The organism is Marinobacter sp. bablab_jr003 (assembly GCF_016464245.1).
Taxonomy (GTDB): Bacteria; Pseudomonadota; Gammaproteobacteria; order Pseudomonadales; family Oleiphilaceae; genus Marinobacter; species Marinobacter vinifirmus.
Genome location: NZ_JADARC010000104.1, coordinates 1 through 54,763, shown reverse-complemented (window position 1 = coordinate 54,763; position 54,763 = coordinate 1). Strand labels below are relative to the sequence as shown.

55 protein-coding genes, 1 rRNA gene and 1 other RNA gene are annotated in these 54,763 nt (G+C 60.0%); 44 read left to right on the top strand and 13 right to left on the bottom strand.

The window, feature by feature from the left end; all coding sequences use genetic code 11:
* Positions 1-14 precede the first annotated feature (14 nt).
* The 13 genes from rrf to H3Z84_RS10860 all read left to right on the top strand — a co-directional run bounded on the left by rrf (position 15) and on the right by H3Z84_RS10860 (position 10,616).
* Positions 15-128, top strand: a 5S ribosomal RNA gene (gene rrf, locus H3Z84_RS10920).
* 117 nt (positions 129-245) lie between these two features.
* Positions 246-1,796, top strand: coding sequence for a 2-isopropylmalate synthase (locus H3Z84_RS10915; RefSeq protein WP_199457471.1), 1,551 nt, complete (start codon positions 246-248; stop codon positions 1,794-1,796).
* Positions 1,797-1,837: 41 nt separating this feature from the next.
* Entirely contained in the window at positions 1,838-2,614 is a 777-nt protein-coding gene (locus H3Z84_RS10910; protein ID WP_199457470.1) for a hypothetical protein, read from the top strand.
* A 47-nt stretch (positions 2,615-2,661) separates the two neighbouring features.
* Entirely contained in the window at positions 2,662-3,099 is a 438-nt protein-coding gene (gene rimI / locus H3Z84_RS10905; RefSeq protein ID WP_232900904.1) for a ribosomal protein S18-alanine N-acetyltransferase, read from the top strand.
* Positions 3,100-3,160: 61 nt separating this feature from the next.
* On the top strand, positions 3,161-4,741 hold the full coding sequence (gene prfC, locus H3Z84_RS10900; protein ID WP_199457469.1) for a peptide chain release factor 3: 1,581 nt from the start codon (positions 3,161-3,163) through the stop codon (positions 4,739-4,741).
* Between the two features lie 28 nt (positions 4,742-4,769).
* The gene (locus tag H3Z84_RS10895; protein ID WP_199457468.1) at positions 4,770-5,561 is read left to right on the top strand and encodes a TatD family hydrolase; all 792 of its coding nucleotides are present in this window, start codon (positions 4,770-4,772) and stop codon (positions 5,559-5,561) included.
* Positions 5,562-5,764: 203 nt separating this feature from the next.
* The gene (gene rplM / locus H3Z84_RS10890; protein WP_022988664.1) at positions 5,765-6,193 is read left to right on the top strand and encodes a 50S ribosomal protein L13; all 429 of its coding nucleotides are present in this window, start codon (positions 5,765-5,767) and stop codon (positions 6,191-6,193) included.
* 12 nt (positions 6,194-6,205) lie between these two features.
* Entirely contained in the window at positions 6,206-6,598 is a 393-nt protein-coding gene (rpsI, locus tag H3Z84_RS10885; RefSeq protein WP_022988665.1) for a 30S ribosomal protein S9, read from the top strand.
* 237 nt (positions 6,599-6,835) lie between these two features.
* Positions 6,836-7,432: a ubiquinol-cytochrome c reductase iron-sulfur subunit gene (gene petA, locus H3Z84_RS10880; protein ID WP_199457467.1), complete on the top strand. Its 597-nt coding sequence runs from the start codon at positions 6,836-6,838 to the stop codon at positions 7,430-7,432.
* Positions 7,432-8,664, top strand: a complete 1,233-nt coding sequence (locus H3Z84_RS10875; RefSeq protein ID WP_199457473.1) for a cytochrome b — start codon at positions 7,432-7,434, stop codon at positions 8,662-8,664. Before petA ends, H3Z84_RS10875 begins: the two co-directional genes overlap by 1 nt.
* The gene (locus H3Z84_RS10870) at positions 8,664-9,419 is read left to right on the top strand and encodes a cytochrome c1 (protein WP_199457474.1); all 756 of its coding nucleotides are present in this window, start codon (positions 8,664-8,666) and stop codon (positions 9,417-9,419) included. Before H3Z84_RS10875 ends, H3Z84_RS10870 begins: the two co-directional genes overlap by 1 nt.
* 106 nt (positions 9,420-9,525) lie before the next feature.
* Entirely contained in the window at positions 9,526-10,155 is a 630-nt protein-coding gene (locus H3Z84_RS10865; protein WP_022988669.1) for a glutathione S-transferase N-terminal domain-containing protein, read from the top strand.
* A 56-nt stretch (positions 10,156-10,211) separates the two neighbouring features.
* A complete protein-coding gene (locus tag H3Z84_RS10860; RefSeq protein ID WP_227498303.1) occupies positions 10,212-10,616 on the top strand; it encodes a ClpXP protease specificity-enhancing factor in 405 nt (134 codons plus the stop codon).
* Between the two features lie 58 nt (positions 10,617-10,674).
* Here the strand turns inward: H3Z84_RS10860 and H3Z84_RS10855 are convergent, their stop codons facing one another.
* The 3 genes from H3Z84_RS10855 to H3Z84_RS10845 are packed head-to-tail and all read right to left on the bottom strand — an operon-like array spanning position 10,675 to position 13,505.
* A complete protein-coding gene (locus H3Z84_RS10855; protein ID WP_058340421.1) occupies positions 10,675-11,265 on the bottom strand; it encodes an SIS domain-containing protein in 591 nt (196 codons plus the stop codon).
* A 9-nt stretch (positions 11,266-11,274) separates the two neighbouring features.
* Complete coding sequence (locus tag H3Z84_RS10850) at positions 11,275-11,640, bottom strand: YraN family protein (protein WP_199457466.1); 366 nt, start codon at positions 11,638-11,640, stop codon at positions 11,275-11,277.
* 11 nt (positions 11,641-11,651) lie between these two features.
* Positions 11,652-13,505, bottom strand: a complete 1,854-nt coding sequence (locus H3Z84_RS10845) for a penicillin-binding protein activator (protein WP_199457465.1) — start codon at positions 13,503-13,505, stop codon at positions 11,652-11,654.
* A 144-nt stretch (positions 13,506-13,649) separates the two neighbouring features.
* Between H3Z84_RS10845 and rsmI the strand changes: the two genes are divergently transcribed.
* The 18 genes from rsmI (at position 13,650) to lpxC (ending at position 33,308) form a co-directional block, all read left to right on the top strand.
* On the top strand, positions 13,650-14,522 hold the full coding sequence (rsmI, locus tag H3Z84_RS10840) for a 16S rRNA (cytidine(1402)-2'-O)-methyltransferase (RefSeq protein ID WP_199457464.1): 873 nt from the start codon (positions 13,650-13,652) through the stop codon (positions 14,520-14,522).
* 39 nt (positions 14,523-14,561) lie between these two features.
* An RNA gene (rnpB, locus tag H3Z84_RS10835) (RNase P RNA component class A) lies at positions 14,562-14,912 on the top strand.
* A 306-nt stretch (positions 14,913-15,218) separates the two neighbouring features.
* On the top strand, positions 15,219-15,671 hold the full coding sequence (gene mraZ / locus H3Z84_RS10830) for a division/cell wall cluster transcriptional repressor MraZ (RefSeq protein WP_058340417.1): 453 nt from the start codon (positions 15,219-15,221) through the stop codon (positions 15,669-15,671).
* A complete protein-coding gene (gene rsmH / locus H3Z84_RS10825; protein WP_199457463.1) occupies positions 15,668-16,624 on the top strand; it encodes a 16S rRNA (cytosine(1402)-N(4))-methyltransferase RsmH in 957 nt (318 codons plus the stop codon). Before mraZ ends, rsmH begins: the two co-directional genes overlap by 4 nt.
* A 26-nt stretch (positions 16,625-16,650) precedes the next feature.
* A complete protein-coding gene (gene ftsL, locus H3Z84_RS10820; protein ID WP_022988677.1) occupies positions 16,651-17,055 on the top strand; it encodes a cell division protein FtsL in 405 nt (134 codons plus the stop codon).
* A gap of 30 nt (positions 17,056-17,085) precedes the next feature.
* Entirely contained in the window at positions 17,086-18,822 is a 1,737-nt protein-coding gene (locus H3Z84_RS10815) for a peptidoglycan D,D-transpeptidase FtsI family protein (protein WP_199457462.1), read from the top strand.
* A 4-nt stretch (positions 18,823-18,826) separates the two neighbouring features.
* Positions 18,827-20,311, top strand: coding sequence for a UDP-N-acetylmuramoyl-L-alanyl-D-glutamate--2,6-diaminopimelate ligase (locus tag H3Z84_RS10810; RefSeq protein ID WP_199457461.1), 1,485 nt, complete (start codon positions 18,827-18,829; stop codon positions 20,309-20,311).
* Positions 20,308-21,705: a UDP-N-acetylmuramoyl-tripeptide--D-alanyl-D-alanine ligase gene (locus H3Z84_RS10805; RefSeq protein WP_199457460.1), complete on the top strand. Its 1,398-nt coding sequence runs from the start codon at positions 20,308-20,310 to the stop codon at positions 21,703-21,705. The genes H3Z84_RS10810 and H3Z84_RS10805 overlap by 4 nt, the downstream gene beginning before the upstream one ends.
* Entirely contained in the window at positions 21,690-22,775 is a 1,086-nt protein-coding gene (gene mraY, locus H3Z84_RS10800; protein ID WP_058340412.1) for a phospho-N-acetylmuramoyl-pentapeptide-transferase, read from the top strand. Before H3Z84_RS10805 ends, mraY begins: the two co-directional genes overlap by 16 nt.
* Positions 22,776-22,790: 15 nt before the next feature.
* The gene (gene murD, locus H3Z84_RS10795) at positions 22,791-24,131 is read left to right on the top strand and encodes a UDP-N-acetylmuramoyl-L-alanine--D-glutamate ligase (RefSeq protein WP_199457459.1); all 1,341 of its coding nucleotides are present in this window, start codon (positions 22,791-22,793) and stop codon (positions 24,129-24,131) included.
* An 11-nt stretch (positions 24,132-24,142) separates the two neighbouring features.
* On the top strand, positions 24,143-25,330 hold the full coding sequence (ftsW, locus tag H3Z84_RS10790) for a putative lipid II flippase FtsW (protein WP_416226096.1): 1,188 nt from the start codon (positions 24,143-24,145) through the stop codon (positions 25,328-25,330).
* On the top strand, positions 25,323-26,408 hold the full coding sequence (gene murG, locus H3Z84_RS10785; protein WP_199457458.1) for an undecaprenyldiphospho-muramoylpentapeptide beta-N-acetylglucosaminyltransferase: 1,086 nt from the start codon (positions 25,323-25,325) through the stop codon (positions 26,406-26,408). Before ftsW ends, murG begins: the two co-directional genes overlap by 8 nt.
* On the top strand, positions 26,401-27,846 hold the full coding sequence (gene murC, locus H3Z84_RS10780; RefSeq protein ID WP_199457457.1) for a UDP-N-acetylmuramate--L-alanine ligase: 1,446 nt from the start codon (positions 26,401-26,403) through the stop codon (positions 27,844-27,846). Before murG ends, murC begins: the two co-directional genes overlap by 8 nt.
* On the top strand, positions 27,839-28,816 hold the full coding sequence (locus H3Z84_RS10775; RefSeq protein ID WP_199457456.1) for a D-alanine--D-alanine ligase: 978 nt from the start codon (positions 27,839-27,841) through the stop codon (positions 28,814-28,816). The genes murC and H3Z84_RS10775 overlap by 8 nt, the downstream gene beginning before the upstream one ends.
* On the top strand, positions 28,809-29,648 hold the full coding sequence (locus H3Z84_RS10770) for a cell division protein FtsQ/DivIB (RefSeq protein WP_199457455.1): 840 nt from the start codon (positions 28,809-28,811) through the stop codon (positions 29,646-29,648). The genes H3Z84_RS10775 and H3Z84_RS10770 overlap by 8 nt, the downstream gene beginning before the upstream one ends.
* A 36-nt stretch (positions 29,649-29,684) precedes the next feature.
* Entirely contained in the window at positions 29,685-30,920 is a 1,236-nt protein-coding gene (gene ftsA / locus H3Z84_RS10765) for a cell division protein FtsA (protein WP_199457454.1), read from the top strand.
* A 100-nt stretch (positions 30,921-31,020) separates the two neighbouring features.
* Complete coding sequence (gene ftsZ, locus H3Z84_RS10760; protein WP_022988689.1) at positions 31,021-32,178, top strand: cell division protein FtsZ; 1,158 nt, start codon at positions 31,021-31,023, stop codon at positions 32,176-32,178.
* A gap of 215 nt (positions 32,179-32,393) precedes the next feature.
* Positions 32,394-33,308, top strand: coding sequence for a UDP-3-O-acyl-N-acetylglucosamine deacetylase (lpxC, locus tag H3Z84_RS10755; protein ID WP_022988690.1), 915 nt, complete (start codon positions 32,394-32,396; stop codon positions 33,306-33,308).
* Between the two features lie 11 nt (positions 33,309-33,319).
* Here the strand turns inward: lpxC and H3Z84_RS10750 are convergent, their stop codons facing one another.
* Complete coding sequence (locus H3Z84_RS10750) at positions 33,320-33,775, bottom strand: DUF721 domain-containing protein (protein WP_058340406.1); 456 nt, start codon at positions 33,773-33,775, stop codon at positions 33,320-33,322.
* A 231-nt stretch (positions 33,776-34,006) separates the two neighbouring features.
* Between H3Z84_RS10750 and H3Z84_RS10745 the strand changes: the two genes are divergently transcribed.
* The 6 genes from H3Z84_RS10745 (at position 34,007) to ribA (ending at position 41,277) form a co-directional block, all read left to right on the top strand.
* Positions 34,007-34,945, top strand: coding sequence for a M23 family metallopeptidase (locus tag H3Z84_RS10745; protein WP_416226094.1), 939 nt, complete (start codon positions 34,007-34,009; stop codon positions 34,943-34,945).
* An 89-nt stretch (positions 34,946-35,034) separates the two neighbouring features.
* Positions 35,035-37,782 carry a preprotein translocase subunit SecA gene (secA, locus tag H3Z84_RS10740; RefSeq protein WP_199457452.1) on the top strand — a complete coding sequence of 916 codons (2,748 nt, stop codon included), beginning with the start codon at positions 35,035-35,037 and terminating at the stop codon, positions 37,780-37,782.
* A 103-nt stretch (positions 37,783-37,885) separates the two neighbouring features.
* Entirely contained in the window at positions 37,886-39,103 is a 1,218-nt protein-coding gene (gene argJ, locus H3Z84_RS10735; protein ID WP_199457451.1) for a bifunctional glutamate N-acetyltransferase/amino-acid acetyltransferase ArgJ, read from the top strand.
* Between the two features lie 10 nt (positions 39,104-39,113).
* Positions 39,114-40,064: a Nudix family hydrolase gene (locus tag H3Z84_RS10730; protein WP_228285818.1), complete on the top strand. Its 951-nt coding sequence runs from the start codon at positions 39,114-39,116 to the stop codon at positions 40,062-40,064.
* Positions 40,065-40,112: 48 nt separating this feature from the next.
* Positions 40,113-40,613, top strand: coding sequence for a cyclic pyranopterin monophosphate synthase MoaC (gene moaC, locus H3Z84_RS10725; protein ID WP_199457449.1), 501 nt, complete (start codon positions 40,113-40,115; stop codon positions 40,611-40,613).
* Between the two features lie 52 nt (positions 40,614-40,665).
* A complete protein-coding gene (gene ribA, locus H3Z84_RS10720) occupies positions 40,666-41,277 on the top strand; it encodes a GTP cyclohydrolase II (RefSeq protein ID WP_199457448.1) in 612 nt (203 codons plus the stop codon).
* Positions 41,278-41,319: 42 nt separating this feature from the next.
* Here ribA and dxs read toward each other — a convergent pair whose 3' ends face one another.
* From dxs to H3Z84_RS10700, 4 genes are all read right to left on the bottom strand, one after another.
* On the bottom strand, positions 41,320-43,251 hold the full coding sequence (dxs, locus tag H3Z84_RS10715; RefSeq protein WP_199457447.1) for a 1-deoxy-D-xylulose-5-phosphate synthase: 1,932 nt from the start codon (positions 43,249-43,251) through the stop codon (positions 41,320-41,322).
* Between the two features lie 120 nt (positions 43,252-43,371).
* Complete coding sequence (ispA, locus tag H3Z84_RS10710; RefSeq protein WP_199457446.1) at positions 43,372-44,268, bottom strand: (2E,6E)-farnesyl diphosphate synthase; 897 nt, start codon at positions 44,266-44,268, stop codon at positions 43,372-43,374.
* Positions 44,268-44,525 (bottom strand): exodeoxyribonuclease VII small subunit, encoded by a 258-nt coding sequence (locus H3Z84_RS10705; protein WP_022988700.1) that lies wholly within the window; start codon positions 44,523-44,525, stop codon positions 44,268-44,270. Before H3Z84_RS10705 ends, ispA begins: the two co-directional genes overlap by 1 nt.
* 57 nt (positions 44,526-44,582) lie before the next feature.
* Positions 44,583-45,356 carry an NRDE family protein gene (locus H3Z84_RS10700; protein ID WP_022988701.1) on the bottom strand — a complete coding sequence of 258 codons (774 nt, stop codon included), beginning with the start codon at positions 45,354-45,356 and terminating at the stop codon, positions 44,583-44,585.
* 93 nt (positions 45,357-45,449) lie between these two features.
* Between H3Z84_RS10700 and H3Z84_RS10695 the strand changes: the two genes are divergently transcribed.
* The 4 genes from H3Z84_RS10695 to H3Z84_RS10680 all read left to right on the top strand — a co-directional run bounded on the left by H3Z84_RS10695 (position 45,450) and on the right by H3Z84_RS10680 (position 48,604).
* Positions 45,450-46,247 (top strand): sulfite exporter TauE/SafE family protein, encoded by a 798-nt coding sequence (locus H3Z84_RS10695; RefSeq protein ID WP_022988702.1) that lies wholly within the window; start codon positions 45,450-45,452, stop codon positions 46,245-46,247.
* Positions 46,248-46,257: 10 nt separating this feature from the next.
* Complete coding sequence (gene lgt, locus H3Z84_RS10690) at positions 46,258-47,046, top strand: prolipoprotein diacylglyceryl transferase (protein ID WP_022988703.1); 789 nt, start codon at positions 46,258-46,260, stop codon at positions 47,044-47,046.
* Positions 47,043-47,882, top strand: coding sequence for a thymidylate synthase (locus tag H3Z84_RS10685; RefSeq protein WP_199457445.1), 840 nt, complete (start codon positions 47,043-47,045; stop codon positions 47,880-47,882). Before lgt ends, H3Z84_RS10685 begins: the two co-directional genes overlap by 4 nt.
* Before the next feature lie 206 nt (positions 47,883-48,088).
* Positions 48,089-48,604 (top strand): dihydrofolate reductase, encoded by a 516-nt coding sequence (locus H3Z84_RS10680; protein WP_199457444.1) that lies wholly within the window; start codon positions 48,089-48,091, stop codon positions 48,602-48,604.
* 19 nt (positions 48,605-48,623) lie between these two features.
* On the opposite strand, the gene H3Z84_RS10675 is transcribed toward H3Z84_RS10680, so the two are convergent.
* On the bottom strand, positions 48,624-50,150 hold the full coding sequence (locus H3Z84_RS10675) for a DEAD/DEAH box helicase (protein ID WP_058340395.1): 1,527 nt from the start codon (positions 50,148-50,150) through the stop codon (positions 48,624-48,626).
* A 197-nt stretch (positions 50,151-50,347) separates the two neighbouring features.
* Between H3Z84_RS10675 and H3Z84_RS10670 the strand changes: the two genes are divergently transcribed.
* Positions 50,348-51,136 (top strand): acyl-CoA thioesterase, encoded by a 789-nt coding sequence (locus tag H3Z84_RS10670; protein WP_199457443.1) that lies wholly within the window; start codon positions 50,348-50,350, stop codon positions 51,134-51,136.
* A gap of 14 nt (positions 51,137-51,150) precedes the next feature.
* Here the strand turns inward: H3Z84_RS10670 and H3Z84_RS10665 are convergent, their stop codons facing one another.
* The 3 genes from H3Z84_RS10665 to H3Z84_RS10655 form a co-directional block, all read right to left on the bottom strand.
* Positions 51,151-52,050 carry a haloalkane dehalogenase gene (locus tag H3Z84_RS10665; RefSeq protein ID WP_199457442.1) on the bottom strand — a complete coding sequence of 300 codons (900 nt, stop codon included), beginning with the start codon at positions 52,048-52,050 and terminating at the stop codon, positions 51,151-51,153.
* A gap of 122 nt (positions 52,051-52,172) precedes the next feature.
* On the bottom strand, positions 52,173-52,421 hold the full coding sequence (locus H3Z84_RS10660; RefSeq protein ID WP_058340392.1) for a hypothetical protein: 249 nt from the start codon (positions 52,419-52,421) through the stop codon (positions 52,173-52,175).
* A 97-nt stretch (positions 52,422-52,518) separates the two neighbouring features.
* A complete protein-coding gene (locus H3Z84_RS10655; protein ID WP_094624591.1) occupies positions 52,519-52,869 on the bottom strand; it encodes a hypothetical protein in 351 nt (116 codons plus the stop codon).
* Between the two features lie 132 nt (positions 52,870-53,001).
* Between H3Z84_RS10655 and H3Z84_RS10650 the strand changes: the two genes are divergently transcribed.
* Together H3Z84_RS10650 and H3Z84_RS10645 are read left to right on the top strand one after the other, a co-directional pair.
* Entirely contained in the window at positions 53,002-54,093 is a 1,092-nt protein-coding gene (locus tag H3Z84_RS10650; RefSeq protein WP_199457441.1) for an AI-2E family transporter, read from the top strand.
* 94 nt (positions 54,094-54,187) lie between these two features.
* On the top strand, positions 54,188-54,592 hold the full coding sequence (locus H3Z84_RS10645) for a peptidoglycan-binding domain-containing protein (protein WP_323126983.1): 405 nt from the start codon (positions 54,188-54,190) through the stop codon (positions 54,590-54,592).
* Positions 54,593-54,631: 39 nt separating this feature from the next.
* On the opposite strand, the gene H3Z84_RS10640 is transcribed toward H3Z84_RS10645, so the two are convergent.
* Positions 54,632-54,763 (bottom strand): transposase (locus tag H3Z84_RS10640; RefSeq protein WP_199457440.1); only part of this gene is annotated, 132 nt, incomplete at its 5' end.

The following is a 54,763-nucleotide window of genomic DNA, read 5'->3' as shown; positions in this document are numbered from 1 at the left end:
GATCATCCGTTTTGCCTGACGACCATAGCGGTCTGGAACCACCTGATCCCATCCCGAACTCAGACGTGAAACAGACCAGCGCCGATGGTAGTGTGGTTCGCCCATGTGAGAGTAGGTCATCGTCAGGCTCTTAATACCAAAGCCCCCGACAGCGTTGCTGCCGGGGGTTTTTTCATTTCAGGCCCGGGAGAAGTGATATACTGCCTCCCATCAACCACATCCAAGTTTCTGACGGGAGCCCTTCGATGGCGGCAAGCGATCATCTGGTCATTTTCGATACCACTCTCCGGGATGGCGAGCAAAGCCCCGGCGCCACCATGAACAAGAACGAAAAGCTTCGTATTGCCAAAGTGCTGGAAAAGCTCCGGGTGGATGTGATCGAAGCGGGTTTCGCGGTTGCCAGCCAGGGTGACTTCGAGGCGGTCAAGGCCATTGCCGAATCCATCAAGGATTCCACCGTTTGCAGCCTTGCCCGTGCCCTCGATAAAGACATTGATCGGGCAGCAGAGGCTATCCGCCCTGCGGCCAGTGGCCGTATCCACACCTTTATCGCAACCTCGCCTATCCACATGCAGCACAAACTGCAAATGCAGCCAGACGAAGTGGTAGAGCAAGCGGTGCGGGCAGTAAAGCGTGCCCGTAGCCATGTGGATGATGTGGAGTTCTCCTGCGAAGACGCCGGCCGTTCCGAGTTGGACTTCCTGTGTCGCATTATCGAAGCGGCCATCGATGCCGGTGCAACCACCATCAACATTCCGGACACCGTGGGCTATGCCATTCCGGAACAGTTTGGTGAAACCATTCGCCAGTTGCTCAACCGTATTCCTAACGCCGATAAAGCCATTTTCTCGGTGCACTGCCATAACGACCTGGGGCTTGCCGTAGCCAACTCCCTGGCAGCGGTCAGCAGCGGTGCACGCCAGGTTGAGTGCACCATCAACGGCCTGGGCGAGCGTGCCGGTAACGCCTCGCTCGAAGAAATCGTGATGGCGGTACGTACCCGGCAGGATCTGTTCCATATCGACACCCGGATCGATACCCAGCACATTGTCCCGGCGTCTCGCCTGGTATCCACCATTACCGGTTTCCCGGTTCAGCCGAACAAGGCAATTGTGGGTGCCAATGCCTTTGCCCATGAGTCCGGTATTCACCAGGACGGCGTGCTCAAGCATCGCGAGACCTACGAGATCATGCGTGCCCAGGACGTAGGCTGGCACACCAACAGCCTGGTGCTGGGTAAGCATTCGGGCCGTAATGCTTTCCGTACCCGCTTGCTTGAGCTGGGTATCCAGTTCGAGACCGAAACCGAACTGAACGAAGCGTTCACCCGGTTCAAGGCGCTGGCCGACCTCAAGCACGAAATCTTCGATGAAGATCTTCAGGCAATTGCCAGCGACACCAAGCAGAAAGAAGAGATCGGTCGCTACGGACTGGTATGCATGCAGGTTTGCTCCGAGACCGGCGTAGTGCCCAAGGCAAAGCTTACCCTTACCGTAGATGGCGATGAACACACGGTCGAGGCGGAAGGTAGCGGCCCCGTGGATGCCACCTTCAAGGCGATCGAGTCCCTGGTGGATTCTGGCTGTAACCTGCAGCTGTATTCGGTCAACAACATTACCAGCGGTACCGATGCCCAGGGGGAGGTCACCGTGCGCCTTGAGCGGGGTGGTCGAATCGTTAATGGTGTGGGTTCCGATACCGATATCATTATCGCCTCTGCCAAGGCCTACATCGAAGCCCTGAACCTCATTGCCGCAGGCGGTATCCGGCAGCATCCCCAGGTGGCGGATGTCTGAATCGGGTATGAGTGCGCTATTCAGGTCCATCGGAGACTGATGTGATTCAGACCGAAGCCGAGCGCCAGTTCTATCTGGGCATGTCGGGCATACGCATGTGGTATGCCCGCGATCCCCTTCCCGGTGCTGCGCCAAGTCCGGATTACGATTTCGGGGTGCAGGAGCCGGAAGCGGTTGCTGTGCCTGAAGTCCCGGTTATGCCGGCTGCTCCGCGTGCACGACGTGCTGACCCGGAGCAGGCTTCCCGTAACCGGGACAAGATTGCCCGCCTGCAGAGCTTGATGGAGCCGTCAGCGAAGGCCCCGGCGAGTGTGGGCGCCGAGTCGCCTGTCAGCCCGGCTGAGGTGTCAGCGCCCGGGGTAGAGGCTATCGAGCCTGAACCTGTGCCAGCAGAGCCGGTCACGGTCGCTGAGGATGTGCCACGGCTTAATCTGAAGGCCTGGACCGGGCGGCGGGTTACCCTGATTGCCGAATTGTCTGAAGACTCCAGTCTGGCGCTGCAGGAAACCCTCGCCCGGAATATTCTTCGTAGCCTTGGTGAGGATGCCTGTAAGGCTTCTGATTCCTTGCACTGGCCCTTGTTCAATAACCTCAAGGTGAGCCTCAACGGCGCTGAACACCTTGCTGTGGCCCTTGAAGCGCTGTTCGGAGGCCTGTCCGGGCAGAAGGTGGTTGTCCTGGGTAAGGCGGGTGACTGGTATAGCCAGGCGCTGGGGCGGGAGCCGGAGGTTGTTTTCGAGACGTCCCTGGCCACCCTTGCCACCGATCCGGAGCGCAAGCGCCAGTTGTGGCACCTGATCAAGCCCCTGAAAGCCTGAGTACTGCCGTGGGTAAACCATCAGTCCTTCTTCGCCCTGACAGCGCAGTGATACGAACACTGGCGTCAGAAGACATGGCACAGGTGATGGAGCTGGAACGCCTCGGGCATTCGCACCCATGGTCAGAAGGTATTTTCCGGGACTGCTTCAAAGACGGCTACCGGCTCTGGGCCCTGGAGCAGGATCACCGGGTTCTGGGGTTTGCCGTGATCAACTACCTGTTCGATGAAGCCCATTTGCTGAATATTTGTGTTCATCCGCAATTGCGCGGTCAGGGTGCCGGGCGCCAGTTACTGCAGCACGCGCTGGCAGAATCCGTCAAAGACGGCATGGTCTGCATGATCCTGGAAGTGCGGGACAGCAACCGGGCGGCGATAGAGCTCTATGCCGGTGAAGGTTTCAGGGAAATAGGCCGCCGGCGAGGCTACTATCCCGACGGCCCCGGCCGTGAAGATGCCCGAGTCATGGCTTTACGGTTCACCTGAGCCCACTCTGGCCCGTATAATAGCTCGCTTTTCAACCATACCATTCAGGTTTCCGATTTCTATGTCTAACCTTTCCCAGGAAGTGGCCAAGCGCCGCACCTTCGCGATTATCTCGCACCCGGACGCCGGTAAAACCACCATTACCGAGAAAGTCCTGCTGTTCGGACAGGCTCTCCAGAAAGCAGGTACCGTCAAGGGCAAAAAATCCGGCCAGCATGCCAAGTCTGACTGGATGGAGATGGAGAAGGAGCGGGGCATCTCGGTAACCACCTCGGTGATGCAGTTTCCCTACGGTGGCAAGCTGGTGAACCTGCTGGACACCCCGGGCCACGAAGACTTCTCTGAGGACACTTACCGGACGTTGACCGCCGTAGACTCCTGCCTGATGGTTATCGACAGTGCCAAGGGCGTAGAGGAGCGGACCATCAAGCTGATGGAAGTTACCCGGCTGCGTGATACGCCTATCCTCACGTTCATGAACAAGCTGGACCGGGATACCCGGGATCCGATCGAGCTGATGGACGAGGTAGAAGACGTTCTGAAAATCGCTTGTGCGCCCATCACCTGGCCGATCGGCATGGGCAAAGGCTTCAAGGGCGTTTACCACCTGCTGCGTGACGAGGTGATTCTGTACCAGTCCGGCCAGGGCCACACGATTCAGGAAAAGCGCACTATCAAAGGGTTGGATAGTCCGGAGCTGGATGAGGCCATCGGAAGCTATGCCAGTGACCTGCGGGACGAGATCGAACTGGTGAAAGGTGCTTCCCACGAGTTCGACCAGGAGGCATTCCTGGCCGGTGAACTGACTCCGGTCTTTTTCGGTACGGCGCTGGGTAACTTTGGTGTGGACCACATGCTGGACGGCCTGGTGGAGTGGGCACCGACCCCGCAACCCCGTGAGACCGATCAGAGAGTGGTTCAGCCCACGGAAGACGGTTTCTCCGGCTTCGTGTTCAAGATCCAGGCCAACATGGACCCGCAGCATCGCGATCGCATTGCCTTCGTTCGCATTGTTTCCGGCAGCTACAATCAGGGTATGAAAGCCCGCCATGTACGCATCGGTAAGGATGTAAGGTTCTCCGATGCGCTGACGTTTATGGCCGGCGACCGGGAGCATGCCGAAGAAGCCTTTGCCGGCGATATCATCGGCCTGCACAACCACGGTACGATCCAGCTGGGTGATACCTTCACCGCCGGCGAAGACATGAAGTTTACCGGCATTCCGAACTTTGCGCCGGAACTGTTCCGTCGGATTCGCCTGAAGGATCCGCTCAAGGCCAAGCAGCTGCAGAAAGGTTTGATCCAGCTGTCGGAGGAGGGCGCCGTGCAGGTGTTCCGGCCGATGCGTAACAACGACCTGATCGTTGGGGCCGTTGGTGTGCTGCAGTTTGATGTGGTGGTAGCCCGCCTGAAGAGCGAGTACAAGGTTGAGGCTATTTACGAACCGATTAATGTGGCGACAGCCCGGTGGGTGACCTGCTCTGACGACCGCAAACTGGACGAGTTCCAGCGCAAGAACCAGGACAACGTGGCTCTGGACGGCGCCGACCGCCTTGCCTATATCGCGCCGACCATGGTGAACCTGAACCTGGCCCAGGAGCGGTACCCGGACGTCGAGTTCCACAAAACCCGGGAGCATTGAGCCAATCGCTCCCGAAGCTGAGGTGACCATGAGGCTGGTAGATGCCCATTGCCATTTCGACTTTCCGCGTTTCGACGGGGTTCGGGAGCAGGAGCTGGCCGCAGCCGCAAAGGGCGGGGTCAGGGCCCTGGTGGTGCCGGGGGTGCGCAGGGCCGATTGGGATCGTGTCCAGGCACTGGCGAACCCGGCGCGCGGGATCTGGTATTGCCTGGGTATTCATCCGTGGTTTGTGGAAGAACACACAGAGGCTGACCTCGAGCTGCTCGGGCAACGGTTGGGCAGTCACCCCGATGGCTGTATTGGCGTGGGTGAATGTGGGCTGGATGGCCTGAAGGGTAGCTTTGAAGAACAGCTGCCCTGGTTTCGTGCCCAGATACAGCTGGCCGCTCGGCACGACTATCCCCTGGTGATCCACTCGGTGAAAGCCCACGACCAGGTCCATGCGGCCCTGCGGGCTGAGCGATGGCAGGGCAGGGCGCTGGTGCACGGGTTCTCCGGCAGTTACCAGCAGGCCAGTAAGTTGGTGGACCTGGGGTGTTATATCGGCGTCGGGGGTGTGATTACCCACGACCGGGCCCGGAAAACCCGGGATGCCATAGCCCGGCTGCCGGCAGAAGCCCTGGTGCTGGAAACCGACGCGCCGGATATGGCGCCGGCCGGCGTTGAGAAAGGAATGAATAGCCCGGCTTGCCTGCCGGCGATACTGGATTGCCTGGCCCGGTTGCGGGGGCAGGATGCGGAGGCCCTGGCAGAAGTGTTGCTGGCGAATGTGAGTCGCCTTTACGGGCGGTCGGAAAGCGTCCTGGCTCCATCGGGATAGGGGTTTAACGAAACACCGAGAGGCAGGGTTGGCATTCCTGATGGGTTCGAGTATACTTCGCGCCCTGGCTTTTCAAGGCGATGTCACTATCTCAGCCCCGAATGGTGTCAACGTCAACATACAGGTATGAACCTCCTCCGGATGCCTTGCATTTACCGGTGGTGGTTTTTAACGTTTCTTATATAGCGTTCAAGGCGGAATCAATGAAGACTCTGAGTGCGAAACCAGAAACAGTAAAACGTGACTGGTACGTTGTAGACGCAGCCGGCAAGACGCTGGGTCGTCTGTCAACCGAAATCGCCCTTCGTCTGCGGGGCAAGCATAAGCCTGAGTATACCCCTCACGTGGACACTGGCGACTACATCATTGTTATCAATGCCAGCCAGGTGAAGGTTACCGGCAAAAAGGCATCAGCAAAGATGTATTACAGCCATACCGGCTTTCCGGGTGGAATCAAATCCATCAACTTCGAGAAGCTGGTTGACAAGGCTCCCGAGCAAATCATTCAGAAGGCCGTAAAAGGCATGCTTCCGAAAGGCCCGCTCGGCCGTGCCATGTTCAAGAAGCTGAAAGTGTACGCAGGCGCTGAGCATGCTCATGCCGCCCAGCAGCCCAAAGAACTCGACATCTAACGGAAGGCGAATATGTCTGTAGCACAAAATTACGGTACTGGTCGCCGCAAATCATCCACGGCTCGCGTCTTTATCAAGCCGGGTAGCGGTAACATCTCTATCAACGGTCGCACCATCGAAGATTTCTTCGGTCGTGAAACTCTTCGGATGATCGTTCGTCAGCCGCTGGTGGTTGCCGAGTCTGAAGATCGTTTCGATATCACTATCACTGTTAAGGGTGGTGGTATCAGTGGCCAGGCTGGCGCAATTCGCCACGGCCTGACCCGCGCCCTGATGGAATACGACGAAACTCTGCGCCCGTCCCTGCGCAAAGCGGGTTATGTAACCCGTGATGCACGTAAGGTTGAGCGTAAGAAAGTGGGTCTGCGTAAAGCGCGTAAGCGTCCGCAGTACTCCAAGCGTTAATTGGCAGTTCCTGCCGATGGAAAACCCGGTCTTATGGCCGGGTTTTTTTATGCCCGGCTGACGGAAATATTTTTGATCTGGCGCAGGGATAAGGCAGGGCAGCCGCCATTCCGGCTTGTAAGCGGTGGGTAATTTCATTACCATTTCAGCGCTTACATTTTCGGGTTGTGAAGTCCTTTTCGAAGCGCAGAGTCGGGTTTTCCGCATCTGTGCCTCGCCTGATGGGAGAAAACCATAATGAGTAATGGCGACGTGAGCCAAGGCCGGCGCCGATTTCTGATCGGTGCCACGTCTGTGGTAGGTGGTGTCGGCGTCGTCGGTGCAGCCGTTCCTTTCGTAGCGTCCTGGAATCCCAGTGCGAAAGCGGAAGCAGCGGGTGCACCGGTAACCGTCAACATCGACAAGATTGAACCAGGTCAGCAGATCACCGTAGAGTGGCGCGGAAAGCCGGTGTGGATTATCCGGCGTACCCCAGAGATGCTCGATAACATCGAGAAAATCACTCCGCGATTGAAAGATCCCGAGTCTACAGCTACCAGTCAGCAGCCGGAGTACATCAGTGGGCCTACGCGTTCCCTGAAGCCGGAGTTTGTTGTGCTTGTGGGTATCTGTACTCACCTGGGCTGTGTGCCGACCTACCGTCCGGAAGTGGCTCCGGCGGACCTGGGCGACGAGTGGCTGGGCGGCCTGTTCTGTCCGTGTCACGGTTCCAAGTTCGATTTGTCGGGCCGGGTATTCTCCGGGCAGCCGGCGCCTCTGAACCTGGAGGTTCCGCCTTACCGGTATGACAGCGACACGACCATGACCGTTGGTCTTGATCCGGAGGCAGCGTGATGCAGAAACTTCTGAATTGGGTAGATGAGCGTCTGCCGGTCGTCGACGCCTGGAATAAACACCTGGCGAAGTACTATGCGCCGAAGAACTTCAACATGTGGTACTTCTTCGGTTCCCTGGCCATGCTCGTGCTGGTTAACCAGCTGGTTACCGGTATCTGGCTGACCATGAGCTACAACCCGTCTGCGGAAGGCGCCTTCGCTTCCGTTGAATACATCATGCGTGATGTGGAGTGGGGCTGGCTGTTGCGCTACCTGCACTCAACCGGTGCCTCTGCGTTCTTCGTGGTGGTCTACCTGCATATGTTCCGTGGTCTGATGTACGGCTCGTACCAGAAGCCGCGCGAGCTGATCTGGATCTTCGGTATGCTGATCTACCTGGTGCTGATGGCTGAAGCCTTCATGGGCTACCTGCTGCCCTGGGGTCAGATGTCATACTGGGGTGCCCAGGTTATCGTTAACCTGTTTGGTGCCATCCCGGTAATCGGTGAAGACCTGTCTCTGTGGATTCGCGGTGACTACCTGATCTCCGGTATTACCCTGAACCGCTTCTTCGCACTGCACGTGGTTGCCCTGCCGATCGTCCTGCTGGGCCTGGTTGTCCTGCACATCCTGGCGCTGCACGAAGTTGGCTCCAACAACCCTGACGGTATCGAGATCAAGAAGAACAAAGACGAAAACGGTATTCCGAAAGACGGTATTCCGTTCCACCCGTACTACACCGTGCACGACCTGCTGGGTGTGGCGGTATTCTTCTTCATCTTCTTCATTGTTGTGTTCTTCTTCCCGGAAATGGGCGGCCTGTTCCTCGAGAAGCCGAACTTCGAGCCGGCTAACAACCTGAAGACGCCTGCGCACATTGCGCCGGTATGGTACTTCACACCGTTCTACGCCATGCTGCGTGCGGTCACGGTTGACCTGTTCGGCCTGGATGCGAAGTTCTGGGGTGTTGTGGTAATGGGTGCGGCCATCGCTATCCTGTTCGTGCTGCCATGGCTCGACAGAAGCCCGGTTCGCTCTATTCGCTACAAGGGCTGGTTGAGCAAGATCGCACTGGTCATTTTTGCGGTGAGCTTCATCATCCTTGGCTACCTGGGTATTGTTCCGGCAACGGAAGGTCGTACTACGGCTGCGCAGATTCTGACCGCCCTGTACTTCCTGTACTTTATCCTCATGCCGTTCTACACACGCATGGAGAAAACCAAGCCAGTTCCAGAAAGGGTGACAGGATGATGAGAAAGCTTATTTTTGGTCTCGTTTTCGCCATCCTGCCGGCCATCGGCCTGGCAGCTGGTGTCGCGGTTCCTCTTGACCCGATGGAGCCGGATCATACCAACAAGGAATCCCTGCAGCGTGGTGCGGCACTGTTCACCAACTACTGCATGGGTTGCCACTCCATGGAATACGCCCGCTACAAGCGTGTAGCGGACGACCTGGAGATCCCTGCCCAGTTGTTCGAGGAGAACCTGATTTTCACCGGTGCCAAGATCGGTGAACTGATGAAGAACTCCATGAACAAGGACATGGCTGCTGACTGGTTCGGTGCTCCGCCACCCGACCTGACGCTGGAGACCCGTGTGCGTGGCGAGTCCTGGGTATATTCCTACCTGCGTGGCTTCTACAAGGACGAGACCCGTCCGCTGGGCGTGAACAACGCTGTGTTCGACCTGGTGGGCATGCCCCACGTAATGGTTGACCTGCAGGGTCTGTGTGCGGTCAAGCCGAACATCGGTGTAGACGCGTCGGTAGAGCCGCTCAGTGGCAACATCAACAATGGTGATGTCTGCCCCGAGTACGCCATCGAAGGCAGCATGTCCGGTGCTGAATTCGACCAGGCTATGTGGGACCTGACCAACTTCATGTCTTACATGGGTGACCCGGTAAAAGTAGAGCGCGAGCGGTTGGGGATTTTTGTCCTGATCTTTGTGGTGATCTTCTTCATCTTCGCGTACCTGCTTAACCGCGAGTACTGGAAAGACGTACATTAAGATTTAGGGTATAATCCCGGATCCTGAATTCCAGCGGGCCCAGTCGGGTCCGCTGGTTTTTGCGTTTTCTGGATTGTTTCGGTTTGTAGAATCGTGAGGTAGCTATATGGGCGTTGTGACCAAGCGGTCATCAATGACATTCTTTTCAGATCCAGCCAGTCATTACAGCCATCGCGTGCGTATTGTCCTGGCCGAGAAGGGTGTTACCGTTGACATTGTGGATGTGGATCCGGATAACCCGCCGGCTGAGCTGGCAGACCTGAATCCGTACAACGCCTTGCCGACCCTGGTGGATCGTGACCTGGTTCTGTACGAGCCGAATATCATGATGGAATACCTGGACGAGCGTTTCCCGCATCCGCCGCTGCTTCCTGTGTATCCGGTTGCCCGGGCTAACAGCCGGCTGATGATTCACCGCATCCAGAAAGACTGGTGCAGGCTGGTGGATCAGATCCTGGCGCAGCCCACTGGCAAGGCGGCTGACGCAGCCCGCAAAGAGCTGAAAGAAAGCCTACTGGCTACCGGCCCGCTGTTCGCCGAAATGCCGTTCTTCCTGTCCGAAGAGTTCACTATCGTGGATTGCTGTATCGCTCCGATCCTTTGGCGCCTGCCGGCGCTGGGCATCGAAATGAATGAGAAGCAGGCCAAGCCTCTTCAGAAATACATGGACAGCATCTTCGCCCGGGAAGGTTTCAAGGCCAGCCTTTCTGACCTGGAAGAAGATATTCGCAGCTGATTATCAGCCCCCGGAGCCGGGGCAGGAGTGGTTGAGTGTCGGATATGAGTATTGCCATGACATCCAGCCGGCCTTATCTGGTCCGGTCGTTGAATGAGTGGATTCTGGATAACGACTGTACGCCCTACATTGTGGTTGATGCGGGTGTGCAGGGTGTTCAGGTGCCTACCGAGCATGTGGCCAACGGCCAGATCGTTCTGAACATCAGCCCCGGTGCAGTTCGTGGCCTGGTGATCGGAAACGGCGCGCTGGAGTTCAGCGCCCGCTTTGGCGGTGTACCCATGCAGGTGTTTATTCCGCTGCAGGCGGTCATGGCCATCTATGCCAAGGAAAACGGCGAGGGAATGGTGTTCGGCAGCGAGCCCGGCTCTCCTGATCCTGAGGGCAACGATGATGCGGGCCAGTCCAGGCGCGCAGATGAGCGCCCGAGTGGCCGGCCTACCCTGAAGGTGGTCAAGTAAGTCTGAAGATGTTTGTGCAATGATGCGAAAAGCCGGATGGAGACATCCGGCTTTTTTCTTAGCCGCCGAAAAGCTTATGGTCGATCAGGTCGCACAGGGCGTTGATGATCACCAGGAGCAGGGGCATGGCTTCATGGGGCGCCAGGTCGTTCAAGGCGATTTCATGGTCTTCCGGGTGCATCAGGGAGGAAATATCGGATTTTTCCCGGGCGCTGAGTACAACCACGCTCATTTCCCGGTCATGGGCCGCCTGGATGGCCTGGATCAGGTTGGCTTTATGACCGTCGTCGACCACCACAAACAGCAGGTCTCCGGGTTTGCCGACGGCTCTTACCTGCCTTGAGAAGGTGTCGTTGAACCGGTTATCCCTGCAGATGGCAGAGTAGGTAGTGGCATCCGCCCCCAGGTTGATCGCGGGGAGGGCCGGACGTTCCTGGTCGAAGCGTGATAGCAGTGCGGTGCAGAAATACTGGGCCACCACGTTTGCGTTGCCGTTGGCACAGGCGACAATCTTGCCATCCTGCAGCAGGGTATTCACAAAGGCGTCCGCCACCTGTTCGATGGCCGGGGCAACGTGGCTGGCGGCCTGGGCTGTTTGCTCCATGTGGCTGGCAAACCACTGGTTAATCTTCTGTTCGGTATCGTTCATGCTGTTGAATCAATCTGCCTGAATTGCGTTTCGGATCCATTGTACCCGGTATTTGCTGGTAGAACCCGGTGATATGCCAACCACGTCGATGCGGGTGGGGCTGTCCCAGAGGCCCTGGCGGTGCAGGTAAAAAGCGGCGGCTTTAACGAGTCGTTTCTGCTTTTGCCAGGTGATGGAGCTTGCCGGGTCGACCAGGCTGTCGGTTTTGCGAAAGCGGACTTCGAAAAATACCAGCACGCCGTCATCCATGCCGATCAGGTCAATCTCGCCACCACGGTTGTAGACGTTGCGCTCGAGGATGCGTACGCCGCGACTCATCAGGTAGCGGGCAGCCACGCCTTCATAGTGATTTCCGCGTTGTCTTGAGCCTTCCATGGCCTTCCTGTTTAGTTGAAGGTTTCGCCTTCAGTGCCCGGCGGTTCCTGTTCAGGTGTTTCCAGGAGTTCCGGCTGGCCGTTACGGATCTGTGCCCAGAGCTGTTTACGGTGGATGGCACCGTCCGGGGTCATGCTCAGTTCGCCGGTCTGGCCGTCAATGGTGGCGTCGCTGACTTGCTGCAACAGGGGCAGGCGCTTGCTCAGTTGCCATGCATCGGCCCCCATGGCGAACAGGCGGCCCAGCTGGCCGCGGGTGCCACTCAGGTATTGCTGCGCCTGTTCCCGCAGCGGGTTATCTTCCGCCAGGACCCAGGGGATGTCGGTAAAGTTCACATTGTTAATGTCGCGATCCTTGCCGGGGTCCGGCTCACCGCCGTAGATGATGGACGGAGAGTAGACCGGGAGGTCGCCGCCATAGTAGAAGGCAAACAGGGGGTTGAACTGGCGGGCTATGGTCGGTGTGGCGACTAGTACGATGCCCTGTGCGTCTTGCCGGCGCCGTGGCTCAAATTCGACGTTCAGGCCAATGGTGCGCTCTACCGCAATGGCGCGATTGCGCGAGGTGGTAATGCCGAGCAGGTCGGCGGTGACCTGTCTGAAGTTGTCTTCCGGGAAAAAGCGTTCGATATTCAGGGCACGAAGTCCGTGGGTCTGCACCCGGGTTCTGAGAGCCGCTTCTACCCGGTCGCCCCATTCACCATGGGGGATCAGCACGAGTACCTGGCGGACGTTGTCTTCGGCGAGTTTGTCGGCAATCTGGCGCGCTTCGTCTTCTGCGGACAGGCCAAACTGGTAGAGGCCCGCAGGTTTGCGGCTATCGCCGGGCAGGTAGTTCAGCCCCAGTACCGGAACCGGCAGGGTGTTCATGCTGGAAAGTTCGGCCAGTCCTTCTTTTTCCAAGGGGCCGACGATCAGGTCTGCGTTGGTTTCGGAAAGCTCCTGATAGAGTTCTCGGAAAGAGCCGGCGCTGGTATCCACAATGCGGATATCGGTCTTGCTGCGGTCGGTGCTGTCGTCGCTGTAGTAGGCGGCCAGGAAGCCATCACGGATGGCTTTGCCGGCTGCGGCCAGTTGCCCGTCCAGCGGCAGTGCCAGTACCAGGTGTTCAGGGCGCGATGTTGCCAGATCAGCCAGCAGGGCCAGTTTTTCCGGAAGCATCTGCGCGGCCGGGTGGCCGGGCCAGTTGTTCTGCCACTGGCGGATCAGGCGCCCCTGGTTATCCAGGTCAATGTCCGGGTCTTGCAGGGTGTTGGCAAGTTCCAGCCAGCCTTCGATTTCAAAGCCCATGGCGTTATCTGCGGCCTGTCCGAGCTGGTCCGGGGAGGCATTTTTCAGGTAGTTCCAGATTTCGTTATGCAGCTGTTGCGGGTCAGAGCTGCTGTCGGTCTGGGCCAGCAGGATCAGTGTCAGTGCCGCCGGCAGAGGCTCGCCGGCGAGGGCCTGGGTGCGGGCCTGGAGCGTAGCGGCACGGGCCATGGTTTCGTTCGGATAGCCCAGGAAGTCATCGGCCTTGCTGTTGGCCGTCAGTTCGGTGGCCCAGTCGGTATCTTCCAGTTCCAGGGCGCTGGCCATGGCCTGCAGCCGGTACTGGTTTTCCAGTTCCGGAACTGGATTGGCCATCTGTTCACTGCGTAGCAGAAGGCGGGCGTCTTCATGGTTGCCGCTGTTCTGGTAGCGGCTGGCGATTCTCAGCAGGTAGCGCTGGGCAACCATCTGGTTGCTTTCATCGCTCGCCATGGCAAGCGCCTGTTCCGGGGATTCGGCAATGTGGCTGTCGAGATTGACGGTGGCGCAACCGCCGGTCAGTAGCAGAATGAGGGCTAGCAGGGCGAAAGCCGGTTTGTGGCTGCAGTGTCTGATCATGGCAGGCTCGGTCGTCTCCGGATTAATGGGCTTGTGATGCCGCTGTTTCGGTGGCAAGTTTACCAGCTCCCGGCATAATTCACATGACGTGACTGTCATCGGGCCGGTGTCCCGGCAGTTGTTGCCCCTTTAACGGAGTTTTCTATGTCCAGTTCAGAGCGTTCGTCCGATCATTCCGGTGGCGTGCTTTCTATTGTCGCTACGCCTATCGGTAACCTTGATGATCTCTCTGAACGGGCCCGGCAGGTGCTGGCAAGTGCAGACCTGGTGGCGGCCGAGGACACCCGGCACAGTGGGCGATTGCTTCAGCACCTGGGTATCAGCAGGCCAATGATGGCGCTGCATGATCACAATGAGCGTGGCCGCGTGGAGAGGGTGCTCGAGGTACTGGGGCAGGGCCAGAAAGTGGCCTTGATTTCCGATGCCGGGACGCCGCTGATTTCCGACCCCGGCTATGTGGTGGTTCGGGAAGCTCGCGCCGCCGGCTACCGTGTAACGCCCGTTCCGGGACCTTGCGCCCTGATTGCCGGCTTGTCGGCCGCCGGTTTGCCGACAGACCGGTTCCTGTTTGCCGGGTTTCTGCCCGCCAAGCGGTCCGGGCGCCAGGCAGCGTTGGAGCAGCTGCGAAAGGAGCCGGCCACGCTGGTGTTCTATGAGTCTCCCCACCGGATTTCCGACCTGATGCAGGATATGGTCGAGGTGTTTGGTGCCGGTCGGGAATGTGTGCTTGGGCGGGAGCTGACCAAGACCTTCGAAACCTTCTACTCCGGCAGTGCGGAAACCGTGCTGGGTGAGATTCAGGCGGACCCTCACGGGGCGAAGGGCGAGTTTGTGGTGATGGTGCGCGGGGCTGATGCCGGCCCGGAGGATGCTGGCTCTTCGGTGGATACCGACAAGTTGCTGGAGCTGCTGATTGCCGAGTTGCCGGTAAAGAAGGCGGCGAAGATTGCGTCGGAGTTGACCGGGCTGGGCAAGAATGAGCTTTACCAGCGAGCACTGGCGCTGAAACCTGATTAAAGCCTTGCATGGCGGTGCCGGCACAGGTATTGTCGGCGCCGAGCTCGCCAGGCAGTCGCCGCCGGTTTTACCGGGGGAGGAAAGTCCGGGCTCCGCAGGGCAAGGTGCCAGGTAACGCCTGGGCGGCGCGAGCCGACGGAAAGTGCAACAGAAAGTAAACCGCCTAAGCGCCTTCGGGTGCCGGTAAGGGTGAAATGGTGCGGTAAGAGCGCACCGCGTGGCTGGCAACAGTCCACGGCGATGGTAAACCCCACCTGGAGCAAGACCAAATAGGAATCCGTTGGCGTGGCCCGCGCTGGATTCGGGTAGGTTGCTTGAGGCCTGTGGTGACGCAGGCCCTAGATGAATGACTGTCCAAGACAGAACCCGGCTTATCGGCGAGCTCGCTTTTTTCCCTTCCTGAATGTGATGTTCATCAATCTCACAAAATGGCCTTTATAGCCAAAAAATCTTAAACCTGAAGTTTGCTCTTCAGAGTTATTTGCAGGTGTTTGTTTTTCCTCCTTTTCTTTACCTCTTTTTAATATCCTCGTAACTTTTCGCTCTGTAACTCGTTGTCGTTAAAGGGAGTTTTCATGATGTGGTGCCGTTTGCGGCGCTTGCATTGTGTATTGCGTGTTTCTATAGTGTGCGGAAGTGGGAAAAAGTGGTTTACGGTGGTTTTTTGTGGATATCGCACCCTTGGATTCAGCATAAATGAGTAACTTTCTTGGCAGTCATGCCATCAATATGGACGCGAAGGGACGCCTGGCGATCCCGACAAAGCTGCGCGAGGAGCTCGCGCAGCTTTGTGGTGGCCGTATTGTGCTGACTGCCAATGCTGATGAAGAGCGCTGTTTGCTGCTGTATCCGGAGCCCGAGTGGGAGCAGCTGCGCCCCAAAATTGAAGCGCTGCCGAATATGAATAAAGCCGCCCGCCGGCTCCAGCGCCTGATTCTTGGTAATGCGGCGCCCATGGAGCTGGACAGTGCCGGCCGTATTCTGGTGCCGCCAACGCTCAGAAGTTACGCACACCTGGAGAAAAAGCTGATGCTGATTGGTCAGGGCAAAAAGCTGGAGCTCTGGAGTGAAGAGCGCTGGTTCGCCTGGCTGGACGAGTCGTCCGGTGACGAAGACATGCCGCCGGAAATGGAGGCGTTGTCACTATGACGGATAACCAGCAGGAATCCGCAGCAGCCTTCAAACACCGTTCGGTGCTGCTCGACGAGGCCGTGGATTACCTGGTCAACGATCCGGCCGGTTGCTATGTGGATGCAACTTTTGGCCGTGGTGGCCACAGCCGTTTGATTCTCGGGCAACTGGGCGAGTCCGGCCAGTTGCTGGGTATTGATAAAGATCCCGAGGCAATTCGCGTAGCCGGGAAGCTGGCAGCGGATGATGCCCGGTTCTCGTGGTTCCACGGTTCCTTCGCGCAGCTCGACGAGGCACTGGGCAGTAAAGAGTGGGCGCAGGTGAATGGTGTTTTGATGGATCTGGGGGTCTCGTCGCCCCAGTTAGACGACGCCAGCCGCGGATTTTCGTTTTTGCGCAATGGTCCGCTGGATATGCGCATGAACCCGGAGCAGGAACCCAGCGCATCCCAGTGGCTGGCGACCGCCGACGAAAAAGACATTGCAGACGTGATCTGGCGTTACGGCGAGGAACGTTTTTCCCGTCGTATTGCCCGCCTGGTTGTGGCCCGCCGTCAGGACGAAGCGATCGAAACCACGCGCCAGCTGGCGGAACTGGTGGCAGAAGCTGTGCCCAAGAAAGAAAAGCACAAGCATCCGGCCACCCGGACCTTCCAGGCGATCCGGATTTTTATCAACCGGGAGCTGGAAGACCTGGAAGCCGGACTGAAATCGGCAGTAGACCGGCTGGCACCGGGTGGCCGGTTGGTGGTCATCAGCTTCCATTCACTGGAAGACCGGTTGGTTAAGCGGTTTATGAGAGACCTGGCCAAGGGGCCGAAGATTCCCCGGGGTGTCCCGGTTACTGCAGACCAGGAGCAGTCGGGATTTCGCCTGGTGGGTAAGGCCAGCAAGGCCAATGAGCAGGAAATTGAAGAGAACGTCCGGGCCCGCAGTGCAGTTATGCGGGTTCTGGAACGGGTAACCAATTAAACGGATTTGAAAGGGAGCGCGACGCCATGGGTGCGGTAGCGATCGAACAACCAGTAAAGACAACCCGGATTACCCGGGAGCGGGTGCGGGATGGCATGGCTACGGCGGTGCGTCTGTCCCGCCAGGTATTCGAGGTAACCCGGGAGCCGAAGGTGGTGATTACCCTCGCCCTGGTGCTGGTGCTGACCGCCTCGGCTATTGGCGTAGTGATCAGCTCCCACCAGAACCGGGAACTGTTCAATACCTTGTCCGGTTTGCAGGAGCAGCGCGACGGCTACCAGCGGGAATGGAGTCAGTTGCTGCTGGAGCAGAGTGCACTGAGCAATCATGGTCGGGTCGAGAAACTGGCGGCCCAGCGTTTCAACATGGTGGTGCCAGAGCGTCAGGACATTGTCCTGGTGCCGCTGATGTCCACCGTTGCAGCCAAATAATAGCAACAACAAACTCTTGGGGTGGCTGATTTGTCCAGTCAGGGAAAGCAGGCGACAAGCTGGAAACAGCGGGTGCTGACAGGCCTGAAGGCCTGGCGCTTCGGCACTGTGCTGGGCGTTTTCCTGCTGGTTGTGGCTGGCATCAGCTGGCGTCTGGTTGACCTGCAAGTGGTCGACAACGAGTTCCTGCGCCAGCAGGGCGATGTGCGCACCATCCGGGTGGAGTCTATTGACGCCCACCGGGGTGTGGTGGCGGATCGCCATGGCGAGCCGCTGGCGGTGAGTACGCCGGTGCAGACCCTGTGGGCCAACCCCTCGGAAACCGATCCCGAAGATCCCGGCCTTGCGGCACTGGCCAGGGTTATCGGCATGTCTGAAGGCGCACTGCGCCAGCGCCTGCGTGATTACGCGGGGCGTGAGTTCATTTATCTGCGCCGTAAGGTTCAGCCTGCCATGGCCCGCGAAGCGTTAGAGCTGGGCATTGGCGGCATCTACTCACGGCAGGAGTATCGTCGTTACTATCCTGCGGGCGAAGTAACTGCTCACATTGTCGGCTTCACCAATATTGACGAAGACGGCCAGGAAGGTATCGAGCTGGCGTATAACCAGTGGCTGACCGGTGAGCCAGGCCGCAAGCGCGTACTGAAAGACAATCGCGGTCGGGTGATCAAGGATCTCATGCTGATCCGGGACGCCCGGCCCGGCAAGGACATGGAGCTGAGCATCGACCTGCGCCTGCAGTACCTCGCTTACCGGGAACTCAAGGCCGTGGTCGGTGCCCACAAGGCCCGGGGCGGTACCCTGGTGATGCTGGACGTGAACACCGGCGAAGTGCTGGCGATGGCGAATCAGGGCTCCTACAACCCGAACGACCGTTCCCAGCTGGATCCGGCCAATCTGCGCAACAAGGCCATTACCGATCTGTTTGAGCCGGGCTCCACCATGAAACCCATCACCGTTGCTGCGGCGCTGGAATCCGGCAAGTACAAACCGGAAACCCTGATTGATACTTCGCCGGGCTACCGGCGTTTTGGCCGTTTTACGATCCGGGATTTTCGTGATTACGGCGCTTTGAGCCTGAACGACATCATTGTGAAATCGAGCAACGTCGGGGTCAGCAGGATCGCCACCGAGCTGGGTGGCGATGTACTGAGAAACCTGTATGCGCGCCTGGGCATTGGCCAGGCCACCGGTATCGGTTTCCCGGGTGAGGCAGTCGGTGTGCTGCCGGCCCGTCCGAAATGGCGCCCGGTAGAAGAAGCCACTTTGTCCTACGGCTACGGGCTGAGCGTGAATGCCCTGCAGCTGGCCCAGGCCTATATGGTGCTCGCTAACGGCGGCATTCGTTATCCGGTCAGTTTGCTGAAGCAGGACCAGAAGCCAGAGGGCCACCGGGTGTTGTCCGAAGAGGTAACCCTGGCGGTCAGGAACATGTTGAGGAACGCCGTTGCCAAGGGCACCGGTGGCCGGGCCCAGCCTGGCCTGTATGCCGCTGGCGGCAAAACCGGCACGGTGCACCTGGTGGGTGCCCAGGGCTATGAAGACAGCCAGTACAAGGCCATTTTTGCCGGCATGGCACCCATTGATGATCCGCGAATCGTAACCGTTGTGGCCGTTGATGCGCCGCAGTCCGGGGAATACTACGGTGGTGAAGTTGCCGCCCCGGTATTCGCCCGGGTTATGGGAGACGCATTGCGACTGCTGAATGTGAAGCCTGAACTGGAAGTGTCCGACGCCAAGGCGACGGCATCCGGAGAGAGAGGTTAACGCCATGTGCATCACATCAATCAGCACTCTGCTTCAGGGCATTGTGGACGTGCCATCGGTCTTTGACGTGACCATCCACGGCCTTCAGACGGACAGCCGGGCGGTACGATCGGGCGACGCCTTTATTGCCCTGGCGGGTTCTGCCACGTCAGCGGAACACTATGTGGATGATGCCATCGCTGCCGGTGCTACCGCAGTGTTGCTGGAAGCCAGTGAGCATCGGGAATGCCATGAACGCTCGGGCGCCCTGATTGTTCCGGTTGTCGGTCTGCGGGCCCAGTTGGGGCGCGTCGCCACCCGATTCTTCGAGCATCCGTCCCGGCATTTGCGGCTGATTGGGGTCACCGGTACCAACGGCAAGACTTCCGTAACCCAGTACATCGCCCAGTTGCTGAAAGACACCGGCACCCCGTGCGGCGTGCTGGGCACCCTGGGTTATGGCATGCCGGGCAACCTGATGCCGGCCACCCATACCACGCCGGACGTGGTGCAGGTGAATCGTGTGCTGCATCGTATCCGGACCGATGGTGGCAGGGCTGCGGTGATGGAAGTGTCTTCCCACGCCCTGGATCAGGGCCGGATCGACAAGCTGACCATGACCGGAGCCGTGTTTACCAACCTGACCCGGGACCACCTGGATTACCACGGCAGCATGGAAGCCTATGGCGAGGCCAAGGCCAGGCTGTTCCAGCGTGAGGAATTGCACTTCTCGGTGATTAATTTTGACGATCCGTTCGGGCGCCAGCTGTATGGCCAGCTTGAAGGGTCGTGTGACCGTGTCCGCTACAGCCTGCACGAGGCGCAGACCGAATTGTGGCTGAAAGAATTCACACCTGAAGCCTCCGGCTTCCGTGCCCTGGTGGATGGCCAGTGGGGCGAGTTTGAGCTGCAGGTGCCGCTGCTGGGCAGCTTTAACGCCAGTAACGTGCTGGCGGCCCTGGCCACCGTGCTCACCCTGGGTGTGCCGCTGGAGCGTGCCATCGAAGCCAGTTCCCACCTCACGCCGCCTCCGGGCCGGCTTGAGCGTTTCACCGGTGCCGATGGCAAGCATGTCATTGTGGACTACGCGCATACTCCGGACGCCCTGGCCAATGCCCTGGCGGCCTTGCGGCCCCATGCAGCAGGCAAGCTGATTTGTGTATTCGGCTGTGGCGGCGACCGGGATGCCGGCAAGCGCCCGGAAATGGCAGCAGAAGCAGAAAAGCGTGCAGATGTGGTGATCGTGACTGACGACAACCCGCGCTCTGAAGATCCGGCGAAGATTGCTGCCGATATTGTGCAGGGCTTTTCTGCAGGTGCCGCGTACCGGGTTATCCATGACCGTGCGGCGGCTATCGCCGAAGCCATCGCCATGGCCGGTCCGGACGACCTGGTGCTGGTGGCCGGAAAGGGCCACGAGGCCTACCAGGAAGTGGTTGGCCAGAAGCTGCCATTCAGTGATGCCGAGCAGGTGCGCCACCACTTGAACCTCAATGGAGGTGTGGCATGATGCGCGCCTTTTCGCTGGCGGAAGCTCAGGGCTTCCTGCAGGCCACACTGACCGGCGCGCCGGTGGATGCGGATACGCTCCGCTTTGATGGTGTGTCGACGGACACGCGGGCAGTCAAGCCGGGTCAGTTGTTTCTGGCGCTGCGCGGCGACCGTTTCGATGGCCACAAGTTTCTGGAACAGGCCCGGGCACAGGGTGCGGTGGCTGTAGTGGTGGATACCGCAGACGACTCTGTTGCCATGCCGCAACTGGTGGTGGCTGATACCGTCAATGCCCTGGCGGGCCTGGCGGCAGCGAACCGTAACGAAAGCCGGGCAGCGCTGGTGGCGATTACCGGTAGCAGTGGTAAGACCACAGTCCGGCAGATGACCTCCGTCATTCTGGCGCAGATGGGCGCTACCCTGGCGACAGAGGGCAACCTGAACAACCATATCGGGGTGCCGCTGACTCTGTTCCGGCTGGAGCCGGCACATCGTTACGGTGCCATCGAGCTGGGTGCCAGCGGGCTGGGCGAGATTGCCCACACGGTGAACATTGTTCGCCCACAGGTGGTCATTCTGACCAACGCCGGGCAGGCGCACCTGGAAGGTTTCGGCAGTTACCAGAATATCGTGCAGGCCAAGGGCGAGATTATTGACGGCGTGGCCGCCGATGGTGCGGTGGTGCTGAACCGGGACGACCCTGCCTTTGACCAGTGGTTACAGCGGGCCGGATCGAAGCGGGTCGTGAGTGTATCCAGCATGGGGCACCCGCAAGCGGATTACCGCGCCCGGGCAGCAATCCAGGCAGACCAGTCCCAGGCGCTGGAGATTGACGGCCCTGACGGCTGGCATTGCAGTCTGGTGCTGCCGCTGCCGGGTGAACACAACATTACCAATGCACTGCTGGCGCTGGCGGCATGCCGGGAGCTGGGTGCGACCGAACAGCAGCTGGTGCACGGGCTGAGCGGTGTGCAGCCGGTAAAAGGGCGGTTGCAGGTACTGAAGCTGACCGACGATTTCACGGTGATCGACGACAGCTATAACGCCAATCCCGCGTCCATGAAGGCGGCGCTGGATGTCCTGGCGGCCTGTCCGGGTACCCGGGTGGCCGTATTCGGCGCCATGGCTGAGCTGGGTGAAGGCGCTGAGGCGCTGCACCAGGAAGTAGGCGCCCACGCCCGGGCAACGGGTATCGAACGCCTGTTGGCGGTGGGTGCCGGTAGCGAAGGCTACGCCCGGGGTTTCGGAACAAATGCCGAGCAGGTCCAGAGCCATGAACAGGCGATGGAGGCCATTCTGAATGGCCGGCAGGGAAATACCACTGTACTGGTGAAAGGTTCTCGCAGTTCCGCCATGGATCGCGTGGTGGAGGGAATTCAGAAAAAGGTGACAAACACATGCTGCTCTGGCTGACAGAGATACTATCGCAATACTTTTCATCACTGACGGTGTTTCAGTACCTGACCCTGCGCGCCATTCTGGGTGTGCTGACGGCGCTGCTGATCTCGCTGCTGATCGGCCCGGTGATGATCCGGAAACTCAGCCAGTACCAGATTGGCCAGGCGGTTCGGGACGATGGCCCGCAAACCCACCTGAGCAAGGCAGGCACTCCCACCATGGGCGGCGCGCTGATTCTGGTGGCTATCGCGATTTCCACCCTGTTGTGGGCAGACCTGAGCAACCGCTATGTCTGGATTGTGCTTCTGGTCACCCTGTTGTTCGGTGCCATTGGCTGGGTAGACGACTACCGCAAGGTGGTGGAGCGTAATCCGCGCGGCCTGCCCGGCCGCTGGAAGTATTTCTGGCAGTCGGTGATTGGTGCCGCAGCGGCGGTAGGGCTGTATTTCAGCTCCTCGCTGCCCCAGGAAACGTCCCTGTACCTGCCGTTCCTGAAAGATGTGTCTATCACCCTGGGGCCGGTGATGTTCATTCTGCTGACCTACTTCGTGATTGTCGGCAGCAGTAACGCGGTGAACCTGACAGACGGCCTCGACGGCCTGGCGATTATGCCTACGGTGATGGTGGCCAGCGCCCTGGCCATCTTCGCGTATGTGTCCGGCCATGCCCAGTTCGCCAACTACTTGCTGATTCCGCATCTGCCGGGAACCGGCGAGCTGATTGTGTTCTGTTGTGCCCTGGTGGGCGCGGGCCTGGGTTTCCTCTGGTTCAACACCTATCCGGCCCAGGTATTTATGGGTGATGTAGGTGCGCTCGCCTTGGGGGCGGCCCTGGGTGTGGTGGCTGTGATCGTCCGCCAGGAAATCGTGTTGTTCATCATGGGTGGTGTGTTTGTGATGGAAACCATCTCGGTGATCCTGCAGGTGGCATCGTTCCGCCTGACCGGTCGCCGGATTTTCCGGATGGCACCTTTGCACCACCATTTCGAGCTTAAGGGCTGGCCCGAGCCGCGAGTTATCGTGCGCTTCTGGGTCATTACCGTGGTCCTGGTCCTGGTTGGCCTGGCCAGTCTGAAAATCCGATAGGAAGTTGCTACGGCTATGAGTGTCATTGTTTCGGATCGTCGCACATTGGTGGTAGGGCTCGGTAAAACCGGGCTCTCCTGCGTGCGCTATCTGTCTGGAACAGGCAGGGCCATTGCCGTGGCCGACAGCCGCAGTAACCCTCCGGGGCTGGATGAGCTGAAGGCCGGCTGGCCGGATGTGCCGGTGTACCTGGGCGATTTCGATGAAGAGCTGTTTGCCCGCTTTAACGAACTGGTGGTCAGCCCGGGCATCAGCGTTGCCGAGCCCGCCATTGCCGGTGCTGCGCAGAAAGGCGCCGTGATTCGTGGTGACATCGACCTGTTTGCGGAAGCCGCAGACGCACCGATCATCGCCATTACCGGTTCTAACGGTAAAACCACGGTGACTACCCTGGTGGGCGAAATGGCGAGGGCGGCCGGCCGGAAGGTTCAGGTAGGTGGCAATATCGGTACCCCGGCCCTGGATCTGCTGGGTCAGGTCGCTGATCTGTATGTGTTGGAACTGTCCAGCTTCCAGCTGGAAACCACGGCGGAACTGAATGCCCAGGCTGCCACCGTACTGAACGTCAGTGACGATCATATGGACCGTTACCCGGACAAGATGGCGTATTTCCAGGCCAAGCAGCGGATCTATCGCGGCTGCCGTAATGCCATTGTGAACCTGGACGATGCCCTGAGCACGCCGATGGCCCGGGATAACCTGAGATTTCTGTGTTTCGGTTTTAACCGGGTGAATCCGGAAACCTTCAGCACCCGGGATGACGAACGGGGCACCTGGATTACCTTCGGCTTCGACAACCTGCTGCTGGCCAGCGAACTGAAACTGATGGGCCTGCACAACATCAGCAATGTGATGGCTGCGCTGGCCCTGGGCCACGCCGCCGGCCTTGCGATGGAACCGATGCTGCAGGTGGCACGTGAGTTCCGTGGCTTGCCTCATCGCTGCGAGTTTATCCGGCAACTGGGCGGCGTGGATTACATCAACGATTCCAAGGGTACCAACGTGGGTGCCACGGTTGCCGCCATTGAAAGCCTGGCCCCCGAGCAGGGCAAGGTGGTGCTGATTGCCGGCGGTGATGGCAAGGGTGCTGATTTCCAGCCGTTGGCTCAGCCGGTGGCACAGCATTGCCGGGCGGTGGTGCTGATTGGCCGTGATGCACCGGCGATTGCCGCCGCCTTGCCGGAAGACGTGGTAACGGTGATGGCGAGCAGTTTTGAGCGGGCGGTGTCTGATGCCCGGGAAATGGCCCATGAGGGCGACCGGGTATTGCTATCGCCGGCTTGCGCCAGCTTCGACATGTTCCGGGATTACAACGATCGGGGTGATCAGTTCCGCACCCTGGTGGAGGCACTGTGATGCAGGCAGGTATGACCATACCGCAAACCAGGACCTGGGACGGCCAGTTGCAGCCGCTGCCGGTGTTGGTGGTGTCTGCGGTTGCCCTGCTGGTGGTAGGCGTGGTGATGATCTCCTCGGCCTCCATGGATATGGCCGAGGCCACCCTGGGCAATGGCTATCACTATGTGATCCGGCAGTTGCTGTATGCGGCCATGGGCTGCGTCGCAGCCCTGATTGCGGTGAATGTGCCAGTGAGCTGGTGGGAGCGCAGTGGCTGGCTGATGCTGGGTATTGGCCTGGCGGTGCTGGTGCTGGTGCTGACGCCACTGGGGCGGACTGTTAACGGTTCTACCCGCTGGATCCCGATGCTGGTGTTCAACGTGCAGGTATCGGAAGTGGCCAAGCTGTGCCTGATTGCCTACCTGGCAGGCTACGTGGTGCGCCGCCGGGAAGAGCTGCTGAATACCTGGCCCGGCTTTCTGAAGCCCCTGGTTGTACTGGGCGTAGCTTCGGTGTTGCTGGTTATCCAGCCCGACTTTGGCGCCACGGTGGTTCTGGTGACCGCTGCGGCGGGCATGATTTTTCTCAGTGGTGTGCGGCTGACCCGCTTCGCACCGCTGATCGCCATCCTGGCGGTGCTGGGCACCATTTTGGTGGTTACCCAGCCGTACCGGCTGAAGCGGGTAGTGAGTTACCTGGACCCCTGGAAGGACCAGTTTGATTCCGGCTATCAGCTCACCCAGTCACTGATTGCCTTCGGGCGCGGAGAGTGGTTCGGCGTTGGCCTGGGCAATTCGGTGCAGAAGCTGTTCTTCCTGCCGGAAGCCCACACAGACTTTATTTTCTCGATCATTGCCGAGGAGTTCGGTCTGGTCGGTGCATTGATTGTGCTGGGGCTGTTTACCGCCCTGGTGGTGAGCGGGTTTGTGATTGCCCGCCGGGCAGAAAAATCCGGCATGCCGTTCGGGGCCTGTTTCAGCTATGGCCTGACGCTGCTGATCGGTTTGCAGGCTGGCATCAACATGGCCGTTGCCACCGGCCTGCTGCCCACCAAGGGCCTGACCCTGCCGCTGGTGAGCTATGGCGGCTCCAGCCTGATGGTCACCTGCGTGGCAATCGGGGTACTGGTACGGGTTGAAATGGAACGACTGGATCGGGTTCGTATGTCCGAACAGGAAAAGAAAAACAAGGTACGGGGAGGGGCTGTGTATGACTGAACCTCGCCGTTTTCTGATGATGGCCGGTGGTACCGGCGGCCACGTATTCCCGGCCCTGGCAACGGCCCGGGCGCTGCAGGAGCGCGGCCATGAAGTTTACTGGCTCGGCGCCAGTGGCGGCATGGAAGAGCGGCTGGTGGGTAACACCGATATTCCGCTGTCCACCATTCATATCTCCGGCCTGCGCGGCAAGGGCAAGCTGGCGCTGCTGCTGGCGCCGTTCCGCCTGATGCGGGCTCTGGGCGAGGCCTGGACACTGCTGCGCCGGATCAATCCGGATTGCGTGGTGGGTATGGGCGGCTTTGTGACCGGCCCTGGTGGAGTAGCCGCCTGGATGCAGCGCCGGCCGCTGGTGGTGCATGAGCAGAACGCGGTTGCCGGTATGACCAACCGCTGGCTGACCCGCTTTGCCGAAACCGTGCTGGAAGCTTTTCCCGGCAGTTTCGGCGACAAGGTCATTACCCGCTGCACCGGTAACCCGGTGCGCAAGGATGTGGCCGGGTTACCGGAGCCGGCAGAGCGTTTGGCCGGCCGAACCGGGCCGGTACGCATCCTGGTAGTGGGCGGCAGCCTGGGCGCCCAGGTGTTCAACGAACAGTTGCCCAGGGCCCTGGCGCTGTTGCCGGAAGCCGACCGGCCGCAGGTGCGCCACCAGTGTGGCGAAAAGAATCTCGAAGCCGCGCAGCAGTCCTATGATGCTGCCGGCGTGAAGGCCAGCGTAGAGCCCTTTATTGCGGATATGGCAGAAGCCTACGCCTGGGCAGACCTGGTGGTGTGCCGGGCGGGCGCCCTGACGGTGTCGGAGCTGTGTGCCGCCGGGGTAGGCGCGATCCTGGTGCCGTTCCCCCACGCGGTGGACGACCATCAGACCCGCAACGGCCAGCACATGGTCAAGGCCGGTGCCGCCATTCTGGTGCCGCAGCCAAGGTTTACCCCCGAGGCACTGGCCGACACCCTGAAAGGGTTGTCCGGTGACCGGGAAAAAATTCTGGGAATGGCGCAGGCCGCGCGCTCGCTGGCCCGTCCCGATGCAACGGAGAGAGTCGTGAATTACTGTCTGGAGGCCGCCAATGGCTGATGCAAACAATCCGCCGCTGGTGTACCAGGTGCCGGAAATGCGCCGAATTCGCCATATCCACTTTGTCGGTATCGGCGGTGCCGGCATGAGCGGTATTGCCGAAGTATTGAAGAACCAGGGCTACGACGTGTCCGGTTCCGACATCAGGGAAAGCCCGGTAACAGACCGGCTTCGGGCCATGGGCGTGGAAGTGCAGATCGGCCACCGTGCCGAGAACAGTGCCAGGGCAGACGTGGTGGTGGTGTCCACCGCCGTGGGCAGTGATAACGCGGAAGTGGCAGCGGCCCGCAGCCGCCGGGTGCCGATTGTGCCCCGGGCGGAAATGCTGGCGGAAATCATGCGCTACCGCCACGGCATTGCAGTGGCCGGCACCCATGGTAAGACCACCACAACCAGCCTGATTGCCTCGGTGCTGGGTGAGGCGGGGCTGGACCCGACCTTCGTGATTGGTGGCAAGCTCAACAGCGCCGGCACCAATGCCCAGCTGGGCGGTTCCCGCTACCTGGTGGCGGAAGCCGACGAAAGCGATGCCTCGTTCCTGCATCTCACACCGGTTATTTCCGTGGTCACCAACATCGAAGCGGACCACATGGACACCTACGGTGGCGATGTCGAAAAGCTGAAGCAGACGTTCGTCGATTTCCTGCACAACCTGCCGTTTTACGGTGTGGCAGTGATGTGTGTAGACGACGACTATGTGCAGGAAATCATTCCCCGCATTTCCCGCGCCATCATCACCTACGGCATCGATAACCCCGACGCGGACTACCGCGCCGAGCAGATTACCTCGGACGGCCTGAAAACCCGCTTTGTGGTGCGCCGCCCCGGTGGCCGGCCAGACCTGGCCGTGGAACTGAAGATGCCGGGTCGCCACAACGTGCTGAACGCACTGGCGACCATCGCGGTGGCAACGGACGAAGGCGTGGACGATCAAGCGATCTGTCGCGGGCTGGCCGGCTTTGCCGGTGTCGGCCGCCGGTTCCAGGTTTACGGCGAGTATCAGATTCCGAAAGGTACTGTGACCCTGGTGGATGACTACGGCCATCACCCCACTGAAGTGGAAGCCGTCATCCGTGCCGCCCGGGATGCCTGGCCGGGCCGCCGTATTGTGATGCTGTATCAGCCGCACCGGTTTACCCGTACCCGTGACCTGTATGAAGACTTCGTACGGGTGCTGGCAGAAGTCGACGGCCTGTTGTTGATGGATGTGTATTCCGCCGGCGAACCCGCCATTCCGGGCGCTGACGGTCGGGCCCTGTGCCGGAGCATCCGGCAGCGGGGCAAGGTGGAGCCGGTGTTTGTGGAAGACAACCGCGAGATTGAAAGTCTCCTGACCAACGTGTTGCAGGATGGCGACCTGCTGATTACCCAGGGTGCAGGAGACATTGGTGGAGTAGCGGCAAGACTGGCCGCAGCAGGAGTAACAGCAAGTGAGTGATCTGACGCATACCGACGCACAGCCGTATCAGGCATCGCCCGGGCTGGTGAAAGCCCTGGGCCGGGTGGCGGTATTCATGGGCGGCGACTCGGCCGAGCGGGAAGTGTCGCTGAAGAGCGGCCAGGCTGTGCTGTCGGCCCTGCAATCTGCTGGTGTGGATGCCGTGGGCATGGATATCCGGGGCTGCCTGCTGCGTACCGTCGAGAATCCGGAGTTTGACCGGGTGTTTATTGCCCTGCACGGTCGTGGCGGTGAAGACGGTACCCTGCAGGCGATTCTGGGCCAGGCGGGTATTCCCTACACCGGCAGCGAAGTGCTGGCGTCGTCACTGGCCATGGACAAACTGCGCACCAAGTATGTGTTCGAAGGCTGCGGCCTGCCGACACCGGCATTCCGGGCCATGAAGTCGGTGGATGAAGCCGAGGCTATTGTGGCAGCTCTGGGTACACCCCTCAGCGTCAAGCCGGCCCACGAGGGCTCCAGCATCGGTATCCGCAAGGTGCGCAGTGCCAGCGAGCTGGCAGAAGCCTATGAAGCGGCTGCCGCCATGGACGATCTGGTGCTGGTGGAAAAATGGATCGAAGGGCCGGAGTTCACCGTCAGCCTGTTGCAGGACCGGGCCCTGCCGGCCATCGGTCTGAGCACCGACCACGATTTCTATGATTACGACGCCAAGTACCTGGCCGATGACACCCGCTACCGCATTCCCTGCGGACTGGCGCCGGATGATGAACTGCGGCTGCAGCACCTGGCCCTGGAAGCCTTCCGGGTGCTGGGCTGCCGCACCTGGGGCCGGGTAGACATCATGCAGGATGCCGATGGTGAGTTCTGGCTGCTGGAAGTAAACACCGTGCCGGGCATGACCGACCACAGCCTGGTGCCGATGGCGGCAAGGGCTGCGGGCATCAGCTTTGAAGAACTGGTGGTGCGCATCTTGAAGGACACCGTGCAGGAGGCTGCGAATGCTTGAAACACTGCAGATCCGGAGCCGGGCGGTACCGCCCGAGCAGCCCCGGCGCCGGGGGGCAACCTCCGTGGGCCCGGAGCGGGACCGGTTTGGAGTGTTGAAAGCCATTCTGGCGACTGTGCCCTGGATGCAGGTAGGGCTGGGAGCCCTGGTGGTTCTGCTGGCGGCCATGGTGCCCTGGGGAACCGATCGCCTGCTGACGGCCATGGATCAGCAGATTCTGGCGGTGGATGTGCGCGGCAACTTTGTTGGTGAAAACCCGGTGGACGTAGAGCGGGCAGCCAGTGCCTGGGTCGGCAAGAGCTATTTTGCCACCGACCTGGCCGACATCAAGGCGGAGCTGGAGCGCCGGCCCTGGGTCGAGTCTGCTGCCGTCAGGCGGGTATGGCCCGGTCGCCTGGAAATCGACATCCGGGAGAAAAAGCCACTGGCCTACTGGACAGATGGTCGCCTGGTCAGCCGCGCCGGGGAACTGTTTGCCCCGGCCAATCCGGAGGTGGCGGGCAAGCTGCCCCGGTTGGCAGGGCCTGACGAGCGGGTGCGAGATGTCATCGACATGGCCCGCAATATGAGCGAGCAATTACTGGGATACGGGCTGGGCTTTGCCGGCCTGGCCCTTGAACAAAGGGGGGCCTGGACCCTTACCCTGGCCAACGGCATCGAAGTGGTGCTGGGCCGGGACCAGGTAGAGCAGCGCTTCGAGCGTTTTATAACAGTTTACGAGAACCGGCTGGCTTCAAGAGTCAGCGAAGTCAGCCGGGTTGATGCCCGTTACTCGAACGGAGTCGCGGTGCAGTGGAAAGCGGATGTGGCACAGGCCACTCCGAAATCCTGATAACGATTATTACGAACCTGGGGTTTGGTGAAACACATGTCATCGGTTGAAACGGAAAACATGATTGTCGGCCTGGATATCGGAACCTCCAAGGTGGTTGCGATTGTCGGCAAGCGCAAGATGGATGGAACGATCGAAGTAGTGGGGATCGGTTCCCACCCGTCCCGCGGCCTCAAGCGTGGTGTGGTGGTGAATATCGAAACCACTGTTCAGGCTATCCAGCGCGCCGTGGAAGAAGCGGAGCTGATGGCGGGGTGCCGGATTCATTCGGTGTATGCCGGCATTGCCGGCAGCCACATCAAGAGCCTGAATTCCCACGGCATCGTGGCCATCCGGGACCGGGAAGTGACCCAGGCGGATATTGACCGGGTGATCGATGCTGCCCAGGCCGTGGCCATTCCGGCAGATCAGAAAATCCTGCATATCCTGCCGCAGGAGTTTGTGATCGATAACCAGGAAGGCATCAAGGAGCCTATGGGCATGTCCGGCGTGCGCCTCGAAGCCAAGGTGCACCTGGTGACCTGCGCGGTGAATGCTGCCCAGAATATTGAAAAGTGTGTGGAACGCTGCGGCCTGGAGGTGGACGACATCATCCTGGAACAGCTGGCCTCCAGCCACGCCATTCTCACCGAAGACGAGAAAGAGCTGGGCGTGTGCGTGGTCGATATAGGTGGCGGCACCACCGACATCGCGGTGTTTACCGGCGGTGCCATTCGCCATACCGCGGTGATTCCCATCGCCGGCGACCAGGTGACCAACGACATCGCCATGGCACTGCGTACGCCCACCCAGAACGCAGAAGAGATCAAGATCAAATATGCCTGTGCGCTGACCCAGCTCGCAGGCGCCGACGAAACCATCAAGGTGCCCAGTGTGGGCGATCGCGCACCCCGCGATCTGTCCCGCCAGGCCCTGGCAGAAGTGGTGGAGCCCCGTTACGAGGAGCTGTTCACCCTGGTTCAGTCGGAGCTGCGCCGGTCCGGGTTTGAAGACCTGGTTCCGGCCGGCATCGTGATTACCGGCGGTTCCTCCACCATGGAAGGGGTGGTGGAACTGGCCGAAGAAATCTTCCACATGCCGGTCAGGCTTGCCTGTCCGCAGAAAGTCTCCGGCATGACGGAAGTTGTCAACAACCCGATCTACGCCACGGGCGTGGGGTTGCTGATCCATGGCTTCCGGCAAATGGATCTTGGCCGGGCGCCGGCGCTCAAGGGTGAGGATGCACCCTCACTGGTTGAGCGGATGAAAGCCTGGTTTACCGGTCATTTCTGACGGTAGGCCGGGGGTAAGGCACGAAGGTTTCTCGAAAAGCAAAAAACGATCGAAATAGCCGGCCGGGACAGGTCGGAAACCGCACGAAGGAGTAGGGGATATGTTTGAACTCGTTGATAATGTTCAGCAAAACGCAGTAATCAAGGTTGTCGGTGTTGGCGGTGGTGGCGGTAACGCTGTTCGCCACATGCTTAACAGCGACATTGAAGGTGTGGAATTTATCTGCGCCAACACAGACGCCCAGGCCCTGAAAAACCTGGACGCCCGCCAGATCATCCAGCTCGGTGGCAACATCACCAAGGGCCTGGGTGCCGGCGCCAACCCGGAAGTCGGTCGCCAGTCTGCGCTGGAAGACCGTGACCGCATTGCCGAGGCCCTGAGCGGCTCAGACATGGTGTTCATCACCGCAGGTATGGGCGGTGGTACCGGTACCGGTGCTGCGCCGATCGTGGCAGAGGTTGCCCGTGAACTGGGTATCCTGACCGTTGCCGTGGTCACCAAGCCGTTCCAGTTCGAAGGCGGCAAGCGCATGAGCGTGGCGGAATCCGGACTGAAGGAACTGGAAGAGAGTGTAGACTCCCTGATTACCATTCCGAACGAAAAACTGCTGGCGGTCATGGGCAAGAAAACCAGCCTGCTGGATGCCTTTGCCTCTGCCAACGACGTACTGCTTGGCGCCGTGCAGGGTATTGCCGACCTGATCACCCGTAACGGTATGATCAACGTCGACTTTGCCGATGTGAAAACCGTAATGTCCGAAATGGGCATGGCGATGATGGGTACCGGCCGCGCCACTGGCGAGAACCGTGCCCGTGAAGCAGCAGAAGCGGCCGTACGCAGCCCGCTGCTGGAAGATATCAACCTGCAGGGCGCCAAGGGCATTCTGGTTAATATCACGGCCGGTATGGACCTCAACCTGGGTGAGTTCTCCGAGGTGGGCGATATCGTTCGCGAATTCGCGTCTGACTCCGCCACCGTGGTGGTGGGCACCGTGATCGATCCGGAAATGACCGAAGAACTGAAGGTTACCGTGGTTGCGACCGGTCTGGGCGGTGAGCGCGAGAAGCCGACCAAGGTGGTGGATAACACCCGTACCCTGGATGGCAAGACCGACTACAACCAGCTGGATCGCCCGGCGGTGTTGCGTCGTCGTGCGGTAACCCAGGGTAATGTGGCGCTGGACCAGAGCAAAGAAAGCGAAGAGCAGGGCGTGGACTATCTCGATATTCCCGCATTCCTTCGCCGGCAGGCTGATTGATAATCTGTCTCAAATGTGACGGAGGTCCGGTTCCTGGTGTTTCTTCAGGGAACCGAAAGCCTTGGTCAAACGTGAGCTGATTGACCATAGCCGATGACTATTGCAAAAGTTAAGTAAAGTCATGCTGGTTAAATGGTGCTCAGTCTTGAATTCTGATATTCTGGGGGCAGTTTTTTGCTCAGAATATCGAACTTTTGTGACGGAATAATGAACCGATGATCAGACAACGGACACTCAAAAACACCATCCGCGCGACTGGTGTAGGCCTGCACTCAGGGGAAAAGGTTTACCTGACGCTGAAGCCGGCACCTGTCGATGCAGGAATCATCTTCCGCCGCACCGATCTGGACCCGATGGTCGAGATCCGTGCCTGTGCGGAGAATGTGGGTGAGACCATGCTGTCCACGACGCTGGTAAAAGACGGTGTCCGTGTGGCGACGGTTGAGCATTTGCTCTCGGCCATGGCTGGTCTCGGAATCGACAACTGCTACGTCGAACTCAGTGCGGCAGAAGTGCCGATCATGGATGGTTCCGCCGGCCCGTTTGTATTCCTGCTGCAGTCTGCAGGGATCGCCGAGCAGGAAGCCGCCAAGCGCTTCATCCGCATCAAGCGTGAAGTTACCGTGGAAGAAGACGGTAAGAAAGCAACCTTCCTGCCGTTCGAAGGCTTCAAGGTCAGCTTCGGTATCGACTTCGACCATCCGGTGTTCAAGGGTCGCGCCCAGACCGCAACGGTAGACTTCTCTTCCACGTCTTTCGTGAAGGAAGTATCCCGTGCCCGTACTTTCGGCTTTATGCGGGATATCGAGAAGCTGCGGGCCATGAACCTGGCCCTCGGTGGTAGCGTCGACAACGCCATCGTAGTTGACGACTACAAGATCCTGAACGAAGACGGTCTGCGCTACGACGACGAGTTCGTCAAGCACAAGGTACTGGATGCCATCGGCGACCTTTACCTGTTGGGCAACAGCCTGATTGGTGAGTTCCGTGGTATCAAATCAGGTCACGACCTGAACAACAAGCTGCTGCGCAAGCTCAGGGCTGAAGAAGATGCATGGGAAGTGGTGACCTTCGATGACGAAGCCACTGCACCTATCTCTTATATGAAGCCTGTGCTGGCGGTGGGTTAAGGCCGGACGCCTTAATCCCGCACGTGGCTGGCGAGTTTTTCGAGAACCTCGCGCAAAGCTTTATCCTTCGTGTGCCCGGCTTCCTCTTTGAGGAGCCGGGCATTTTCCTGGCTCAAAGGTATTTTTTCGACCTTCTTGCGCGCCCGATACCTGAGCGGGCTGACCTTGATGCGCACCTTCCAGACAAAACGGAACAGTTCGTTCTCCCGTAATGCCTCCATAATTTCGTGCTGGCGGAAGCGCAATCGCGTGGCCTTGCTGGCGTTATCTGTAGCCAGAACCAGTTCGCCATCCTGGCAGCTGACAAATCGGGTGCCTGTCCGAAGTTCTGCGGGTATGGCTTCGAGCACCTGTTGTTCCGCCTGTAAATGCAGTTCCGCCCGGGCCATCAGCTCCTTCAGGGTGGAGGCGGGGGCCGGGCCGCTGTTTGTGCGGAAGATCATTTTTTGATCGGATTTTTCATTCATTGACAGTTTTTGTCTCGACGAGCCCGTTTACGATTGGTTACACTTCGGCACGATTTTTTGATGGTGCCAGCATTGCTCCCGTTTTACATTGTTGCGCGAGAGTGTGTCCAGCTGGCACTGCGTCTATTCAATACGTAGTTGTTGCAAGGATAGCAGACCCACTCGAAAATTTTCCGGGTCGCAGCACTACAGGGAACAGGTTGCGACTCTTCGATGACACCGAATGACGATATGAATGTAATTTTCGTTGGCAAACGCCATGGTCAGTCAAAGGCTGTCGCGTTGAATGGCGGTGTTCTGGCCGGGCTGATTTTCCTTGTGCTGGCGCTTATCCTGGCGGCCGGCTGGGCGGGCTATCAGGTAGCCGTTACCAAGGCCGCCGCTGCACAACCGACCGAATCCGAGTTGGTGGCTGAATGGCGTTCAAAGCTGGAGCAGCAGAAGGCCCAGCTTGCCCGTGTTCGGGAAGATGTACAACAGCAGGTCGACGCCTTGACCCTTCGCCTGGGCCAGATCCAGGGCCGTATGCTGCGCCTGGATGCCCTCGGTCAGCGCTTTATGGAATCGGGCCTGGTGGCCAGTGACGAATTCAATTTCGACCAGCCGCCGGCAGTGGGTGGCCCGGAAGAACTGGGCCTTGCCGGTGATTCCTACAGTGCCCCGGAGCTGACCGAAATGATTTTCCAGCTGGAGCGTCAGCTGGAAGACCGCGAGAAACAACTGCGCCTGCTGGATAAGGTGTCGTCCCGGCAAAAGCTGGAAGATGAACGCTATGTGCAGGGCCGGCCGATCACCTGGGGCTGGCTGTCTTCCAAGTACGGTTACCGTTCCGATCCGTTCACCGGCAAACGTACCTGGCACGGTGGCGTGGACCTGGCCGGCAAGGACGGCAGCGACATTATTGCCGTGGCCAGTGGTGTGGTCACCTGGGCCGGCGAGCGTTACGGCTATGGCAACCTGGTAGAAGTGGACCACGGCGATGGCCTGGTTACCCGCTACGCCCACGCCAAAACCGTCAAGGTCGAGATCGGCGATGTGGTCCAGAAAGGCCAGGTGGTTGCACTGATGGGCAGCACCGGTCGCTCTACCGGGCCGCACGTACATTTCGAAGTTATCCGTAACGGAAAGACCGAAGATCCTGTCAAATATATCCAGCGGGCAAGCCGCTGATATCATTCCCGTGAACCCTGCCTTTTGTCCTGTCGCCAAATAAGGTTAGAATGCCGGCTTCCTCCGTTTAACTGAAGAAGCAGTGGTCTATGTTCTCAAAGCTTGCAACCAAGATGTTCGGCAGTAAAAACGCCAGAGAGATCAAGCGCATGCGCAAGGCGGTTTTGCGCATCAACGACCTTGAAGAACAATTTGGCGGTTTGTCGGATACAGAGCTGCAAGGCAAGACGGCGGAGTTCCGCCGGCGCCTTGAAGAAGGCGAAGCGCTGGATGCGCTGCTTCCCGAAGCCTTTGCCACCGTACGTGAAGCCAGCCGCCGGGTAATGGGCATGCGCCATTACGACGTGCAGCTGATCGGTGGTATGACCCTGCACGAAGGCCGCATCGCCGAGATGAAAACCGGTGAGGGTAAAACCCTGGTGGCTACCGCGTCGGTATACCTCAACGCATTGCCGGGCAAGGGCGTTCACGTTGTTACCGTGAACGATTACCTGGCCAGCCGTGATGCCGAGTGGATGGGCAAGCTGTACCGGTTCCTTGGGCTCACCATCGGCGTCGTGGTTGCCGGCCAGCCGCCGGAAGAAAAACGCGCGGCCTACCAGGCTGATATTACCTACGGTACCAACAACGAGTTCGGCTTCGATTACCTGCGCGACAACATGGCCTTCAGTATTGAAGACAAGGTCCAGCGCGGGCTGAACTATGCCATCGTGGATGAGGTGGATTCCATCCTGATCGACGAAGCCCGTACCCCGCTGATTATTTCCGGTGCAGCAGAAGATTCCTCCAAGCTGTATCAGGCGGTTAACGCCCTGGTACCGAGCCTGGAAAAAGGTGAGGTAGACGAAGCGGGCGAAGCCAGCGGCGACTTCACCATCGATGAAAAATCCCGTCAGGTGGAGCTGACCGAGAGCGGTCACGAGAAAGTGGAAGAACTGCTGCTGGGCCGTGGCCTGCTGCAGGAAGGTGAAAGCCTGTATTCCGCGGCTAACCTGAGCCTGCTGCACCACGTCCACTCAGCCCTGCGGGCCCATCACCTGTTCCAGAAAGATGTGGACTACATCGTTCAGGGTGGCCAGGTGGTGATTGTTGACGAGCACACCGGCCGGACCATGCCGGGCCGTCGCTGGAGCGAAGGCCTGCACCAGGCCATCGAGGCGAAAGAGGGCCTGAAGATCCAGGCCGAGAGCCAGACCCTGGCCTCCACAACCTTCCAGAACTATTTCCGTTTGTACGAGAAGCTTGCGGGCATGACCGGTACCGCCGATACCGAAGCCTTCGAGTTCCGCCAGATCTACGGCCTGGACGTGGTGGTGATTCCGCCCAACAAGCCGATCCAGCGGATTGACTACAACGACCTGGTGTACCTGACCCAGGAAGAGAAATTCCACGCCATTATCGACGAGATCAAGGATGTAACCTCTGAAGGTCGCCCGGTACTGGTGGGCACGGCCTCCATCGAGGCGTCTGAATTGCTGTCCATGCTGCTGAAAAAGGCACGGATCGACCACAAGATCCTGAACGCCAAGCAGCACGAATCCGAAGCCCAGATCATTGCCCAGGCGGGCCGCCCGGGTGCGGTGACCATCGCCACCAACATGGCGGGCCGTGGTACCGACATTGTGCTGGGTGGTAACTGGGAGCACGAAGTGGCCGGCCTGGACAACCCTTCCGAGGAAGAAGTTGCCCGCATCAAGGCCGAGTGGACCGAGCGTCACACCCAGGTGCTGGACGCCGGTGGTCTGCACATTGTCGGCACCGAGCGCCATGAATCCCGCCGTATCGACAACCAGTTGCGGGGCCGTGCCGGCCGCCAGGGCGATCCGGGTTCTTCCCGCTTCTTCCTGTCACTGGAAGATAACCTGATGCGGATCTTTGCCCCGGAGCGGGTGAAGAACCTGATGCAGGCCATGGGCATGAAAAAGGGCGAGGCCATCGAGCACCGCATGGTTTCCAACGCCATCGAGAAATCCCAGCGCAAGGTGGAAGGTCGTAACTTCGACATGCGTAAAACCCTGCTGGAATACGATGACGTGGCCAACGACCAGCGTACGGTGATCTATGATCAGCGTAACGAGGTGATGGCCTCCAACGATATTTCCGAGATGGTCGACACCATCCGGGCCGATGTGGTGGATGCCCTGATCAGCGAGTTCATTCCGCCCCAGAGCATGCCGGAGCAGTGGGATGTGGCCGGCCTGGAAGCTCAGCTGCAGTCCGAGATGGCCGTGGACCTTCCGGTGCAGAAGTGGCTGGAAGAAGACAACAAGCTGTACGAGGAGAACCTTCGCCAGAAGATCCTCGACGCGATTGTGGCCGAATACCGCTCCAAGGAAGAAATCGCCGGCGCCGAAGCCATGCGCAAGTTCGAAAAACAGGTGTTCCTGCAGGTGCTCGACACCTTGTGGAAAGAACACTTGTCGAACATGGATCACCTGCGCCGCGGTATTCACCTGCGTGGCTACGCCCAGAAGAACCCGAAGCAGGAATACAAGCGTGAGGCTTTCAACCTGTTCGAGACCATGCTCGATACTATGAAGCGTGATGTTGCCCGGGTGCTGAGCCACGTTCGGGTGCAGAGCCGCGAGGAAATGGAAGAGATCGAACGCCGTCGCAAGGAAGAGCTGGAGCGGGAAATGGCCCGTGCCAAGCTCCGCCATGACGAAACCAGTGCCGCCCGGGTAGCGGAAGGTGAAGGTGACGGCGAAGACGGCCAGCAAGGCCAGCAGACCACGCCGGATACCTTTGTACGCCAGGAGCGAAAAGTGGGCCGAAACGAGCCCTGCCCCTGCGGATCTGGCAAGAAATACAAACAGTGCTGCGGCAAGGTCAGCTAACCGACCAGCCCGGCACCGAAGCACCAGAACCCGCAAACCGCCAGAGTGCTGGCAGCTTGCGGGTTTTGTCGTTTATTGATCAGGATTATTCAAGGAGACAGGCATGGCGGTAGGTCCAGGAACCTTACCCGAGTTTTTCCCGGTGGCCGGGGTGAAGATTGGCATTGCCAGCGCCGGCATCAAAAAGCCCGGCCGCAAAGACGTTGTGGTGTTCGAGCTGGCACCCGGTGCCCGGGTGGCCGGTATTTTTACCACTAACCAGTTCTGCGCCGCGCCGGTAGTGCTGAGCCGGCGCCACCTGGAGCAGGGTGCTCCCCGTTACCTGCTGATCAACACCGGCAACGCCAATGCTGGTACCGGCGCCCGTGGTATGGCCGATGCCGAACGTTGCTGCGCCGAGCTGGCCGGGCAGGCTGGTGTCCGGACGGCTGACGTTCTGCCGTTCTCGACCGGCGTCATCGGCGAACCCCTGCCGGTGGACAAGATTGTTGCTGCGCTGCCGGAAGCCCTTTCGGGCACCCGTGAAGATTGCTGGGCGGAAGCCGCCAGCGGCATTATGACCACGGATACCCGGCCCAAGGGTGCCAGCTGCCAGGTGGACCTGGATGGCCACACGGTAACTATCTCCGGCATCAGCAAGGGCGCTGGCATGATTCGCCCCAATATGGCGACCATGCTGGGCTTTATCGCCACTGATGCCAATATTGCGCCGGACGTGCTCCAGGGCCTGGCCTCCGAGCTGGGCGAGAAGTCCTTCAACCGGATTACCATCGACAGTGACACCTCCACCAACGATGCCTGCATGCTGATGGCCACGGGCCAGTACTCCGGCCCGGAAATTACCGCAGACAGCCCGTTGCTGGCGAAGCTGAAAGAGGCCCTGAAGCAGGTGTATATGGACCTGGCCCATGCCATTGTTCGTGACGGCGAAGGTGCCACCAAGTTTGTCACCATTGACGTAACCGGCGCCGGTAACCAGCAGGAAGCTCTGGACGTGGCCTATACCGTGGCCCATTCGCCGCTGGTAAAGACCGCCCTGTTTGCGTCAGACCCGAACTGGGGCCGGATCCTGGCAGCCGTGGGCCGCGCCGGAGTACCAGATCTCGACCTGGAAGCGCTGGAAATCTATCTGGGCGATGTCTGTCTGGTGCGCAACGGCGGCAGGGCCGATGATTATTCCGAAGCCCGCGGCCAGGCAGTAATGGACCAGGAAGAAATTACCATCGCCATTGACCTGAAGCGGGGCGATGTCCACGAAACCGTGTGGACCTGCGACTTCTCCCACGACTATGTGACCATCAATGCCGAATACCGCACCTGAGCCCGCGGCCATGGCAGTGAAGAAACTGATCCATGTGGCGGTAGCGGTAATCGTGCGTGATGGTCGGATACTGATCGCCCGGCGGCCGGAGCACGTACATCAGGGAGGATTGTTGGAATTTCCCGGCGGCAAGGTGGAGCCGGGAGAAACCGTACAGCAGGCCCTGGTGCGGGAAATCGCCGAAGAAACCGGGCTTCGGGTGCCGGTTGAAACGCTGGAACCGGTGATTGGTATTCGCCATGACTACGGCGACAAGCAAGTGTTCCTGGATGTCTGGCAGACCGCAGCGGCGGAAGGCGAAGCCGAGGGCAGGGAAGGTCAGCCGGTGTTCTGGCTGACCCCGGAAGAGCTACGGGATGAAGACTTTCCTGCGGCGAACCGGCCGATCATCCGGGCCCTGAGACTGCCCCGGACCTTGCACATTACCGGTTCCCTGGCTGGGCCAGGCGAGGCTGAAGGCCGGCTCGACCAGGCCCTGCCGCGGGTTACCGATGGACTGGTAGTGTTAAGGGCGCCGGGGCTGGCTCCGGAGCAGTACCGGCAACTGGCCTCGATGGCGCTGGCGCGCTGCTCCGGCTCATCGGTCGGGGTAATGCTCCATGGCGGACCAGCCCTGCTTTCGGAATTCCCGGAGGCTGGCGGCCTGCATTTGCCCTGGCGTGAAGCTGAAAGGCTTTCAGAGCGCCCTGTAGCGGGTAATGCCTGGCTGGGTGTGTCTTGCCATAGCGCGGAGCAACTGCGCCATGCGGAGCGCCTGGGAGCGGATTACGCGGTTCTGGGGCCGGTGTTGCCCACGGCCAGCCACCCGGGAGAACCAACCCTGGGCTGGGAGGGCTTTGAGCAATTGGTCGCTGCAGCCAGGCTGCCGGTCTACGCACTGGGCGGTATGCAGCCCGGCCACATAGCAAAGGCCAGGGCCCTTGGCGGCCAGGGGATTGCCGGGATCGGTTTCTGGTGGTAACCGGGCCTTGCTGAAATAACCCATTGAATGACTGAGGCGGAAACAATCGTGAGCAAGCTGACTCATCTTGATGATAAGGGCGAAGCCCGGATGGTCGATGTAACCGACAAGGCCGTAACCGAGCGCGAGGCCCGGGCCGAGGCGACCATCCGCATGCAGCCGGAAACCCTGCGTATGATCGTGGATGGCGAGCATCCGAAGGGTGACGTACTGGCCACTGCACGAATTGCCGGCATTATGGCGGCCAAGAGGACCCACGACCTGATTCCCCTTTGCCATGCACTGAACCTTACCTCGGTGAAGGTGGAGCTGACCCCGGGGGACGATGGCGCCTCGGTCCATATCCTGACCCGATGCAAGCTCTCCGGCCAGACCGGTGTCGAGATGGAAGCACTGACGGCAGCCAGCATTGCGGCCCTCACCCTGTACGATATGTGCAAGGCGGTGGACAAGGGTATGGTGGTTGATAACGTCCGTTTGCTTGAGAAAAAAGGTGGTCGTTCCGGTCACTGGGTTGCCGGCGCCGGTTGCAGCACTACGCCCGCCTAGTACCACCGTGATAGAATGCCCGCCCCATTTGTCAGAACCACGAGGAATTACAGTGGCTGTTCGTTACATTGAGACCTGCCGTTTGCCCACCCCGTTCGGTGTTTTCGACATGCACGGCTTTGAAGAGCCGGATACCGGCAAGGAGCATGTAGCGCTGACGTTGGGTGATATCAGCTCAGGCGAGCCACTGCTGGCCCGTACCCACTCGGAGTGTCTGACCGGTGATGCCCTGTACAGCATGCGCTGTGATTGTGGCTACCAGCTGGAAGAAGCGCTGCGCAGTATTGCCCGGGAAGGCCGTGGCATTCTGCTGTACCTACGCCAGGAAGGCCGGGGTATCGGCCTGCTGAACAAGATCCGGGCCTACCGGTTGCAGGATGAGGGCGCAGATACGGTCGAGGCGAACGAGCGGCTGGGCTTCGGGGCAGACCTGAGGGATTACAGCATGTGCAAAGACATGCTGGAGCATCTGGGCATTACCAGCCTGAGGCTGATGACCAATAATCCGAGGAAAGTGAAGGCGCTGGAATCTTACGGCATCCGGATTGCCGAGCGGGTGCCTTTGCATGTGGGCCGTAACCCCCATAACGAGCATTACCTGAATACCAAGCAAAGCAAGCTTGGCCACTGGCTTGAGACCCACCAGGACGACGACCTGGCCTGAATAATTGATTGCTGCGGGCAACCCGGGTTGCCCGCGTACCGGTTACCTGGTGGCGGTCAGCCCCGGGTAACCCAGTTGCTCCAGGCGCCGGGCGATGGCCTCGCGAATCCCTTCGGCATTCAGCCCGCACTCTTCCAGCAGTTCCTCGTGCTTGCCGTGCTCCACGAACCGGTCAGGTAGGCCCAGCTGCAGCACCGGCATGGTAACCAGGCTGGCGTTCAGGAATTCGGTCACTGCACTGCCGGCACCACCGGCAACCACGTTCTCTTCCAGGGTCACCAGCAGGTCATGCTGTTCGGCCAGTTCCAGCACCAGGGCTTCGTCCAGCGGTTTAACAAAGCGCATGTCGGCCACGGTGGCATCCAGGGCTTCGGCCGCTTCCAGTGCCGGTGTCAGCAGGGTGCCGAAATTGAGAATGGCCACCCGGCTGCCGTCCCGAACCCGGCGGCCCTTGCCGATGGGCAGCGCCTGCAGCTGTTGCTGGATGTCGGCGCCCGGGCCGGTGCCCCGGGGATAACGCACCGCCGCCGGGCCCTGGAATTCCAGGCCGGTGTGCAGCAGCTGGCGGGTTTCGTTTTCATCCGACGGCGTCATGATCACCATGTTCGGGATGCAACGCAGGTAGCTGATATCGAAGGCGCCGGCGTGGGTGGGGCCGTCTTCGCCCACCAGGCCTGCCCGGTCGATGGCAAACAGCACATCCAGGTTCTGGATGGCCACATCGTGCACCAGCTGATCGTAGCCCCGTTGCAGGAAGGTGGAGTAGATGGCCACCACCGGCTTGGCGCCGTCACAGGCCATACCGGCCGCCAGGGTTACGGCGTGCTGTTCGGCAATGGCAACATCGAAATAGCGCTCCGGGAAGCGTTCGGAGAAGGCCAGCAGGTCTGACCCTTCACACATGGCCGGGGTAATGCCGACAACCCGCTCGTCCTGTTCTGCCGCATCACACAGCCACTGGCCGAAGACGTTGGCGTACTTGGGTTTGGGCGAGGCGGGTTTTACCGGCTCCGGTTTGCTGGCCGGCACCGGTTCGATCTTGTTGATGGCGTGGTAGCCGATCGGATCGGCCTCGGCCGGGGCAAAGCCCTTGCCCTTGGTGGTCACCACGTGCAGGAACTGCGGGCCTTCCAGCTCGCGGATATTTTCCAGCGTTTCCACCAGCAGGGGTAGATCATGGCCGTCGATGGGGCCGATGTAGTTGAAGCCCAGCTCTTCAAACAGGGTGCCGGGTGCGATCATGCCCTTGAAGTGCTCTTCGGTCTTCTTGGCCAGCGCCATCAGGTGTGGCGTGCCTTTCAAGACCTTTTTGCTGCTGTCGCGAACCTGGTTGTAGGTGCGGCTGGCCAGCAGCTTGGCAAAGTAGTTGGACAGGCCACCGACGTTGCGGGAGATGGACATGTCGTTGTCGTTCAGGATTACCAGCATGTCGGCATGCAGGTGGCCTGCGTGGTTCAGGGCCTCGAAGGCCATGCCTGCGGTCATGGCGCCATCGCCGATCACGGCAATGCTCTTGCGCCCGGTGTTTTGCATGCGGGCGGCAATGGCCATGCCCAGGGCGGCACTGATAGACGTGCTGGAGTGGCCCACACCGAAGGTGTCGTATTCACTTTCGGCCCGCTTCGGGAACCCGGCCAGGCCATCCTTGCGGCGGATGTTGCCCATCTGCTCGCGGCGGCCGGTCAGGATCTTGTGGGGGTAGGCCTGGTGGCCCACATCCCATACCAGCCGGTCTTCAGGCGTGTTGAATACAAAATGCAGTGCCAGGGTCAGTTCCAGAACCCCCAGGCCGGCGCCGAAATGCCCACCGGTCTGGCCCACCGACCAGAGCAGGAATGCTCGCAGCTCCCGGGCCAGTTGGGGCAGATCTTCCGGCGGAAGTTCACGCAGCCGGGCCGGAACTTCAATCCGGTCCAGTAGCGGAGTGTTGGGCCGCTGTGACGGGATTTCCCTGAAAATATATGTGTCCTGCATCAGCTCGGGTCTTTGTCGGAAAGATGAATTCTCTGGCGGGCATTATAAGGGAACAGGACAGGCTGTTTCATACTTCCCGGGCCAGTTGTTACAAAAAGGTATGTTGCGGCGATAATCCGGTCAGTGGTTCCGGCTGACCACATAGTCTGCCATGGCCCGCAACGGAGCGGCTTCTTCGCCAAACCCGTCCAGCGCCTGCTTGGATTGCTGCAGCAACGCCCCGAGCCGCTCCCGGGCACCGTCCAGCCCCAGCAGGGCCGGGTAGGTGGGCTTGGCCTTGGCGGCGTCAGAGCCCTGGCGCTTGCCGATGATTTCAGTGTCGCCCTCGATGTCCAGCAGGTCGTCCTGCACCTGGAATGCCAGGCCAATGGCGCTGGCGTAATCCGACAAGGCACTCAGTTGCTGCTCGCTGACCCCCGGAGCGGTCAGGGCGCCCAGCCGCACGCTGGCTTCAATCAACGCGCCGGTCTTGTGCCGGTGCATGGTTTCCAGCTGTTCGATGTTCAGCGCAAGGCCGACCGATTCCAGGTCAATGGCCTGGCCGCCCACCATGCCCTGATGGCCGCTGGCCCGGGCCAGTTCGGCAATCATGCGAACCCGCTGGGTATCGGACAGTTGCGGTGCTTCAGCGAGCAGCGTGAACGCCAGGGTCTGCAGCGCATCGCCGGCCAGGATCGCGGTAGCTTCGTCGAAAGCAATATGGGCTGTAGGCCGGCCCCGGCGCAGGTCGTCGTCATCCATGGCGGGCAGGTCGTCGTGCACCAGCGAATAGGCGTGGATCAGTTCCAGTGAGCAGGCCGGTGCCACGGCGGCATCTTCCAGGCTGCCCACTGCCCTGGCGGCGGCCAGGCACAGCGCCGGGCGAATCCGTTTGCCGCCTCCCAGCACGCTGTAGCGCATGGCTTCCTGCAGGCGGTCTGAAACCGAGGCCTGCTGGATGCCCTGGGCAAGTTCGTGGTCAATGCGGGTGCGGCAGTGTTCCAGGTAGGCGAGGGCCGGGGAAGTGCTGTCGGTCATCAGTTGCTGTCATCCGCGGAAAAGGGCCGGGTTTCCAGCGAACCATCGCTGTTCTGGACGAGTTGTTCCACCCGTTGCTCGGCGGATTTCAGGGCGCTCTGGCATTCCCGGGTGAGTTTGACGCCCCGCTCGAACGCGGCCAGGGACTGCTCCAGCGACAGCTCGCCTTGCTCCAGGTCGCGAACCAGCTTTTCCAGTTCGTCCAGGGATTTTTCAAAGTCGGCAATGGATGTGCTGTTGTTGCTCTCGCCGGCCATGGGGCCCTCCGGGTCCGGTGTGTCAGAAATTGGGCGGATTATATCAGAGTCCCCGGGCTACCGCTGCCAGCTGAACTGACGTCGCTCAAGGGCGGCGCCGAACGGCCCCCAGGATTGTTCCGTTACGTGGATTTCGCCTTCCCGGGAGACCGTCACCACCGTGGTAGCCCGGGTGCCATAGTGCTCACCGGTAACGAAGGGCGCCGACAGAAACCGCTCGGTTTCGATGCCCACGCCGGTATCCGGCAGTTCGTGGTCCGGGGCCGGGCTGTTGTCCTGCAGCAGGGGAATCAGTTGCTGATGGAGTGCGCCGGCATCGCCGCCGGCCTGCTCGACACAGTGGCCCACGGCGGTGCGCAGGCGCAGCAGCTTCGGCCAGGGCGTCTGCAACAGGTGATTGCTCAGGCCGTACATGCCCCGGAATACCTGCCGGCCGGGATGGGCGTCCCGGTTACTGTAATACCAGCCGCCGGAGCCGGCCAGCGACACCAGGTTAAACCCGGCGTAGCGGCCGGGTTCGGAATTCAGCTGGTGTTGCAATTCCTCCCGTGGCCGGGCCAGTGCCAGCAGTGGCAGCTCACCCCGGCTGTGGCGACCGCTTTCGGTACTGCCTTCGCGCACGTTGGTAACCGCAGCCACCTGGCCGTCCGGAGAGATAGCCAGCCAGGTACCGCCGGATTCCAGGTCCCTGCCTGCCAGCACTTTTTGCCCGCGGGAATCCTGCCACCAATCCATGCCGGCAGTGGGGCGCCGGAAAAATTCATCCCGGTTGGCCGCCACCACCAGCGGGAAGCGGGGATTCTGGCCAACGGCGAAGGCAATCAGGCACATGGTTCAGGCGTTTCCTTTGGTTCGGGAGGCTGCAGATACAGTCAACTATGCGTATCATACCAGCCTGAAATCCTACCGGGACCCTTGAGACTCATGACCCTGTTCGGCGTATTTATTCTGTACCTGCTGCTCGGCGCCCTGGCCGGCACCATGGCGGGCCTGTTCGGCATTGGTGGCGGCCTGGTGATCGTGCCTGTGCTGATCTTCAGCTTCGGTTTTGTGGGCGTGAGCCCTGAAATCGCTGCGCATCTGGCCATCGGCACGTCCCTGGCCACCATCGTGTTCACCTCGATCAGCTCCATCCGAACCCACCACCAGCACCAGGCGGTGCGCTGGGAACTGTTCCGGCCCCTGACTGTGGGTATTGTCGGCGGTGCGGTGGTAGGGGCCTGGACAGCGTCTTTGCTGAGCGGGCCGGCCCTGGAAACCATCATCGGTGCCTTCGCTATCCTGGTGGCCCTGAAAATGATCCTGGAAGTGAACCCCAAGCCGGGCCGGGATGTGCCGGGAACAACCGGCCTTGGCGTAGCCGGCGGCTTTATCGGCTGGGCCTCCGCCATTTTCGGGATTGGCGGCGGCACCATATCGGTGCCTTACCTGACCTGGTGTAACGTGAAAATGCAGCAGGCGGTGGGAACCTCCGCCGCCCTTGGCCTGCCTATCGCCCTGGCCGGAGCCACTGCCAACATCTGGACCGGCTGGGGACACCCGGGTTTGCCGGAAATGAGTCTTGGCTTCATATATTTGCCGGCCCTGATCGGTATTGTGGTTACCAGCGTGTTCTTTGCCCGCATCGGCGCAAAGCTGGCGCACAAACTCGACGGCCGCCTGCTGAAGCGAATCTTCGCCATCGTCCTGATCATCGTCGGCCTCCGATTCCTGCTGAGCTGAGAGACACTCCATGCTGCAACACCCGCAATTTGACCCGGTGGCCATCGCCATCGGCCCGCTGAAAATTCACTGGTATGGCCTGACCTACCTGCTCGGCTTTGCCGCCGGCTGGTGGCTGGGCCGCCTGCGCACCCGCAAGCCCTGGTCGCCCCTGCACGAAGAACAGGTGGGCGACATGCTGTTCTACCTGGCGCTGGGGGTCATCCTCGGTGGCCGCTTCGGCTACGTGGTGTTCTACAACTTCGACACCTTCCTGGCAGACCCGCTTTGGCTGCTCAGGGTCTGGGAAGGCGGCATGTCGTTCCACGGCGGATTGCTGGGCGTGATGCTGGCCATGTGGTGGTTCGGCCGCAAAACCGGGGCCGGCTTCTGGAAAATTGCGGACTTCGTTGCACCCCTGGTGCCGGTGGGGCTGGGTGCCGGGCGCATCGGCAACTTCATCAACGGCGAACTCTGGGGCAAGCCTACAGATGTGTCCTGGGGTATGGTCTTCCCCCAGGCACCGGACAGCCTGGCGCGGCACCCGTCCCAGCTCTACCAGTTCGCCCTGGAAGGCGTGGTGCTGTTCGCGTTGCTGTGGTGGTTCTCCTCCAAACCCCGCCCGAAAATGGCCGTCTCCGGCCTGTTCCTGGTGGGCTACGGCAGCTTCCGCTTCCTGACCGAATTCGTGCGCCAGCCAGACCCGCAACTGGGCTACCTGGCCTTTGACTGGCTCACCATGGGACAGGTGCTCTCCACCCCCATGATCGCCGCCGGCGCCGCCCTGATGATCCTTGCTTACCGGAGAAACGCCCAATGAAAGCCTACCTCGACCTGATGCAAGACGTAGTCGACAACGGATTCGACAAAGGCGACCGCACCGGCGTAGGTACCCGCTCGGTATTCGGCCGGCAAATCCGCTTCAACCTGCAGTACGGCTTCCCGCTGGTCACCACCAAGAAAGTGCACCTGCGCAGCATCATCTACGAATTACTGTGGTTCCTGAAAGGCTCCACCGACAACACCTGGCTGGCGGAACGCAAAGTCAGCATCTGGAACGAATGGGCCCTCGAAAACGGCGACCTGGGCCCCATCTACGGCAAACAATGGCGCAGCTGGCAATGCCACGACGGCCGCGTGATTGACCAGATCAGCGAAGTCATCGACCAGATCCGCACCAAACCCAACTCCCGGCGCCTGATCGTCTCCGCCTGGAACCCGGCCGAACTTCCCGACGAATCCATCGGCCCGCAAGACAACGTGAAACAAGGCCGCATGGCCCTGGCGCCATGCCACTGCCTGTTCCAGTTCTACGTAGCCGACGGCAAACTCTCCTGCCAGCTGTACCAGCGCAGCGCCGACCTGTTTCTGGGCGTGCCGTTCAATATTGCCTCTTACGCGCTGCTGACGCATATGATCGCCCAGCAATGTGATCTGGAAGTGGGGGAGTTTGTTCATACGTTTGGCGACTGTCATCTGTATCAGAACCACCTGACGGACGACATTGTTTTCGAGCAGCTGAAGCGCGAGCCACGGCCGCTGCCGAAACTGGTCATCAAGCGCAAGCCGGAATCGATATTCGATTATGAGCTGGAAGACTTTGAGTTCAAAGGCTATGAGCCCCATCCCGTGATCAAAGCTCCGATAGCAATCTAATCTGAGTCGACGACATTCTCCGGTGCTAGGTTGCAAGGGGTTGGGAAGGCTTTCCAAAAATGTGCGGAGCCATGGATGGCGGAGCAGAAGCGCCACATGGATGTGCCGCAAGGAGCGGTTTTTGGAAAGCCTTCCCAACCCCTTGCGGGAGCACTAGGCAAGCGGTAATTAAGGCGGCAAGGCAGCAAGATTCGAGGTAGAAAAGAATGAGAAAGGCACTGATCGTAGCCATGTCCCGGAACCGGGTCATCGGGAGGAACAACCAGCTCCCCTGGTATCTGCCGGGGGATTTGAAGTACTTCAAGCAGGCTACCATGGGCAAGCCCATCATCATGGGGCGGAAAACCTGGGATTCTATCGGCCGGCCACTGCCCGGACGGATGAATGTGGTGATTTCCCGGAACGCAGACTGGCAGGCACCCGCAGGCACCGTTGCTGCGTCATCACTGGAAGCGGCACTGGTCAAAGCGGAAGCGCAGGCTGAGCTGGAAGGCGGAGACGAAGTAATGATCATCGGCGGCGGTCAGATCTACGCTGAAGCCCTGCCAATGGTCGACCGGATGTACATCACCCAGGTGCACGCCGAGGTAGACGGAGATGCATATTTTCCGGAAGTGAACTGGGACGAGTGGGAAGAAATCGGACGCGAAGACTTCTCCGCGTCAGACAACAATCCTTACGACTACAGTTTCGTAGTCTACCAGCGTAGCCGGTCAAGCTGACCGGCTAGCTGAACAGGCCTCAGCGCGGGGCGCGCTTGGGGCCCTTGGCTGCAGGCTTGCCGCCCTTGCCGGCGGGCTTGCCAGATTTCGGGCCGCTCTTGCGGAAGCCCGGCTTGCCATCCTTGCTGAACTTCTTGCCTGGGGCACCCTTACGGAAACCGCCTTTGCCCGGAGGCGGGCCTTTGCGATCACGGCGGGGTGCGGCAGAAATCTCCGGCAGGGCTTCCGGCTGCTCCAGCGGCAGGGAATCCGGCTGGGAGGCTTCCAGCAGGCAGGCCAGGGCGCCGGCTACGGCCGCCATGTCCATGTCGTTACGCTCGGCAATCTCGTCCAGCAGGGCGATAGCCTTGCCAGAACGGGGATCGTTGGTGAAGCCCAGCAGCTGCTCTTCAAACTGTTCTACCCGCATTTTCTGCAGGGCAGCCGGTGACGGCAGCTGGTACGGTTCCATCGGAGAGTTGGTGGCCCGCTCCAGAGTACGCAGCCAGCTGCGCTCACGCGGAGTGACCAGCAGGATAGCCTTGCCGGTACGGCCGGCACGACCGGTACGACCAACACGGTGAATGTACGCTTCAGTGTCGTAGGGCACATCGTAGTTGATGACGTGGGTAATCCGGGGCACGTCCAGGCCGCGAGCTGCTACGTCGGTGGCAATGATGATGTCTTTCTTGCCACGCTTGAGATCTTCAACGGTCTGCTCGCGCTGGCGCTGGTTCAGGTCACCGCTCAGGGGTGCCACGGCGTGGCCACGGGCTGACAGCTTTTCAGCCAGCAGGGTGGTTTCGGCCTTGGTGCGCACAAAGATAATGGAGGCATCGAACGGCTCCACTTCCAGGATGCGGGTCAGGGCATCCAGCTTGCGCTCGGCGTACACCGGCAGAACGAACTGGGAGATACGCTCAACCGTGCGGGTCTCGCTCTCGATTTTTACTTCAGTCGCGTTCTTCAGGTAGGTCTGCGCAACTTTCTTGATCTGCGGCGGCATGGTGGCCGAGAACAGGGCGCGCTGACAGGTATCCGGGGTTTTCGACAGAATCGCTTCTACGTCGTCGATAAAGCCCATGCGCAGCATTTCGTCGGCTTCATCCAGCACCAGTGCCTTCAGGCTGCCCAGTTTCAGCGTGCCTTTGCGCAGGTGGTCGAGCATACGGCCCGGGGTGCCCACAATAACCTGGGCGCCACGCTTGAGGCCGCGAATCTGCGGAGCAAAGTCCTGGCCGCCGTAAATGGGCAGTACATGGAAGTTGCGGAACTTGCTGGCGTAGGTCGTGAAGGCCTCTGCCACCTGGATGGCCAGCTCTCGTGTAGGAGCCAGTACCAGGATCTGGGGTTCAGCAATGTTGGCGTCGATGCGGCTCAGCAGCGGCAGGGCAAAGGCTGCGGTCTTGCCGGTACCGGTCTGGGCAACGCCCAACAGGTGGTTACCGGCCAGGAGGGCAGGGATGGATTGCGCCTGGATGGGCGACGGAGTTTCATAGCCAACAGCGGAGACGGCTTCCAGTACAGCTGGATCCAGCCCCAGTTCGGCAAAAGACAATTCTGACATGAATGTACTCGGTATTCGGAGGGTATTGCACCGCAGGGCAGTGCGTGATTTTGAAACATTATAGTCGTTTTGTCGCTGCTTTAATATGAATAATGCCGGTTTGGTGGTAGGTAGTTGCCGGGGCAAGGTTATTGCGGGCGTGTTGCGATTGGTGCAGTCTATGAGGTTTGCATACTAACCAACTGGAAAATAAGCCTATGACCTTTGATCAGCTGCTGGCCGAAGTACGCCAGGATGGCACAGTGACCCTTCCTTCTGACTGGGCTCAGGGGCGCGCCACGTTTGGCGGCCTGGTTGCGGCCCTCGCATTTGATGTGATGGCAGCAAAGGTAGCGGAAGGCCGGGCTATGAGAGCCCTGCAGGTATCCTTTGTCGGGCCGGTGGAGCCCGGCGTGCCGGCGCAGTTCGAGGCCGAACTGTTGCGCGAAGGCAAGGCCGTTTCGCAAGTACAGGGGCGGATTCTGCAGAATGGCGAGCCTCGCCTGGTCTGCCTGGCCAGCTTCGGCGGAGACCGGGAATCCGCCATTCAGGTGGAGCCGCTTCCGGCGCCCGAAGCCAGGCCGGTCGACCAGTGTCAGGGGCTGCCCTACATCAAGGGCATGACTCCGGAGTTCACCCAGCACATCGAGATGCGCTGGGCGTTCGGCAATTTGCCGTTTTCCGGTAAGGGTGGCCGTGAAATGGGCGGCTGGATGCAGTTCCGGGAAACTCCGGAAGTGTTCACAGATGCCCATATTGTTGCGCTGGTAGATGCCTGGCCGCCGGCGGTACTGCCGCACCTGAAAGATCGTGTGCCGGCCAGTTCCCTGAGCTGGGCGCTGGAAATTGTGCATCCCCGGCCGGTGATCGAGCCCGGTGACTGGCTGCTGTACCGGGCCACCATTGACCAGGCTGGGGCGGGCTACGGCCACACCCATGCCGGTGTCTGGACTGCCAGCGGTGAGCTGGTGGCGCTGAGCCGGCAGACGGTTACCGTGTTCGGATAAGCCTGGAACGGGCGTCAGGCGGCCATCTCGGCCTTCAGGGCGTCCAGTATCACCCGGGCAAACTGGCGGGGTGAATCTTCCTGCAGGAAGTGACCGCCACTGAGGGTAATGTGGGGCTGGCCGAAAGCGCCGGGAATGCGGCGCTGCATCAGCCGGTCTCCGCCCCGGGTAATCGGGTCACTGCTGCTGAAGCAGGTAATAAACGGCTTGCGCCATTTTTCCAGTATCCGCCAGGCTTCCCGGTTCGCTGCGCTGGATGGATCCGAGGGCGAGGTGGGCACCAGTTTCGGAAAAGCCCGTGCCCCGGCTTTGTGGCGAGCGTCCGGAAAGGGGGCTTCGTAGGCGGCCAGTTCGCCGCTGGACAGGGTTCTCTCGGTACCCAGCTGGATGATCCGTGCTACGGGAAACCAGGGACTGTGGCTGGCAAAGGCTTTCCACAGGCGAAAAACAGACGGTACCGGTGAGTCTCCGGTGGGCAGCATGCCGTTGCCGACAATAATGCGGCTGAAGCGCCGGTGGTTTTCCGCGGCCAGCCGCAAGCCCAGCAAAGAGCCCCAGTTCTGGCACACCAGCGTGATATTCCACAGGTCCAGCTCTTCAATCCACCGGGTCAGCCAGTTTACGTGGTTGTCGTAGGTGTAGTCTGCGGTGTCGACGGGTTTGTCCGATTTTCCGAAACCGACGAGGTCCGGCGCCAGTACCCGGTGTCCGGCATCGGCAACCACGGGAATCATGTGCCGGTACAGGTACGACCAGGAAGGCTCACCGTGCAGCATCACTACCGGTGCCGCACTTTTCGGGCCTTCATCCACGAAGTGCATTTGCAGGCCCGGTTCGACATCCAGATAGTTGGGGGAGAAAGGGTAATCCGGGAGGCCTGCGAAGCGGGCTTCGTCAGTTCTCAGAATACGCATGCCATCGACTGTCCTGACTGATAGGTTGCGCGATTGTCGCGGTGACAATGTTCAGTCTTCAGGATAATGCAGATGGAATGTTGCTGTGTTTGAGTTCGGTAACAGAGCGTTGCGGCTTTGAATCAGGACGCAATATCGAACAGGCGCTCGGGGTTGTCGACCTGCGCGAGGGCTTCGTCACAACAGTTGACGGCACCGCAGTCGTCGGCCGAGCACAGGCCGATGGTGTCGCAGCAGATGTCCCGGTGGTTGTCGCCCTGGTTCCGGAAAATCCGGGCCCGGGACAGGATCGAGCGGCAATGTCCGCACAGCAGCGTGGGTACTGCGCTTCTTTCTGCCAGAAAGGCATTGAAGTGTTGATGTTGTGTCATAAGAATTCCTCCTGATCTACCTACCATAGGGACGCTTTGTGACAATTCAAAGTCTGCCAGCGGGCGTTCCATGGTTCGGGTTCAGCAGTTATACGTATCAGGCGTCAGGATCGACTACCGGGCGGCGGTTGGAACGTTTGTCGTCCCAGTCCAGGTCTTTCGGGTCGTACCAGCCCAGCCGGTCGGTTACCTTGCGCCGGGTGAACTCGGAAAGCGTGGGCCAGAGTTCCTGGAAGTCTTCCAGCCCTCTTTCCCGTTGCCGTAACTGCTTGCTGGCCAGCCGGCTGATGGTGCGGGGCAGGTGCAGGGCTTCGCCGAGTTGCCCGGGCACCAATACCTCCTGCCCCATCACTTTCCGGCGATGGGTGCGGGCGGCCAGCACCTTCTGCAGTTCGGTGGCAGCCTCAAGGGCGGTTTCGATGGTAAAGCTATCGGGATCCAACAACATGGCCTGTTTATTTGCTGTTCGATAACCTGCCACTATAACGTGAATCCGGCTACAGTGGCCACGCTCTCGTGGTAGTCTGCGGGGCTGGAAAACCGGTTCGCCGGGAACGTCATTGCTTCAGGAATGTTTGATATGTACGCAAAACTCGAGACACGGACCTTTCTGGCCATGCTGGTGGGTGTGTCGTTTGCTTTTATCTGGCTGATGAAGCCGTTTTTCGGGCCGATTTTCTGGGCCGTGGCCATTGCCCTGATTTTTCACCCGGTCCAGCAACTGCTGGTCAGGCGCCTGGGCGAGCGCCCCAACATTAATGCCCTGATCACCCTGATGATCTGCATGATTATCGTGGTGATTCCGGTGCTGTTTCTCGGGACCGCCCTGATTGCCGAGGGCGTTGGCATCTATCAGAAAATCCAGGAAGGGGAAATCCGGCCCGGGGAATACATTGACCAGGTGAACCGGTCCTTTCCGGCCATTCAGGCTTTCCTGGCCCAGTTTGACATCAACTTCGGTGAACTTCGGGATCGCGCGGTGAACGCCATTCTGGGCGGCAGCCAGTTCCTGGCCAAGCAGGCCCTCGGCATTGGCCAGAACACCTTCCAGTTTTTTCTGGGGCTGGCGCTGATGGTTTACATGGCATTTTTCCTGCTGCGGGACGGCCATAAACTGGTTGAGTTGCTGATCAAGGCGTTGCCGCTAGGGGATGAGCGTGAGCGGCTGTTGTTTGCCAAGTTTGCCGAGGTTACCCGGGCTACCGTGAAGGGTAACCTGCTGATTGCCATTATCCAGGGTGCGCTGGGGGGGCTGATCTTCTGGGCCCTGGGTATTACCGGCGCCTTGCTGTGGGGGGTGGTGATGGCGATTGTCTCGCTGCTGCCGGCAGTGGGGGCGGCGATTGTCTGGGTGCCGGCAGCGGTCTACCTGGCTGCCGTTGGCGATATCATCCCGGCCATCATCCTGACGGCGTTTGGCACCATTGTTATCGGCCTGGCCGACAACCTGCTGCGCCCGATACTGGTGGGCCGGGACACCAAGATGCCGGATTACCTGGTGCTTCTGTCCACCCTCGGTGGCATCGTGCTGTTCGGCATCAATGGCTTTGTTATGGGGCCGCTGGTGGCGGCGCTGTTTATGGCGTTCTGGGGGATTTTTATCCGGGAGTTCGGCGAAGAGGCCCATGCTTCCCGGCCAGAATGTGAACCAGGTAGCAAGGATGAGGATTAGCTTGTGCTAGGGTCGGGTTAATGCCCTCGACCGTGGAGATGGGCGCCGCATTACCCTAATAACAAGATATTCAAGCGATATCAGGAGTAAGCCGGTGTTTACCACGAAAACTGCCAGCCATCCATTGCACAAACTGGTCCTCGCTGCGGGAGCCGTTGCGCTCCTTGGCACTGCCTCTTTGTCCCACGCCAATGATGTTGTCGCACTAAAGCACGCTTTATATGGCGCCGGGTACGATATAAACAATGTGAACCCCAAACTGGATGAACATACCCGGGCCGAGTTAACCCAATATCAGCAAGATCAGGGGCTGGAAGCCAGCGGTACCCTGAATGAAGAAACCAAGAAGGCGCTCGGGATGGTGGTCGTTGCAGAGGCTGCTCCCGAATCCAGGGCGCCCGCTCAGGCAGCTGCGAAGCCGGAAAGTGAGCCGCAGCCTGAAGCTGCCGAGCAAGCTGCAGAAAAGGATGACGAAGACGAAGCCTGGTCGCTCTGGTAATCCCGGCCCGGCCGCTTTGGCCAATGTCATAAAAAAGGTTCATCGCGCTTTACCGGGAAATGCTGCTTTTATCTTCAGAAAGAAGTAGTCGTTATCCCGGTAGCCGTAGGCCACCCGCTTGATCACCTTGATCTTGTTGTTCATTCCCTCCAACACACTGGTGTTCAGCCG

Coding starts and splice junctions, on each gene's coding strand:
- H3Z84_RS10665 (WP_199457442.1), bottom strand. CDS start 52,050: ATGCGTATTCTGAGAACTGACGAAGCCCGCTTCGCAGGCCTCCCGGAT.
- ftsW (WP_416226096.1), top strand. CDS start 24,143: ATGACCATACCGCAAACCAGGACCTGGGACGGCCAGTTGCAGCCGCTG.
- murG (WP_199457458.1), top strand. CDS start 25,323: ATGACTGAACCTCGCCGTTTTCTGATGATGGCCGGTGGTACCGGCGGC.
- H3Z84_RS10705 (WP_022988700.1), bottom strand. CDS start 44,525: ATGGCCGGCGAGAGCAACAACAGCACATCCATTGCCGACTTTGAAAAA.
- H3Z84_RS10805 (WP_199457460.1), top strand. CDS start 20,308: ATGATGCGCGCCTTTTCGCTGGCGGAAGCTCAGGGCTTCCTGCAGGCC.
- H3Z84_RS10730 (WP_228285818.1), top strand. CDS start 39,114: ATGGCAGTGAAGAAACTGATCCATGTGGCGGTAGCGGTAATCGTGCGT.
- rsmH (WP_199457463.1), top strand. CDS start 15,668: ATGACGGATAACCAGCAGGAATCCGCAGCAGCCTTCAAACACCGTTCG.
- H3Z84_RS10860 (WP_227498303.1), top strand. CDS start 10,212: ATGACATCCAGCCGGCCTTATCTGGTCCGGTCGTTGAATGAGTGGATT.
- H3Z84_RS10660 (WP_058340392.1), bottom strand. CDS start 52,421: ATGACACAACATCAACACTTCAATGCCTTTCTGGCAGAAAGAAGCGCA.
- murD (WP_199457459.1), top strand. CDS start 22,791: ATGAGTGTCATTGTTTCGGATCGTCGCACATTGGTGGTAGGGCTCGGT.
- H3Z84_RS10650 (WP_199457441.1), top strand. CDS start 53,002: ATGTACGCAAAACTCGAGACACGGACCTTTCTGGCCATGCTGGTGGGT.
- H3Z84_RS10875 (WP_199457473.1), top strand. CDS start 7,432: ATGCAGAAACTTCTGAATTGGGTAGATGAGCGTCTGCCGGTCGTCGAC.
- H3Z84_RS10810 (WP_199457461.1), top strand. CDS start 18,827: ATGTGCATCACATCAATCAGCACTCTGCTTCAGGGCATTGTGGACGTG.
- H3Z84_RS10745 (WP_416226094.1), top strand. CDS start 34,007: ATGAATGTAATTTTCGTTGGCAAACGCCATGGTCAGTCAAAGGCTGTC.
- H3Z84_RS10895 (WP_199457468.1), top strand. CDS start 4,770: ATGAGGCTGGTAGATGCCCATTGCCATTTCGACTTTCCGCGTTTCGAC.
- secA (WP_199457452.1), top strand. CDS start 35,035: ATGTTCTCAAAGCTTGCAACCAAGATGTTCGGCAGTAAAAACGCCAGA.
- lgt (WP_022988703.1), top strand. CDS start 46,258: ATGCTGCAACACCCGCAATTTGACCCGGTGGCCATCGCCATCGGCCCG.
- petA (WP_199457467.1), top strand. CDS start 6,836: ATGAGTAATGGCGACGTGAGCCAAGGCCGGCGCCGATTTCTGATCGGT.
- H3Z84_RS10870 (WP_199457474.1), top strand. CDS start 8,664: ATGAGAAAGCTTATTTTTGGTCTCGTTTTCGCCATCCTGCCGGCCATC.
- H3Z84_RS10750 (WP_058340406.1), bottom strand. CDS start 33,775: ATGAATGAAAAATCCGATCAAAAAATGATCTTCCGCACAAACAGCGGC.
- H3Z84_RS10675 (WP_058340395.1), bottom strand. CDS start 50,150: ATGTCAGAATTGTCTTTTGCCGAACTGGGGCTGGATCCAGCTGTACTG.
- ftsL (WP_022988677.1), top strand. CDS start 16,651: ATGGGTGCGGTAGCGATCGAACAACCAGTAAAGACAACCCGGATTACC.
- H3Z84_RS10915 (WP_199457471.1), top strand. CDS start 246: ATGGCGGCAAGCGATCATCTGGTCATTTTCGATACCACTCTCCGGGAT.
- prfC (WP_199457469.1), top strand. CDS start 3,161: ATGTCTAACCTTTCCCAGGAAGTGGCCAAGCGCCGCACCTTCGCGATT.
- H3Z84_RS10680 (WP_199457444.1), top strand. CDS start 48,089: ATGAGAAAGGCACTGATCGTAGCCATGTCCCGGAACCGGGTCATCGGG.
- argJ (WP_199457451.1), top strand. CDS start 37,886: ATGGCGGTAGGTCCAGGAACCTTACCCGAGTTTTTCCCGGTGGCCGGG.
- H3Z84_RS10670 (WP_199457443.1), top strand. CDS start 50,348: ATGACCTTTGATCAGCTGCTGGCCGAAGTACGCCAGGATGGCACAGTG.
- ispA (WP_199457446.1), bottom strand. CDS start 44,268: ATGACCGACAGCACTTCCCCGGCCCTCGCCTACCTGGAACACTGCCGC.
- murC (WP_199457457.1), top strand. CDS start 26,401: ATGGCTGATGCAAACAATCCGCCGCTGGTGTACCAGGTGCCGGAAATG.
- H3Z84_RS10685 (WP_199457445.1), top strand. CDS start 47,043: ATGAAAGCCTACCTCGACCTGATGCAAGACGTAGTCGACAACGGATTC.
- H3Z84_RS10655 (WP_094624591.1), bottom strand. CDS start 52,869: ATGTTGTTGGATCCCGATAGCTTTACCATCGAAACCGCCCTTGAGGCT.
- rsmI (WP_199457464.1), top strand. CDS start 13,650: ATGTCCAGTTCAGAGCGTTCGTCCGATCATTCCGGTGGCGTGCTTTCT.
- mraY (WP_058340412.1), top strand. CDS start 21,690: ATGCTGCTCTGGCTGACAGAGATACTATCGCAATACTTTTCATCACTG.
- ftsZ (WP_022988689.1), top strand. CDS start 31,021: ATGTTTGAACTCGTTGATAATGTTCAGCAAAACGCAGTAATCAAGGTT.
- lpxC (WP_022988690.1), top strand. CDS start 32,394: ATGATCAGACAACGGACACTCAAAAACACCATCCGCGCGACTGGTGTA.
- mraZ (WP_058340417.1), top strand. CDS start 15,219: ATGAGTAACTTTCTTGGCAGTCATGCCATCAATATGGACGCGAAGGGA.
- ftsA (WP_199457454.1), top strand. CDS start 29,685: ATGTCATCGGTTGAAACGGAAAACATGATTGTCGGCCTGGATATCGGA.
- rpsI (WP_022988665.1), top strand. CDS start 6,206: ATGTCTGTAGCACAAAATTACGGTACTGGTCGCCGCAAATCATCCACG.
- H3Z84_RS10695 (WP_022988702.1), top strand. CDS start 45,450: ATGACCCTGTTCGGCGTATTTATTCTGTACCTGCTGCTCGGCGCCCTG.
- H3Z84_RS10865 (WP_022988669.1), top strand. CDS start 9,526: ATGGGCGTTGTGACCAAGCGGTCATCAATGACATTCTTTTCAGATCCA.
- H3Z84_RS10700 (WP_022988701.1), bottom strand. CDS start 45,356: ATGTGCCTGATTGCCTTCGCCGTTGGCCAGAATCCCCGCTTCCCGCTG.
- rplM (WP_022988664.1), top strand. CDS start 5,765: ATGAAGACTCTGAGTGCGAAACCAGAAACAGTAAAACGTGACTGGTAC.
- H3Z84_RS10770 (WP_199457455.1), top strand. CDS start 28,809: ATGCTTGAAACACTGCAGATCCGGAGCCGGGCGGTACCGCCCGAGCAG.
- H3Z84_RS10855 (WP_058340421.1), bottom strand. CDS start 11,265: ATGAACGATACCGAACAGAAGATTAACCAGTGGTTTGCCAGCCACATG.
- dxs (WP_199457447.1), bottom strand. CDS start 43,251: ATGCAGGACACATATATTTTCAGGGAAATCCCGTCACAGCGGCCCAAC.
- H3Z84_RS10850 (WP_199457466.1), bottom strand. CDS start 11,640: ATGGAAGGCTCAAGACAACGCGGAAATCACTATGAAGGCGTGGCTGCC.
- H3Z84_RS10845 (WP_199457465.1), bottom strand. CDS start 13,505: ATGATCAGACACTGCAGCCACAAACCGGCTTTCGCCCTGCTAGCCCTC.